Genomic DNA, 57,671 nt, shown 5'->3' on the forward strand with positions numbered 1-57,671 from the left:
CGGATGCTACCGTTCCCAAGGTAACGGTAATCCTCGGAAAGAGCTACGGGGGCGCCTACATTGCCCTGGGGAGCAAGCATCTGGGGACCGACTTCGTTTACGCCCTGCCAGGGGCTGAGATCGCCGTCATGGAAGCTGAGGGGGCGGTGGAGATCGTCTACAGGAGGGAGATTGCGGCAGATCCCAAGAAAAGATGTGAATTTATCACAATGTATCAGGAGGAGTTCTCTAATCCCTCGCAGGCGGCGAAACTTGGGTTCATCGACGACATCATAGAGCCAGAAGAGATCAGGCCCAGAGCTATCGCTGCATTCGAATTGCTCTCAAAGAAGCGGATGAAGGTTCAGTCCCCCCGTAAGCACGGAAACATGCCGGTCTAATGCGAAAAACGATAGTTTACCGCGGACATAGATTTTTCTAGAGTCAATGGGGCCAGGGCTTATCAGCCATGGAGAGATGGCGATGTCCTAGACCGAGAATTTCTCAGTTTATTATTACATTTCACGCACGCGCGAAAATACAGAATTTGAGTCTTCTGGGAGGATATCTATCGGAAATTCGCTTTGAAAAGCAAGTCATGTTGTGAATGGTTCCCCAGCCATGAAGACCCGTGTCATCTCAGAGTAGAGCCTAGTGAACCCTAGGTTGCCCCTAGTGGAGACCGGTATGGGGTTGAACTCGACCCCGAGTCTATTGATAATCTCTATCATGTCCTGACTCATAAGCCTGTTCATTCCGGTGAGCCGATTATCGATGGCTGTCTCCAGGAGCATCGGGTCCTCCCCCCACGCCTCTAACTCCTCGAGCTCCTCACCAAGGAGGTCAGCCTTGGAGAGGACGGAGATCTGGGGCAGTTGAAACCGGGTGTTAATGGCAGAGGCTAGGAACATGCTCATCACGTAGTTCAGTGGGTCTCGGCTGAACCCTGCGTCGATGAGGTAGATCATTCCCTTCCCCTCGTCGCTGATCTCTTCGGCGATCCGGGCCCCTACATCCCTGAATGCGAACATTTCCATCTGTCCCGGGGTGTCCAGGATCGCAATATCGGGTCCAAAGTCGTCGAGGTCCGAGGAGAGCTGATCTACGATCTCCAGCATCATTTCCGAGGCTAGCATTAGTCCCCCGTTGGGGCCCAGACAGTATTCCTCCATTAGGCTTTCAACCCGGATATAGTCCCGGACATTGACGTTCGCAGAGTAGGGGAGGGATATTGCCCCGGGATCGAGGTTTACCGCCATCGCGTTCTCCCCTTGGAACTCGAGCCATCGGGTGAAGACCCCTGTAAGCTCCGATTTCCCGGAGCCGGCGGTCCCTAAGACGAATAAAAGATACATGGTATCACACGCACACTATTTTGCAAAGTCCCTGAAAATCCTGTAGGCCTCGGTGAGCCCCTTTCTCTTTTGGGGGCGCTTAAAGCCGTAGGCGCAGATGGGGCTTATCGGACCGGATAGACCTTTATCCGAGGCGATCTTAAGCCCCCTTACTACGTCCAGAAGGATGGCCCCCGCATTAGGGGCATCCACAGTGTTGAGCTTCACATCCATTGAGAATGGGGTGCCTCCAAAATAGCTCCCCTTGAACCAGAAAAAGCTCTCCCGCTTGTTACCAAGAAAGTCAACATAGTCGGTGGAGCCAGAGACTAGGGGAAAGTCATAGGGGACGCTTCCCCCGACGGCAGTTGTCTTGATGCCTCGTTTGAGTCTCCGAGTTTTCCATAGGGTATTCACCGACTCGGCTCCGCCCCCGACATCGAGTTGATAGCTCTCGTCAATTGTAGCGCCTCTGGAGTGAAGGAACTCCAAAAGCGCGATATGGGTAACAGTTGCACCAATTTGGTCTAGGAGGTCATCACCCGCGATGGGGATCTCCGCTTCTACGAATCTCTTTACCATCTCATCATCATTAACTATTGGGGAGGGCGCGGCGTTTAGGAAGGCGCATTCCGCCTCTAGGGCTGCCTCGGCGTATTGCCTAGATGCTTTCAGGGCACTCCCGGAGATAAGATTCACTAGGACGTTGGCCCCGCTCTCCCTAAGTACACCCGCGACGTCTACGGGATCCTTGCTGTACGAAGGGTCTAGTAGGCCTTCCCCGCTGTTTTCAAGGCTGTCCGCAATGATCCCCATCTGGACCACGATGCCTAAACACTTTATCTTTGTGATCTGGGGGGTCTTGTTGGGGTCACTCATGATGGCATCTGCAAGGTCTAGCCCCACTTTCCTCCTGTCGATGTCAAAGGCCGCCACGAGCTCAATGTCGTTGACTGTATAACCTCCCAATGTCTTGTGGAGAAGCCCCTGCGCCTCCCCGTTGTTGTAGTGATGAATTCCTTGGACGAGGGCCGAGCAGCAGTTGCCCACTCCTGCTAGGGCTACCTTGATCTTTGTCATTTAAGATCTCCTTCTTGAGTATGATATGGGGAGGACTCGAATATTTAACGGAGGTGCTTATCCGATGGCCCTGCTGAAGGTCTTACACATTACGATGGCGTCCTCGTTTGGGTAGTACGCCTTGACGCGCCTGATTTTACTAAAGCCCAGGCTACTGTAGAAGCCTTGGGCGCCGAAGTTGGATTCCCTAACCTCAAGGGTGACTTGTGTTACCTCGGCCTCTTGGAACCTAGCCTCGATTTCAGCCATGAGCTTGGTCCCAACCCCCCTCCTTCTTCTCCTTGGATTCACAGCGATATTGAGAATGTGTCCCATCTTTGACATGTATCTCCGGCCACTGAACATCTTCTCTCGGAGCTCTCCAACCACATATCCCAGCAGCCCCTCAGAATCCTCTGCGACAAGGAAGAGCTCTGGGGCCTTTCCGTGATTGTAAGTGAAGAAGGTGTTGGGCCAGGCATCAGTAAAGGAGACCGTCTCGATTTTGGCGGTCTCGAGGAGATCGTTCTCAGTAAATTGCCTGAGCTTTAAAGACAAATCGATCACTGTTTTAGGGTCTTGGTGCCGCCTTAAGACTTCTGAGGGCATTTAGCTATTTCGCGGAGCCCCTGATGATGGGGAACTAAGATCTCATCGGAATAGTCGATCATACTCTCTTTGAGGAGGGGGAGATCGCTTGGGTTAAAATTCACAAGGTAGTCCAAGATAGATGGCGGTGTGAAGCACGCGAAGCTGTCGCTCACCTGAGCTGTCCAATAGATTTCATGTTGGAGGCGTTAGCGTCATCAAAGGTGCCATAGTGACAGATGAATATATAATCGGACTTTTTCATATTCATATTATTTCCGTTGAATCCATTATTGAGACGGACGAGGTGCTATCCGATAAAAGTTGAGGTTAATGCTTGGTTTCTCCTGAATTTTGATGGTCATTCCAGGATGAATCTCAACCATTGCCTCAATCAGCTTATCTTCTTATAGATGAAGAGTTTTTTCTGATAGTGAGAATGAGGGCACTGAAGAGCCGACGGTGGCTACTCCTCACGTCCATAGGACTGATCCTCTTTGCAGCCTATCTTGCCTATACCAACCCGTTCCAGGTTCTTATGGAGGTGGGGCGCTTCGATGTCTGGGCCTTCACACTCGCCCTCGGAATTAACTACTTAGGGATGTTTTTCCTCGCGGCATCCTGGTACCTTGTGCTCCGGGTCTTGGGGGTAGGGGTGGGGCTCTGGGAGGCGGTGCAGGCGATGTTTTTGAGCCTCTTTGTGGTCTGGTTGATACCTATCCCTGTAGGTACCGAGGTCATTCGAGCCTATATGGTCAAGGACAAGGAGAACTCTGATTTTGGGAAGGCCATCACCTCAGTAGTGGTTCACAAGGCCTATTACAACATCAGCTTCGGACTCATCATCGCCTTTGCCTCCCTCATGGTCACTATCTTCTGGAGGGGACCAATGCCCGTAAGTCCCGGCTTTATCGCTCTCGTTATCCTCTTCGCCCTAAGTTCCAGCATAATATACGGCCTCTTTCTTAGCCCCATAACTCTGTTGACGTTCTACAGGAGGAGCCCGGCCTGGCTTAAGAGGAACCTCTTCGACAGGCTCGTAGATAATAGTCATGATGAAGAAGGGTTTCCATCCGTTGTGAGGGAGATCGAATCTGCCATAGGGATTTTGAAGAGAAATCCTCTCCAAAACTTTTTGTCGATCCTTATGGTAGCGTTCCACTGGAGCACCGGGGCGATAACTGCCTATCTTATTGCCCTGAGCCTGGGTTGGCCCATCGATTTCTGGGTTATCGTGCTTATATATGCCCTCATAGAGTTCATCCAGCAGCTAAATATATTCATCCCCGGGGGCCTAGGGATCATCGACGCGAGTCTCACTGGCGCCTTTGTAGTTCTTGGTGTTCCGCTGTCCATGGCCTCGGCAATCTCCCTCCTGACCCGTCTTGCTACTTATTGGCTGGAGCTGGTTTTGGCGGCTACAGTGAGCTTCCTTTATGGTTATCATGAGGGGTTGGGGGAGTACCTCCGTTAGTTTCCTTAATTATGAATATCGCTAGAGATTGATTTATATACTCCCAGCAACTCCGATATCACTAGAGATATAGGTGAATTTATTATGGAATGGTACATCAACACACTTATCGCATTCTGCAGCTACCTTCTCGGCATGGCCTTTGCCGGGAGTTTCCTAGGCAGGAAGTGGATGGGGAGCGCTGACGTCTACCTCCACAAGCTCTTCAAGAAAGAGGTGACCATGAGTAAGTACCTGGTTTGGAAGCACTTCTACTGTATAGACAACCCTCCAAAGCCCCGGAGCCTTACGAAACCAGTCACCCTGAGCGAGTTTATCCTTGCTAAGCTTTTCTAACCTCAGAGACGGCTCTGGAAGACTAATAAACTTCAACCAGCACCAATGAGTTGGTATGCTCCGGCTGGGTATCATCGGCTGCGGGAAAGTAACCACCATGTTCCACCTCAAATCTATCAAGGAGGTGGAGGATGTCACAGTAACGGCTGTCGCAGACTTAAACCAGAAGCGAATGGAGAACGTCCGCGGGAAGGCGGGTGCCTTGAAGGGTTACACCTCTCCTGAGGAGCTTCTGACAGACCCCGATGTAGAGGTCGTCGCCATTAACACCCCGCCCCGATTCCACGAGACCCTAGTCCTTAAAGCTATTGAGGCCGGAAAACACGCCCTGTGTGAGAAGCCATTGGCCCAGACCCTAGAGGGCTGCAAGAGGATTGGCGAGGCCCAGACTAATACGGGACTGGTGGTTCTCCCAGTTCACAACTACGCTTTTACACCCTGCCTCATCACAGCCAGGGAGCTGATCGAGAAAGGAGAGATAGGAGCCCTCCAAGAGATCGACGTCAAGTTTGACAACAACCTTTGGAGCTATGGATCCAAGACTGATTTCAGGACCAAAGTAGCCTATGGCCTCGTAGAGGATATACTCCCCCACGCCCTCTCAGTGGTCCAAGTGCTCTCAGACCCCGTTTCTGAAGTTGCCGAGGCCGAGGGCTATATGAGGAGATACCAGGTCCTGGACAACATCAGGCTCATTATGGCAACCGGAAGCGGCGTCACGGTCCGGGGGGAGATGAACTGGACCAGCCTCATCCCAGGCTTTAAGGTTAAGGTCTCAGGGGATGAAGGTACCATCCAAATCGACCTCATGAAAGCCCCTCAAGGGGGGACCTTAAAAACCGAAAGAGGAAGCAAACGTATAGGCGGGATGAACTTAGGTCAGTACCTTGACCTCATCCTACTCAAGCACCCCGCCTTTGTGGGTCAATACGAGCATCTGGTTTCCACCGTCAGGGGTGATGCGGAGCCCTTGTTCACCGTGGATGACGAGATCCTGATGATGGGTGTCCTCGAGGACGTCGTCAGGATCCTATCCAATGATGAAAAGGGGGAGAAAAAGTGATCCGCGAAAGGGTCTCTCTCGTCGAGGCGGGAGACGATATCCAGAAGGCTGTGACAAGATCTATTGATCTAATAGGCGGACTGGGGCTCAAGGGCGGCGAACGGGTTGTTGTCAAGCCCAACCTTTGCAACGCTAAGAACCCCTACGGAATGGTGACAACCGACTTCGCCATTCTGGAGGCAGTCCTCTGTCTCGTTAGAAAGGAAACTGATAACATCACCGTGGTAGAGTCTGACAACATCTCCGATACCGCGGATAATCGGGCAGCCAGATCGGGGCTCCTGGATAAGCTGGATGATCTCAGTATCAGCTTCATGAACCTCACCCGGGACGATCACGAGGTCCATGAGGTCGCGGGTAAAAAGCTCCGGCTCCCCCGGACTGTTCTTGACGCTGATTATTTTGTGAACCTCCCAAAGATCAAGACCGAGGGCCACGTCTCAGTTACCCTCAGCATAAAGAACCTTTTTGGGGTCCTTCAGAGGAGGAAGAAGAGCGTGCTCCACAGAAGGCTTAACGAGATCCTCCCATACCTTGCCAAGACCGTGAGGCATGACCTCATTGTTGTTGACGGTCTCGTAGCGATGGAGGGCAACGGGCCTATCATCGGGACACCCAGAGAGATGGGAATTGTTATTGCGGGGCGAAATCCTGTATCGGTGGACGCCTTCTGCGCGCGGTTGATGTGTTTTGATCCCTATGAGATCCTCCACATTATAAAATCTCATGAGATGGGGCTGGGTGAATTGGATCCAGAAGTTCTAGGGGACAGCTGGCAGAGATTTGTTTGCGAGTTCGATAGGCCCTACTCGTTGAAGGCCTCTTTGAAGTCTATTGGGTCCATCAAGAAAGTCTACTTCCCGGGATAAACCACCACGCGCTTAAAAAATACCGGAGACGTTGAAAGGCTTAGTCTCAACTGAAGAACCTGAGCTTCTACGTTATGGATAAGCCGCCTATGTTTTCTATAGGCCTCACAAAGTAGAACGAGATTGCGGAGTATGGCGGACACCGAGAATACGTTGAACGCGAACTTGTAGCTGTCGTATAGTTAAATATGTAGCCGGCAAATATGGGACCTACTTGCTTTGTGCAAAATAGGAATTAAGTGAAATTTTCAAATACTCGATTATCTTCTCACACGCTATTTCCAGAATGAAAGTAATCTATGGCAAACTGATCTTACTCAACGGACTACTAACAAAGATCTGTGTAGGAACTGGCACTAAACTCCAACTTTTCTATATTTAGACCGGGAAAAGCTCCAAGCTTCAACCATCATATCTCTGGGGTTGTCCAAGAACTTCAGTCCGTAACCCATCATAAGCAACTAACGAAACACAAACATCCTGACGAGGAGAAGCGCCACGTAATATCAAATCAACGTCTTCAGGAGAAGGAACCTTTTCCCGTTTAGATTCGGTACGACCGATCTTTATTCTATGTCGAAGATCTACGTCATTGTAAGATAGCCATCTACGAACACGGCCACGCCAATCACAGGAGTGACAACTATAGCAGCACCGCCTACTGGTACCAGACAGAGCCCCACAAGCCCCTACAGAAGCTCCTTCCCGTCAAGGAAAGGATTCTGAGGGAGAACAACTCCCTAAGCGGGGGCTTGGCTTTTCTCGAGGGCCTCCACAAGGAGGGAAAGGAAGGGGCCCACGTCGGTCACCACGCCGATTGCCTGGCTTGTACCCCGGTCGCTGAGCTTGGTCACCACTGCGGGGTTGATGTCCACGCAGGCGATCTTGACCCGGGAGCTCAGCATGTTCCCCACAGCGATGCTGTGGAGCGTCGAGGCTAGCATCACGACATAGTCGGCGTCCCTTACTAGCTCCCTGTACAGGCTCTGGGCCTCCACGGAGCTCTGGATCACCTCGGGGATGGGACCGTCGTCCCTTATGGAGCTGGCCAGCGCAAAGGGAATATTGTTCACGATAAGCTGATAGAAGATGCCCTTGTCAAGCTTCCCCTTCTCTACCATGAGCTTCATGGAGCCCGCCTTCATCACTTCGTTGATCGCTGCGATATGGTTCCTGGACTCCCTCCTACCGGAGACACGACCCAGCTCAACACCGAGGCTCGTGCCAAAAAGGGCACACTCCACGTCGTGGACAGCCAAAGCGTTCCCCGCGAGGATGGCATCGACGTAGCCCATCTGGATCATCTTCGCGAGAGCAGGCGAGGCTCCAGTGTGGACCACTGCGGGTCCCGCTACCACGACGATCTTGCCGCCTCTCTCAGAGGTCCTGCGGAGGTCTTCGGCGATGTTCTTGATTATCAGGGTGGAGGGTTTCTCGGAGGATGCATCGCTGGTCATGAACTCGAATATACCCATGCCCTCCCGGGGTCGCTCAGGGAGCCTTATTCGGATGCCCCGCTCCCCAGTCACCACAAGATCCCCCTTCTCAACCAGCCTGATAGGCTTACACCGGACCCTTCCAGTAATGGGATCCACGACTATTTGCTTGTCCATCATGAGTTCCTCAACCTCTACCCAGCGACCGCCTATGTAGACAGAGGTGGAGTGATGGGTGGTGGAGTAGAAGTCGTCGGGGAGCACCATGTCCCGGGGCGCTGGGGAGTAGCTTACCTCAAGGGTCTCAGGAACCGTGGCCCCGAAGCGGAAGACATTACTCAGTATCGAATCCAGATGCTCCTGACTCTCCCCATAGACATCGATCCGGGCGTAGCTTTGATCCTCCTTCCGCTTCCCCACGTTGAACTCAAGGATCTCGAAGGATCCCTGGAGGTCCATGATGGCGTCCAGTATCTTTGTCAGAATCATGGAGTCGATGAGATGTCCCTCAACCTCGATCAACTGGGAGAACGCATCAGTAATACCCAAGAGTACCCCTTGTTCCGGTTTTCATCGCGAACCCTGTATCCATCTGCAGGTTCATAAAGAATATCCACGGCAGAATCACATGTTCAAACGCGTGAATACATACAGCCAGGTGAAAATTGCGGTGATCACGCTCGGGAATATCGGATCGCCCGCATCCAGTAGATTTCCAAGGAGAAAAATGGGGAAAGCCCGAACAGGACTATCATGACCAACGCCAATCCCCGTACGACCTTCAGCACACCACGCCGCCTGTCACCGGATTCGTAGAAGAACTCCCCAGCTCCGAGGGCGTGGAGGATAACGCTGATCAGGAGGACCCAGTATCCGTAGAACACCCCCAATCGGCTCCTTATTCCTCGGTCGCCTAGCATTGGTTCATCACCATGCGAGGAGAGCAAATAAGTCATTAACGACCGCAGGAAAAGACACAGATTTCAGACTATAAGATCATCCTTCAATATCTCCGGATTGTCTCAGTGATCAATTCTCCAAAATTTATGATTATTCTACTAAACAAGGGTCCTGCTCTATCCATGAAAACTATTCCTCAATAACTCTTGAACGGGAGGATAACTCGCCTAAACCTATTGATTCTATAGATCTTTCTGCCCATCAAAAATGGAGAACTTTACCTTCTAAGTTAATACGAATACTTCTCAAACTAACCCTATCAAACAAGCCGACATAATTTAAAAAACATGAAAAAATTTGGTTTTGAATCATTGTTAGTGTTTGCTAACCATCCCTAATTACACACTACTCTGAATTATTGGTAAACCAAGTCTCTCAATGAGGCGCGCGCGTGCTCACTGTAGGAAACGCGTATACAACTTTAATGGAGTTAAATGTATCGCAGTCATAGCTCCTCATTCTGCAAAGTGTTCCCGCTCGGAGTTGAGTGTGTCCGGGATAGAGTTTAGGAGGGGCATCCTGACAAGAACATCCACGATAAGGGGGATGATGAAGACAAGGGCTGGATTAAAGTTCTCATAGATGTAGCCCCCAATGAGGATCGAGGGGATCCTTAGGAGGTTCTGGAAGAGGCTGACGAACCCCGTCCACCGTCCCCTGTACTCAGCAGGCACCATCTCCATGTTCATCATGTTGAAGGCGTTGGAGCTCATCATGATTCCCCTGCAACCCCAGGCCAAAAGGAGCATCCACGAGGTATCTATTGGGGAGAAAATTAGGAGAAGAGTGCTGAGGTAGTAGAAGGGACGGGTGATGAAGATTATGAACTTCCTTCCTCTGGTATCGGCCAGGTTTCCGATAGGAATGGCGAGGAGCATCGAGACGATGATGAATGAGGTCCCCATATAACCAATGGTGAGGGAGTTGGCCCCCTTGATCTCTGCAACGTAAACAAAGATGAAGGGCCTGCTCATCCCCATGGTGATGGAGCCCAGAGCCTGGACTAGGGCGAAACGTCCTAGGTTCTCCCCTGCTTCCAACATCTCTCTGAATTGACCTATCATTTTGTTTGTTTGGGCCTTCCCCATAGGCCTAGTGTCTTTTAGATTGCGGGCTACGTAGAAAGATATGACCGCGAAGCCGACGAGCTGGATGAAATAGAGAGGACGGATTCCATCAATGGATATACCCCCGGATAGGTAGACGAGGGCCCCCCCAATGGTAGGGGCAAAGATGGCAAGGACCTGTCTTAACATAGTTCTGATAGCGAATCCCGTGGCCCTGTTGTGGTCGGTGAGGCTATTAGCGATAATTATATTCTGTATTCTGAAGACTAGGGTCATAGTGAGAGTGCCAAAGATTATTGCCGTAAAGATCCACTGCCAATTTTTAGCGAAGGCGTAGCATATGATTGAGATGAGTTGAAGGGACATCCCGAGGATCATGATTCTCTTGAGGCTGTAGACATCGGATAGCCACCCGGCCGGGATTGACACTATGGCGCTGGCTCCGGCCCCCACCGCCCTGACGACGCTGAGCTGGATGGGCGTAGCGCCGAGCTCTACAATATAGATGTTGGTAAAGTTTTCTACCATCTGCCGAAGAAAGGTGGCTACTACGCTCCGAGTGAGGAGGATTTTGTAGTTGCTGGTCTGAGATTGCATAAAGTCACGGAGTCGTTTCAGGAACGCCAAATAATGTTCACTCGGAAAGTATTAGGAGGCATACCTCCTCTCTGTATATAACTGTAAATAGCTGCCGGGAGACTTTCTGCGAACTAAAGTCCCCACTGGGTAACCCAAAGTAGATATACAGCTATGAAAGTGGCTATATGCAAGGATACACCAGCCCGCTGAGTATCAGGAGAATTTCGGTTATAAAATGACTTTCATTCAGGCCCCGAAAGAGAACTACTGCCCAGGGATAGAGGATTTTGTAAGGCCAAGCGTTGCATATGAAGTCTGTGTCTCCTGTGGCGGCCGCGTCGAGATCTGGAGCGACGAGGAAACAGGAGAGTGCCTAGATTGCGGTGCAGAGGGAGGGAAGAAAGAGAAGACGCCTTCCTGCCTCGAGTACTGCGAATATGCAGACAAGTGTAATGGCATAATCATGATGAAGCGTGCTCAGATACCAAAATAGCTTCCTCACACGAAGAATTAAAGCTGAATCCCATGGAAAATGGTTTCTCTATGCGCGCTCAACCCCCTACTATCATATAATATATCCACGTTGAATGCTGTACTTGTAAGGCACATTTAACTCTAGAGGAGAATGCTGAGGCAATTAGAGGCTCTCAGACCCTAAGCCTTTTCTCTCAACTAGGATCTCGTTGATTTACACCCTCACTGACGAAAAGCGCTACGCGCGTGTGATTAAGGATAATACCCGCGGTTCCTATTTTTCCATGGGTTATGTGATGGATACAGTCGCTCTGGTAGGGTGCAAGGATAATTTCAAGGAGGCTCTAGAGAAGGCCATCAACCTCATAGGGGGCCTTGGGGATCTATGTTTCCCTTTAATCCTGAAGCCAAACATGTGCTCTGGGAAGGATGTTACGGGACATGCCAATGTAGAGGTGGGAGTCATAGGGGCCCTGGTGGACCGAATCCTCGAGGATAACCCAGAGGCATCACTTAGAATAGTTGAGTCTAACAGCGTTGGAAAGTTCGCGAATAAGGCCTTTACACGGTTCGGCTACAGGACCTACGTAGATGAGCTGAGTGACCGGGGGATTGACATCTCACTCCACAACCTGAGCAAAGAACCGTTGGTACCGACCGATTACGATGGCTACTATTTAAAGAGACCTGAAATGCCTAGCCTCCTAATGGATGCAGGGGGGCTCATCTCTGTAGCGTTGGCCAAGACCCATGGCCTCACCTTTGTGACGGGGGCGCTTAAGAATCTCTTCGGACTGCTCCCGAGTAAAGGGAAGGGGATCTATCATCCTGAGATCCACAAGGTGATATTAGATCTAAATCTGATATTTAGGAGTAGGTTGTCCCTCATTGATGGGAGGGTGGGACTAGAAGGTGTGGTGAAAGGAACCCCCCGGGAGCTGGGGTGCATTATTCTAGGAAGAAACCCTGCCTCGGTGGATGCTACGATGGCCCGGGTGATGGGTTTTGATCCCAGGAGAATCCGACACATAGTGGAGGCGGTTGGGCATGGGCTAGGGAGTCTGGACCCTGTGGTGGTAGGAAGCGACGTTGGGTCCCACGTGGTGGAGTTCAGGGAGGCTAAAGGATTGAAGGCCAACGCAGTGCTCGGGTGATGCTTTGCCTGCTACTAATTTACTTTTCCTCATCCGTGCTCATTAGTTGAGGAGGTTTGTGTCTTTGGCTTTCTTGTTTTATGATAACACTGGTGCACTTCTAATTTGTAAGTTCAGAATAATATAGGTATATCAGGGGAGTCTAACAATCCTCACGATTAGGTCATCTTCATCTCCAGGGACTCCTCTCCCGTCCCTGTTGCTGGTACAAAAGTAAATGTAGCCGTTGGGGTCTTGGGTGATGTCTCTGATCCTGCCCAGGGCTCCCTCGTAGAGGGCTGCGGTAGACTCGACACTGGTATAGTCGAGGGTTAGGGTGACCACCCTGATACTATTTCCCCTGAGGGTAGCTATGAGAAGCTTGTTCTGCAACTGGGGGTATCGACTGCCATGGTAGAAGGTGGCCCCAGAGGGGGCCCACGTGACCTTACCCGTGTGATAGAAGGGATCTATGTATCGGGGGTCGCCTCCGTCTCCCACGACATAAGGCCAACCGTAGTTGTTCCCGGGCTCTATGAGGTTTATCTCGTCGTGGGCGAAGCGGAGCCCTTCACCACTGGGACCGTGCTCTGTGGAGTAGAGGCTACCTGTCTCGGGATGCCATGTTAGGCCCTGAGGATTCCGGTTACCGTAGCTATAGACTAGGGAGCCAGGGAAAGGGTTGTCTCGGGGGACGGTGCCATCGGAGTTCATCCGCAGGATCTTACCTCCAAGGCTATCTAATTCCTGGGCCAGGGCGCCACTGAAAGTTTCCCCTGTGGTGGCATAGAGTTTGCCGTCTGGTCCGAATTTGATCCTTCCGCCGTTGTGGAAATCCCCCGCAGGAATGTGGTCTAGGATGATGGTCGGGTCAGTAAGGGCATTCCCTGAATCCGTATATCGGGATATACGGTTCCATCTTTTGCTCTCTTTGTCCCTATATGTGTAGTAGACATAGACATGCCGGTTCTCAGGGAAGTTGGTGTCTAACTCTATGCCAAGGAGACCCCCCTCGCGGCCGGCGCTAGCTGCTACATCAAGGGTTAGGAGTGTATGGATTTCGCCGTCCTGAATGACATTGACCCTGCCGGGGCGCTCCGTAAAATAGAGTGTGCCATCGGAGCTGAAGGTGAGGCTCCAGGGTGTCTCGAGTCCGCTAGCAATGATATCTAGGCCGTCCGAGGTGTCCCTAGGGTTGATGATTTGTGTTCTCGTGAGGACGAGCCCCAGCGCGATGATAGCGGCTGCCCCGATGATTATTCTGCGCTTCATGCTTCCTCCTCTGGAACGGCATTTCCCTGATCCTGTGCTCCCTAGTATTGTTTTTCTGAGAGGGGATTTAAAGGTTCATAAAGTAGACCTTTGCACCAGTTTTCAACCCCGGTCTGGTAGATACCGAGAGGAGATGGGTCGATACTTGTTGATTCAAGGCTCTCATTAGCTGGAACGCCTCGTCAATTGCTATCACCATAGCTCTCCCTCAGCTATTTGCTGCTTCATCCCCGGTGGCGTTCTCCACATAGTTTCAGCTAAAGTCAAAGTTGACCGACAAGTAATCACAGTTTCTCGCCCCATGGATTTTGTATATCGAAACGTGTATGTGTGGGCTTGAAGCTAAGTTGTCATAACATTGATAGAAATCACTGATACGAGTGAATTATAACTATACGAGCGCGCCGACCCACCCTGATTCCAGTCAGAAACACAAGTTGTTCCATAACCACGAAATATCAGAAAAAACGGTGCAACTCCGGAAACCATCTCATGAATCAAGCGCCGACCCGCTTCACACTCAGACTTAATAAGCCGTACAACCCCAAACCAATACCGAAAACATCATGCCCCAGACCATTCACGACACTATTACTGCCATTGCCAAACGCCGCGGCCTCTATTGGCCCAGCTTTGAGATCTACGGGGGAAAAGCCGGCTTCATCACCTATGGCGACCCCGGCACTAAGCTCAAACGGAATATCGAGGACTGTTGGCGCACCTACTTTACTAGTCGCCAGGATATCCTCGAGATCGAGGCCCCTCTTATCAACCCGTCCAGCGTATTCGAGGCCTCGGGACATATCGAGAACTTTAAGGAGCACAGCACCACATGCACTAAGTGCAGTCGCAGCTACAGGGCAGACCATCTTATCGAGGAGAAAACAGACCTAGAGAACGTCGAGGCCCAGGGTGGACCGGCTATCAACCATCTCCTCAGGGAGCACAAGATCAAGTGCCCCCGGTGCGGGGGGCAGCTCGCCGACCCCACTCGCATTCTCACTATGTTTGAGACACGGATAGGCTCTGTTAATGGAGAGACAGGCTACGCCCGCCCCGAGACTGCCCAGGGCATGTTTACCAACTTTAAGCGCGCATACCTTCACGCCCGGAAAAAGACCCCTTTTGGTATTGCCCAGAAAGGTAAAGTCCTCCGTAATGAGATCAGTCCTCGTCGAGGTATGACCCGCATCCGGGAGTTCACTATAATTGAGCTCGAACTATTCTTCGATCCAGAAAAGCCTGACTGCCCATTCATTAACGAGGTCGCAGACACCCCCATCAAGATCATCACAGAGAAGATGCTCGAGGACAACAACACAATGCCCTTCAACACCACAATTGCCAAGGCCCTCGAAGACGGTCAGATCCTTACACCCTGGCAAGCCTATTACATGGGCGTTAGCCAACGATTCATTACCAGCCTAGGGGTTCCACCTGGGAAACAGCGTTTCAGGGCCCACCTCCCAGAAGAGCGGGCCCACTATAGCGCCCAGACCTATGACCATGAGGCCCAGTTGGAGTGGGGATGGCTTGAGGTCGCCGGCCATGCCTACCGTACGGACTACGACCTTAAGGCCCACGCCGGGGTTCAGGAACCCACTATTCTCCGATTAGACGGCACCCGTTACGTTCCACACGTTGTGGAGCCAAGCTTCGGCCTCGACCGACTATTTTATACAACCCTCGAGCATGCTTACGAGCGCAGAGGCAAACGCAACATATTTCGGATACCTCGTAACATTGCCCCTACCAAAATCCAGGTCAACCCCCTCGTAACCCGGGATGGGCTGCCTAAACAGGCCCGCGTTCTCCACCAGACCCTCCGAGACCGCGGATACGCTGCGACCTACGACGAATCCGGAAGCATTGGCCGACGCTACGCCCGGGCAGACGAGATCGGCACACCCCTCAGCATTACTATCGATTATGACACCGAGGCACGCCAGTCCATCACCATCCGCGACCGGGACACCTGGGTTCAGGTACGCACCCCTATCGAGGCACTATTGAACAGGCTTAGAGACTATTTCGACGGCCGCCTCGAGATCCACGACCTTGGCGAGAAGATAGAAAAAGACTAACCCTCCCCCGCTGGTATTACAATAGGCGAAGGATCCCTGTCATCATCACGAACGCCTCCCCACGGAATCTAGGATTAGGATGCCCCCAACCTCCCCAAGGCGCCGGTCGAATTCCGCTAGGACATTCTCTAAGGTCACCTCGCACTCATCTTGGTTTTCCCCTTTCACTACAACGTCCACAGTGATCTCCTTCACCCGTGCGCGCTCTTCTGGGCCCTCCGGAGACGTTCCCGCATTCTTAATGTAGACATCAGGGTAATCCGCCTGCATCCCTCGATAAACTGGAAAAAAGTCCTTAAAAACTACCCGGGCTACGACCGTGTTTGCCACGAACCGTAACGCGGTCCCCCCCTCAATGAGGGGAGCCGCGTACGCGTCGAACATTGCCTTCATCTCCCCCGGGACCCCCGGGAAAGCCATGACTGTGGTATCTCCCTCTACTATCTCTATCCCTGTTGCCATCCCCACCACGTTCTCCAGCGCCCTGGATCCATCCACTATTCTAGCCATTCTCTCTACTCTAGTCGTGACTTGGATTCCTCTCTCCCTATACCTCCTCCGGATCCGCTCTACGGCCTGTTGGTCGAAAATCACTTTACGTCCTAGGGCGAGCCCGATTGCCACCATCGTCAGATCGTCCTTTGATGGCCCCAGCCCCCCCGTAAATATAATGAGGTCCGGCCTCCGTTCCAGAGCCTCTAATAATACTCCAGAGATCTCTCCTAAGTCATCCCCCACACTGGTCACCCGTCTCAGAGGAGCCCCTAGCTCCGCCGCCCTCCTCGCGATCCAGGCCGAATTCGTATCAACGATTCGCCCGAACAGGATCTCATCTCCCGTAGAGATCACCTCCACCCAGAATCCCTCTCCCCGCATGAATATCTCAACCGGGAATCATTGATATTATGCCTTTCTTCGGGGCTCAGCAGTGACCTAGAAGAGCCTCCGTCGCTTGGTTTGTCCTGTACACGATGAAATCATGGAACCCCAGTGCTTCCGCCTTTGTCATTCTCCCCGAGGCTATCTCAACTACCTCCTCGAAGATCCTTCTCCCCACTGAGTTTAGCGACTCCCCCCCGTCCAGAATTGTCCCCGCATTCACATCAATGTTATCTGAGAGATTCCTGTATGTCTCGGGATTTCCAGTCACCTTCAACACCGGGGAGATTGCATGGCCCGTCGTGGAGCCCCTCCCAGTTGTGAACACAACGACCTGTGCCCCCGCCGCTACCATGTGTGTTATTGAAGGCACATCCCATCCGGGACCGTCTTGGAGCCAGAGTCCAGACCGCCCTGGCGAGCCCAATCCCTCCCGGTCGTTCCTAAGCACCCCCTGAATGGGACGGGTGCCCCCCTTTCGGATAGCTCCCAGACTCTTCTCTTCGAGGGTGCTGAGCCCCCCATCCTGGTTCCCCTTAGACATGTACCTGCTATCAATGCCCATGGCCTGCAGTCGGGCCTCCTGCCTCTCTACCATATCCATGATATCCTTTGAAACTTCGCTGTTAACGGCCCGGAGGGCTAGGATGTGTTGGGCCCCTATCATTTCTTGGGTTTCTCCGAACATTACCTTCCCACCTCTATCAATAAGCTCATCCGCAGCGACACCCACGGCGGGGTTCGCGGCAAGCCCAGATGTGGCATCAGAGCCCCCGCACTCTACAGCAAGAGTTAGCTCCGACAAAGGGAAGGATTCCCTCTCAAGCTCCGCGACTTCCTTAGACATCCTACGGAGGATCCGAACACCCTTCTCCGTGGTCTTTATTGTGCCTCCCTCTTCCTGGATGATCAGGGTTTCCATGGGCTTCCCGGTTGACTTGATGCCCTTTGCAATGTTCTCACATGTTATGGATTCACAACCTAATCCGACAAGTAGTACTCCGGCAACGTTAGGGTTCTTTCCAGTGCCTATGAGAGCGTTCTCTATCATTGAGTCGCTTCCGCATCCGTGATGCTGGGTCACAGCGATAGCCCCCTCTACCTGAGCGGCGATCTTCCGAGCCGGCTCGATACTACAATCCATTGGAGTCAGCACCAAGAGATGGTTTCTGATCCCCACCGATCCGTCCTCTCGTCCATAGCCGTAGAACTCAGTCATGCCTTTGCCTCTTTTAGCCTTGATGTGGGAACCATGATGCTCTCCACGTTATGGGTGTGGATCCATTCACCTGTTTCAATGCTGGTTGATGCAATTCCGATGACTTCCCCGTATTTTCTGATGGCCTCCCCCCGAGAAAGATCTTTGAGTGCTATCTTGTGACCAATGGCAACATCGTCCAACGCCTCAGAACGTATTAGGATCGATCCCCCCGAGGACAGAACCTCAATATGTTCTCCCTTTGAGACCTCAGAGGCTACTGTAGCGACATTATCTTTATTATCTATCTGGATCGCTTTCGCCATCCCAATCACCCATATGGTCTGTATGGATGTAAGTAAATATACCGAGAAACCACCGCGTACGCGAGTGGGGGTCACACACCGATCTCGAACGCCCTTCGGTTTGTCTGGTTCGTTTAAAGGCTGATGGAGGTTAGAGGGAATCGAGCACTTTCTCCGGGATTCCAGAGGTTCCGTCTGGGAGCACTGCGACCCTAGACCCATGGTCGTGGTATTTCTCAAGCTCCTCGATAACATCGTCCCACTCCTTGATCCACGTGGTGGTTTCAGGGTTCCCAAGCCTCATCTCCTGACTCCTGTACCGTGGACCGTGGATGATGAGCCTAGCCCCTTTTCCAACTTCTCTTGCTTTCCCATTCCAGAGGCTGGAGCCGGTGAATTTGCCATGATGGTTGAAGAGCCAGTGGTTGATGTCTCCTTCGGGGTCCATGGCGATGAGAACCACTGTGCCGTCCTCAGTCACTGAGTTTAATGCAGGCCAGAATCCGAGGAAAGGCTCATTCTCCCTCATATAACTATTCACCACCACGATCTCAGCCTCAGGGGATTCACATCGATGCCATTTCATGGAGCCAGCCGCGGCCCTACGCTGGGTCGCCACAAAGTCCCCAGCGTGGACCTCGAGGGGATCCCTCTCTAAGTTTAGAACGGTGTCAACCTTAAAGTCAAGCCCTGCCATCCGCGCGGTTTCCTCGGCGTCGAGGCGCATAATGTTCCCCTCATTTTTCAAGTAGCCAGTAGTCTCGTGAGGTGTGAGATCAGGACCGAAGCCTCCGAGAGGGCCATGGTTGTGGCGGATCGTTACCATCCCGGCCACCCCTGGGCTGATGATCTTTCCTCCTCCGCTGAGTCCCATGAGCCTGTGGAATAGGGTGGTGCCAATCCCGATCTTGAGGTCACACCTCATTACCTCGCTGTTGACATATACAGGGGTACCGTAGCTAGTCTCCCCGAGGTAGTCAAGCATCTCGTAAGGGTTATGGTTATAACACTGGTACTCGTCCACGATCTCCTCCCCGAGCTTTTTCACGAAATCTAGGCGTCCATATGTTCCGTGGGTTCCCGGGGAGATAATGAAACGGATGTTGTCCCTGGGTATCTCTGCCTCGTTGAGGATCTCCAGAATAGGAACGGCGTACTGGTAAGACTTGGTAGGTCGTGTCATGTCGTCAATTATGATGACCACCTCTTGTGCCCCATCGGCGAGGCGCTTAAGTGTAGGCGATTCAACTGGGTTATGAATTGCAGCTCGGATCTCTTCTTGCGACATGCCAGGATGACCTTCACATGCCATTCTGCACCTTTTGATCTCCCATTTAGCCGGGAATGTCAGTGTCAGCGACTTATCCCCATGCCATTCAAGGCTCGGGAGGGTTACCTCTATTCTTTTCATGGTAGAACCCCTATTATCATTCACAGGAGTTTCACCCTACTTTAACCTTATCTGGGCCTTGGAAAACGTTATCAGCCTGAGGGGGATGATGGGGGTGGTGGACTATTTGGGAAACGAGCGTGAACTTTTGATGATTCCGGGACCAACTATGGTCTCCCCACGGGTTCTTAGAACCCTAGCAAAGCCCATCCTCAGCCACGTCAGTGGCGAATTCGTGGAAGGCTACGTTGAGGCCCTAAGGCTACAAAAAGAGCTCTTCGGCACGGATGGTACGCCTTTCATGCTTTCTGGCAGTGGAACCCTAGGGATGGAGGCCGCAATTGCCAATCTCGTGGAGAGGGGGGACAAAGTCCTCTGTATTGAAAACGGCTTCTTTGGGGAGAAATGGGAGGAGATCGTTGAGGCCCATGGTGGCGTCGTGGACAGGATCAGATTTGAGTGGGGCGAGGCCCTCGATCTCAAGCGGATCGAGGAGAAATTATCCTCCAACATTTACAAGGCATTCACCGTGGAGCACGTGGACACTTCCACAGGGATCGCAAACCGGATTGATAAGGTGGGGGAACTCGCGAAAAACACGGATGCTCTCTATATCGTGGATAGCGTTTGTGGTGTAGCGGGGATGCCTCTAAAGATGGATAAATGGAACATCGACTATTGCCTTACTGGAAGCCAGAAAGCGATCGCCGCCCCCCCAGGAACATCAATGTTCTGTCTCAATGAGAACGCGTGGACGGCTATTGACAGGCGAAAGACTCCTATTGACAACTATTACTGCAACCTTGCTAGGTGGAAGCCCGTCATGGAGAACCCAAGAGGCTACTTTGCTACACCAGCCACAGGTAACGTACTCGGGATGTTAGAGGCCCTAAGGATCATCCATGAGGAGGGGATCGAGGCTCGGTGGAGACGCCATGAGATCATCTCCGATGCCTTCAAGGCTGGAATTGAAGCCTTGGGTCTGGGGCAGTTCCCTGCGAAGGACTCGGAGGCCCACACCCTTTCAGTGCCCAAGATCCCAGCTGGGATCGACGACGGTGACATGAGAGGATTGATGAGGACCAAGTACGGGGTGATCATCGCAGGAGGTCTAGGGAAGCTCGGGGGTAAGACGGTAAGGGTAGGCCATATGGGCAACGTAACGAATAATGATATCATCGCGACCTTATCAGCCCTCGAAATGAGCCTCATGAAACTTGGCTATGATATGGAGCCCGGATCTGGTCTGGGTACAGCTGAAAAGATTCTCACTTCGCACAAAACCGAGGCTTGACGCCTCACTTTTCCTTTACAACTTTTCTAGATAAGCCAATACAAAGTCCTCCAGGTCTTGGCCTTGATTTTTCCCAATCTTGGACCTAACAAAACAACCATGAGCCAATCCCACCTGCTCCAAGATATCCTATAAGAGTTTTACGTCCTCGTTGGAAAATGGCTTTCCTAGTCCTGGATACTGGGATGGTTACCCCGACGTTCGCCATGACCATAGGGGAGGCAGCGAGCTGTGTGATGTATTATATTTGGTCTAAATCGCCTGGCTGCCAATCAAATCTCGTTCTCGGATGAGGGAACTGCTGAAGCCTCGCGCGCTGCTCCATGTCTAAGAGGGAGATGTTAAGGGACTCAGACAGGCGTATCACGCTGTGGATATCCTGGGAAACCGGGACGCTTACATCCTGGCGGATGCTATCCATGAAGCCCCTAGATGGATCAATCAATCCTTATCGTCCACTTCTAACGATTGATTCCTCTCAACCAAACTGGGCCCGGGTCAGGTGATGTCTGGAGGGATTTTCTTAAAATAGTAAACTCGAAGGCCTCAGACATGCTTGTAATCAGATCCAATCCTATAGGTACTAGACTCAGGTGTCCAGGACGACCCTGAGGTTCCAGCCTTCATCCGTCTGCTCAATTTTCATCATGTGAAAAGTGACTGCCTTTATTGCGATTCCTTGGGTATGGCGAGTCAGGTCAAAGGACTCACCGTGACAGACCGCCTTGAGGGTAAATCTTTCCTGGTCGATCTCCAAGTCAAAACCCGAGAATACAATAAGGTCTATCTCCTGAAGGTATAGAAGCTCATCTAAGAAGTTGAAGAGGAGGGCCTCAAGATCGTGTCCTTCTACCTCGAATTCTCGAGTCTCATTTCTGCTGATCCCCTCAATGGGGGTGATCGCGTTGAACAGCGCGATTGCGGACTGCTGGAAGACGTCGTCCAGAGTCCCTCCCCATGCATCAACTGTGAGATCAGCTGTGGGACCATCCTCGGCATAGCTAAAGCCTGGTGTCATTCCCACTCTATTGTAGCGGGTGGTTTATGAGTGATGTCATAAACAACCCGGGTGACCCCTGGGATAGAGTTGGTTATACGGGTAGATATTCGCTCTAGGACTTTCCAGGGGGCCTTGGAGAAGTTCGCGGTCATCCCGTCGACGCTCTCCACGATGCGGACTGCGCAGGTGAGGCCGTAGTCTCTTTCGTCCCCCTTAACCCCCGTGCTTCTGGTGTTCGTGAGGATGGCGAGATACTGCCAGGCAGAATCCCTGAGGCTTGAGGTCTCTACTTCTTCACAAACTATTGCATCGGCCAGTCTTACGGCTTCAACCTTCTCTAAAGTAACCTCCCCTATGATCCTTATGGCAAGGCCGGGTCCCGGGAAGGGAGGCCGCTCGATTATGAAGGGAGGCATGTTGAGGCGGGCTCCGAGGGCTCGGACTTCATCCTTATAAAAGTCTCGGAGGGGTTCGATGATCCCTTTGAACTTGATATCTGAAGGGATGCCACCGACGTTGTGGTGGGTTTTAATTGTGTCTGATCCGCTACGAAAGCCTGACTCTATCCGGTCAGGGTAGATAGTGCCTTGGATTAGGTACTCTGCGCCGGTGCGCATCGCCTCGGCCTCGAAGACCCGGATGAACTCCTCCCCAATGATCTTTCGCTTCTCCTCGGGGTCTAAGACTCCCTTAAGTTTCTCTAGGAAGCGCTCCTGGACCCTCGCCACGACGAGATCGACCCCCATCTTGTTGAAGGTCTTCTCAACGGCGTCGGATTCGTTCATTCTCATGAGGCCGTGGTCTACATGGACCGCGACAAGCCTGTCCCCTATGGCTTTGGCTGCAAGGGCAGCGGCAACGCTGGAGTCAACTCCGCCACTCAGGGCAATGATGGCACTTGAATTTCCTATGGTGTCCTGGATCTCCTTGACAGCCGTCTCTATAAAGTCGGCGGGCCTCCAGTTCCGTTCGCTCTGGCAGATGTCAAGGAGAAAGTTCCGGAGCATATGTTTCCCCTTGTTGGTGTGAACTACTTCGGGATGCCACTGGAGGCCGTGGAGGGGCTTCGTCCTGTGCATGAATGCCGCCACAGGGGAGGTCCGAGTGTGGGCGAGAACCTGGAAATTCTCAGAGAGACTGAAGACGGTGTCACCGTGGCTCATCCAGACCTTTTCTACCGGGTCCAGTCCATTTAGGATTCCGATTGGAAAATCGATGGTGGCCTCTGTGATACCGTACTCCCTCTGCTTTCCTCGTCGAACATCGCCATCATGCATGTGGGCCATAAGCTGGTGGCCATAGCAGAGGCCAAGGACTGGGACTCCAGTCTCTAGGATTCCATCGCTCAGTCTAGGCGAGTCCTTAATACTGAGGCTGGCAGGGCTCCCGGATAGGATGATTCCCTTGAGGTTCATTACGTCCTGGAGCTTGTTGAGCTCCGAAATGGTGGCGTCGTATGGGAGGATCTCGGAGTAGATGTTCATCTCCCTGACCCTGCGGGCAATAAGATGGCAATACTGGCCGCCAAAGTCCAAGATGGCGATGCCGTCTGGTTTCCCTAGCTTGGAGGTCCCCATATGGTTACTCCCTTTCGAAGGCGCATTAATTGGTTTCGTTGCATGTTTAAATATACTTTACACGGAGGTGAACCCTTTAACCATCCTAGGCTAGACTATTTCATAATATGAGGCTTTTCGTTCCCGCCTATGAGTGGTACGGCTGGGAGGATGTAGCGCTCGAGTTTCCTGAGTCTTGGGATGTTAGGGAGATCAGGATGGAAGGCCACAACGAAAAGTCTCTCAATGGAGGTGATCTAGCCAAGAGGTTGAGACGTCCCGTTGGAACTCCGCCCCTCAGCGAGCTCGCCCGCGGTAAGAAAAGGTGTGCCATTGTCTTCGATGGCATGACCCGGCCCACTAAGGTCTTTCAGATGCTCCCCGCGGTCCTTAGTGAGTTATGGGAGGGGGGTATTGAAGACGATCACATCGTCTTCATGATGGCGAGCGGGGCCCAATCGGGGCCGATGCTCTTCGACTTCCAGAAAAAACTGGGAGCGGAGATCCTGAAGAAGTATTTGGTTTTCAACCATAACCCTTATGATAATCTGGTAGAGCTCGGGGAGACCAGTAACGGGAGCCCAATTCACATCAATAAAGAGGTGATGGGATGCGACCTCAAAGTCACTATTGGGGCCCTATTGCCACATCTCGGTTACGGCTTTAGCGGTGGCTCCGAAATGATCCTTCCGGGGATCGCTGGCATCGAATCCATCATCCACAATCACCGGATCAGGGAAGGGACGGGATCTGGGAGCGTTGAAGAGAACATGAGGAGGCTAGATTCAGAGGAGACCGCGAGAATGGTTGGGGTTGACTTCGTTGTTAATGCCATCCTGAACGCCCGGTGCGACGTCTCGGATCTAGTCTGCGGGGATGTTGTCAATGCCCACAGAGAGGCGGTAAAACGGGCCCGTAAGCATTATGTTACACAGCTCTGGCACGGGGCTGATGTAGCGATAGGGAACGGCTACCCTATGGCCAACGAGGGTTACACGGCTTATAGGATCGCCGAGGAGTCCGTTCGGGACAAGGGGGACCTCGTGTTTCTCCTTTATACCCCAGAAGGATGTAGGGTCAACTATTATAACGGGCGTTTCGGGACGGAATATGGGGGGAGGGGATGGAGACCTGACATCTACATCAAACAGCCCTGGAAGATGAATAGAGTGTTAGTGGTTGCCCCCGAGATCCAAAAGTCGGACGGGTGCTACTACGGGAATGGCTCTGTCTGGGTAAATGACTGGAGGATTGCCCTGGAGCATCTCATGGACAGGAACGGTAGGGATGCCAAGATCGCCGTCTATCCTACGGCGGCGATGCAGATCTCGGAGAGGATCTCCAAACAAAGAATCTAGTTCGCCTAACTCAAAACTTGTGTGGCTTTTTTATGCGGTTCATCATAAGGATAAAGACGTCACTCCACCGTCGCTGGCGTAGACGCCACCATAGGGAAGGTGAGTTTCACCAGATCCCCGTCCTCCAACCCAAACCTTTTCCGGAGCTCAATCGGAGCGATTACCTCCATCACCGACAGGTCGTACCTAGACCGATCTGCCACGATTAACGCTCCATCCACCACCCCATTCACCATCAACGGATAACACTGGGCACCCCCGAAAGCCCGATCCTCAGATTGGAACCCCTTTAAAATCACCACAGGCCATCCCTCCAACGCCAGCCTAGACCCCCGGTAATCCCCTACTAACCGCACGTTTAAGGTCCCCGGGAAAGGATTAAACCCTAACAACTCCCGGATCTGATCTCGATAACCGGGCTGAGAGATATAGTAGCCCCCCTGATACATGCCACTGAAGATCGCCCCCTCAAACTCGATATCCCCTACGCCTCCCTCAAGTCCCTCTCTCAACCCGTAATAGACCTCCTCAAGTCTTCCCAGACCATCCCCTGTGATCCTGATCGTACTACTCCCAAAACCTCTCTGCCTCACTACCAACCCCCGCTCCTCCAACAACCGCAACCGCCGAGAAGAAGACTGTTGAGATACCCCCATCACCACCGCAAGCTTCCCCGTTGAGACCTGTACTCTACCAGCACCAGCTCCTAGCCTAAATAGTTTGTATAGCGTGAACCAGAGAAACGGCTTTAACGACAAACAATCGACCAGACAAATAAACGGGTAGAACGATAAAAACCCTACCCGTAAACGGGTAGGCTATCCCTTCGCCACAGCCACAGGCACGGACATCATCACCTTACGCCCGATCCCCAAACGGTGACTCACATCTGCTACTCTATGCACGTCCTTATAGCTTCCTGGGCTCTCTTCTTCTACTATCCGCCCACTCGCAGCTTTTACAACGATCCCCTTGCGCTTCAACTCCTGGACGATGCTCCGGGCGTCGAATCGTCTCCGGGCTCCCGTCCTCGACATCACCCGCCCTGCACCATGAGCAGTACTCGCGAACGAGATCTCCTCACCCCGTTCCGTACCCTTCAACAAGTAACTTGCAGTCCCCATAGTCCCTACCAAGAGCACTGGTTGACCTACCGACCTATAATCCCTAGGCAGATCGTCCCTACCAGGCCCGAACGCCCGAGAGGCCCCCTTACGGTGCACCATGAGATCCATACGTTTTCCATCCACAACGTGCTCTTCCTTCTTTGCCGTATTATGTGTCATCCCATACACCAAGTCCATCCCCATACTGTCCGCAGATCGTCCCATCACCTCTTCGAAGGCTTGCCTTACACGATGCATGATGATATGCCTGTTCAGGAACGCCCAGTTCACCGCGCAACTCATAGCTTCGTAATAGTCATCCGCCTCCCTACTTCCCAGTGGAGCGCACCCTAGCTCCCGCACCGGGATTTTGAGTCCATGATTCCTCACAGCCCGATCCATCACTCGGATATAATCCGACGCAACTTGATGTCCAAAACCCCTAGAACCCGTATGAACCCAGACCACGATCTGATCCCGTTCCGTGATGCCAAATGACTTTGCCGCCTTTTCATCTAATACATCTTTGACTCGGGCAATTTCTAGGAAATGGTTACCGGCACCCAACGTTCCTAACTGTGTCGAGCCCCGTTTCATGGCCCTAGGCGAGACCTTTTCCGGATTGGCCTCCTCCATACAGCCCCCCTCCTCCAGATGCACCGAGTCACCCTCCCATCCAAAGCCCTTTCCAATCGCCCAGTTTACCCCCTCGGAGACCGCTCTAGCAAGTTCACGGACTGAGAGACGGACATCACTTCCCACACCTACTCCACAGGGGACCAACTGAAAGATCCTCTCAATGAGTTTCCGGGCAACGGGTTTAATCTCATCATAGGTTAGATCCGTTCTCATCAGCCTGACGCCGCAGTTAATATCATACCCTACACCCCCTGGCGTGATAACCCCCTCGTCCAGATTGAAACCTGCCACTCCCCCGATAGGGAACCCATATCCCTGATGCCCATCAGGCAAAATGATACCATACTTTTGGATCCCCGGAAGCTGAGTAATATTAATCCCCTGATATAACGTCTCATCTCGTTTCATCCCGTCCAGAAGAGACTCATCCGCATAGATCCTAGCGGGCACCTTCATATACCGGTTATACTCCACAGGGACCTCCCATGTCTGGTCGTTAATCTTCTTAATTGGTACCTCCATAAGGGTCAAGCCCCATATTCTCCGAGAGGATAATAAGACTTTTTTGGTGTGGATACCAATAATTCTAGAGAGATGCAACTCAGAATAGTTAGGAGAATCCCCCTTAGAGAGGTTATCGACAAAATAGAACAGTACGAAATACAATTTGGATCGAGCCTCGACGACTTGTCAAACCAATTCGCAAAGAGAACCTTTGATTCAGAGGCTTTCGACATCTACGTGGAATGGATAGCCATGGAATACGCTCTTGGGGCCTACGTAGAGGGCGAAGCATTCGACTATCTCACCGAAGAGATTCTAGAACTTGGACCCCAAGACCTCTCAAAACTCACCCCGAAGAGGCTTGAACTCCTAGACCTAATGTCAAGGCACAATGCAGATTCCATAAACGGGCTCGCGTCGAGCATCGGGAGAGATGTCAAAAATGTCTACAACGACCTCAAGACCCTAGAGAGCCTCGGATTTATCGCGCTAGTTAAGGACGGACGCCGGATGATCCCAGACCTCCTAGTGAAAGAGATCACATTCTTGACATGGTAGTTCAGACCTATCACCATTAAACGCGTGCATAAGTTCTTCATCTATGGTCCTCTGCGGTAGAATTGATCTTAATGGGCGTTATCAGCCAATCCTTACCCCTCACTGGCCAAGTCAGAAGACCATAATACTCGATTTCATTATTCTCTAATAGGCATAGGAAATCCATCTTTTTTCATTAGAAACCTAATGATAGATCTTTTTATCTCGTTTGCCAACCGCCACACTGTTCAAGAAAAGTCTTAACTTAGCAGTCTGAGTTTCTGTCGTAGTATTTTTCCTCGCGCACTGGAGTCTCATTATTCGCTTTTGTAATCACAAAACTCGAGTAAACATATCTATCTAACCTCGTAACTCCCATGGTCCTTCTCTCAGAGCCATTGTGATGCTGACTAACGTCCTAGCCCCAGTCCGTTTGAGCTATGAAAGGGAATGGTGTTAAACGCAATGGTTTTGAATACCAGCTTAATGATCTCCTCCCCGACAACAAACAATTCACAGCCCTATCTCGTCACTAACCGACTGCATCGCCTCGATACTCAATGCGAGGAACGTATTAAGGTCCAGCCCTATCTCTTCGCACCTAATGATATTTTCTCTATTCACCTTACGCGCGAAAGACTTGTCTTTCATTCGCCTCCTCAGGCTCTTTGGTTTCATGCCCTCGAGTCTAGTAGGCCTTACAAGGGCACCAGCAACTATCATGCCAGAGATGGCATCAGCTGCAAAGAGACTGATCTCCATCCTACTCTCCGCTTTAACCCCTGTCATAGGGTTATGGGCCCTGATGGCCTTTAGTCCTATTTCGGGCAGGAAATTTTCCACTATCGAAGCAGATAGGAGTCCATGTCTGAGGAAGTCATTGCTGGTCCTTTCGTAGTCAACGTCATGGAGCATCCCTACAGCCTCCCAAAGAGTTGGGTCCTTGCCAAAATGATTTGCCATACTTTTCATGATTGCAGAGACTGCAATCATATGATTCACGAGATTCCTATTCTTAACATGATTCTTAACTAGCCTCAGAGACTCTTCTCGTGAGATCATATTTGAGAATTCGGAGCCATCCTCGTTTAAGCCTTAGGTCTCTGGTTTTTATTCATAACGAGCTGCGTGAGATTTTTAGCTAAAGGCTGAGAAATTAGAAGTTTGATATCTCACTGATCCGGGACCGAATCTCAAGTGCCCTTGATGCAAAAATCATTCTGAATTCTTCCATCTCACTCTCGCTGATCTCCTGCCTAGCCCTTGTCTTAACATCGACAAGAGCAGTGATCACGTTATTCCAGACCGCCCCAAACAAGGCACTTTCTACTGAGGTGATCACCCCTTGTTTCTTGTATAGCCTCAGAATCTGATACTTTTTCCTCAGGCTCTCCTCATCGATGTTTATGTCGATGATCTTTTCGACGCTCCCTCTTAAGGCAGGCTCCATCTTAAACGCTCAACTTCATAGAATCAATTCATTGGTATTTGGGATTTTCTCTATTTTTTTTGTTTACAGACTCATTTTCATGTTAATAGTTCTGAACCTCGGATAATTAATCTTCAACTCTGAGAATAGCAATTGGATAATGATCAACGAGTCTTAGCATATCCCATGTGACCTCTGTCAATCCGACCCCGAATCTCTTTGCCATATCCCAAACGGTTCTTCCTGCTCCATGTCCTCTAACCCTATGGGAGACATTTGCCAGCGTTAGAACTAAATCAGGATTTCGAAAGACTCCTGTTTCAACCAAAGGCGTGGACCTTGCAGTGAAGTTGAGTTTCCGCCCTATTAGAAAGGTCAAGAAACCTCCTATGTAGAGGATCCCGGAGATTGGGACATTCCGTGGACCTATGTGAAGATTTCTTCTAGAGAATGTAGTATCTCCGTCGACGATAATTACGGATAGATGGTTCCTAACATCATCTAAAGCAATTTGGATGGAGTCCGCGATTCGTTTTGGATCCTTAAGTGGGAGGCAGACGTAGGAATAGGGTAGATTGCTCGCGTCGATCCCACCCTCTGAATAATGTCTTAGAGCATGAATGAGTCCTACATGATCGAGGGCCACCTGTTTGTGTGCAGCTCCCTCACTGATAGGATATTTTTTCAACCTTTCGATGGTATGATCTCTCAGTTTAGCGAGTTTCCCGAAAGGACCCCCCCATAACCGCCTCATCCAGAATGATGTCAGAAGTTTAGCAAGTCTCCCAGGTTCGATCTGAGATTCATCGATAAGGTTACCCATGGCTGTAGAGATAGCCTTCTCTGAAATAGTGACAATATCACCGTCTTGAAGAATATTTTTAACCGATTCGACAATCTCGTTAACATAGTTTGTACCGGGTAGCCAGTACTTGGTCTTGATCCTTATCGCTGTGATCTTCACTTGGTGCACTCGACTATTTCTTTCTTCCACTTTATCAGTTTTTATTGATAAACGAATTGAGGATTCTTAAAAGGAATATCGGGTTTTTAGGCATTCTTTGAGTTTAAACAAGGCCGAGATAGCAGGTGAGCTATCATCACGGTCAATAGGCGCTATACCCTCCATGTCAGCCTCGACAACTGCTTCATCGTAAGGAACATACGCCGCTATTTCTACGCCGATGGCTCTCATCTTCTCTTCTATGAAGAGACGTTCTCTTTCGGAGCGGATCTTGTTCCCGACGGCGAGGACCTCTCGGACTTCAATCTCTTTAGCAAGTTTGATGACTCTCTTCACGGTCTCTACAGACTTCATCCTAGGCTCTATAACTGCGAGCATCGTGTCCATCCTCCTCGCTGTACCCCGGCCAAGGTGCTCAAGTCCAGCCACCATGTCCATGACTAAGATATCTTTCCTCTGGATTAGCAGGTGTTGAACAAGGACTCTCAAAAGGGCGTTTGAGGGACACATACAGCCGGCACCTCCATCATTCACTGTTCCCATCACAAGCAGTTGAACGCCATCGGGACCTATGACCCCGAATTTTTCGACGATATCACTAACATTTGGGGTTAGCCGAAAGACCTTGGTGCTGAATTTATTTGGGGGGACTCCTGTTTTTTCCTCGATGAGTCTCTTGTTCTCCGAGAGCGGAATGATTTTTTCAGCGATTTCTGAGGGTACACCCAGCGAGGAGGCAGTGTTAACGTTTGGGTCTGCATCGACAGCTAAGACGTTGTAGCCTTCCCTAGCTAACAATCTAGCAAGAGTCCCAGAGATGAAGGTCTTACCTACTCCTCCTTTCCCAGCGACTGCGATCTTCAAATCATTCATCCTATTTACTGGTTAAGCCTATCTTTTTAGCGAGTTTTTCAATTGCTTTGTAAGCAGGTGAATCGTCAGGGATGCCTAACAAGGGCTTGCCAGTTAAATTGTAAGTGGACACATTATTGTCTACCGGGATTAAACCTCCGTACTCGAGTCCAATATCATTTGCGCTCTTCATTAAGAGGTCCTCCAAGTCCGAAGTGAATCTATTGCCTACAAGATAAATGTGCTTTACATCGATATGAACCTCATCTACAATCTCCTTGATCCTTCTAGCGGTCTCTAGGCCCATTTTTGAGGGATCTGTAACAACAATCATGGAGTCGACGTCTCTGTCGGTCCTTCTGCTAAGATGTTCTAGACCAGCTTCCATGTCAAGGAAGGCCACCTCATAGTTCATCATTAGAGTGTCCAAGATTCTAGTGAGCATATTATTGACAAAGCAGTAGCATCCTTCTCCCTCTGATCGCCCCATCGCGAGAAGGTCGAAACTGTCCTCCTCGACGAGGGTCTGAAAGACATTAGCCTCAATAATGTCTTTTTTAGAAAGCATCGGCGAGAGCGTGCCATTCTCGATATTGTCTTTCAACTCTCTCGAGGACTGTCCTACTGTCCGTTGAATCTTAATTCCCAGGACATCAGGGAGGTTTGTGGCGGGATCAGCATCTACTACGAGGGAAATCTTTTCCGAATTCTGGATGAGCCATTTTAGCAGGAGGGCAGTGACTGTAGTTTTACCCGTTCCGCCCTTGCCAGATACCGAAATAACCAGTTTCGTTGCCATCAGGAAACTCTATAAATCATCGAAGAAAAAGGTTGGGTAAATCACTCGGACTCAGGGGGCCAAATATCCTCAATGAATTTCGCGATTCCTGATGAGTCGTGAGGTCCCACCGAAACGTTCCACCCGGAGGTCTCCTGGATCTCTCCACTGAGGCGTGCTGCTCTACCGGGGATTATAAGATGTCTGTGCTTTACCAAGTCCCCTACTTTTGTTTCGCTGAGGGCTTCGGCGACAGTGTCGGCGGTAAGTTGTCGTCCAGCCACTGCGGTATCCACCGAGAGTCCTTCACTGTCTACGACCACAAGGTAGCAGTCCAGCTTTGATCCTTCGATATCTGAAGCGACTGTATAAAATGTCAAAGCGAAGTTAGTGGTAAGAAGTACAGGGGAGTTTTCATCGGGCTTCCCGTAGGTTAGGACTCCCGCCTCGACGGCCAGTGGTGTCCTTGGGTCGGTGTAAATATTTTGCCTCAGGAAGACAAAAGGTAGTAATGCCCACCCGCTCACACTATGAACTATTAGTATGTCCGCGTATCTTGCGATGAGGGCGGATGCGAGCATGGCTTCGTTCCATTCGTTAATCAGGGGATCCTCCGTTTTCTCTGTCCAAGCCACGATGGGTGTGCCCAATAGGGGATAGCCAAGGTATTCCTCCTCTTCATTGATTGCGTTCCACCGCAGGACTGTAAAATTGTCAAGAGTCCTGCTAATACCTTCGTCCCCCTGGGTCCCCGGGTCAAGAACAATATTCTCCACACCATACTCTGTGAGAGTTCTAGCAATGCCTTTGAGGGAATTAAGGTCAAATGGAGCCGAAGCAACGATGGGGCAGTTGTACATTATGGCTAGGTCTGCCATCTCTTTCCAGTTTTCTTTCGTGGCGGCGTAGATGAGAGGCTTCCTGTTTCCAACTGCAGAAAGCGCATACTCCATTACAACAGGATTATGGGAGCACAAGAGGAGAGGCATATCCGTAAGTTCTGATGCCTTCTTCACTGCAGCCTCGAACTTTTTGGGGTCGTTTGATGTAGATCTGACTGCGACCATGTCAAGGGTAAGCTTCATGCCAATATACTCAAACTCAAACTCGTCGGCAATCTTGATTCGGGCCTCAAACTCCTCATTGGACATTTCGTCACTCACATCAATTGCAATAGGCGGGAGGTTGAAATATGTGAACTCATGGCGGTAGAGGACGTACTCACCACCAACTGTGACCGCTTTGTCTCCGGTGCCCACTTGTACCGCTTGTACAGCAGGCTTTAGTAGGACCCAGAGCTTGTTGTGAGCTTCTGTGAACTTGGGCTTGAGAAGCGGCGGACACTTTTGAAGGACTGCCTCTCGGTTAACTAGCTTAGCTGCGAAGGCCATACAATTGTTCTCCCCACACTCTTTGCAATTTGTCCCAGGGAGTATCTTATAGACCTCAATTGGGCTTAGTTCCTTTGCAGGCAAACATACACCTTCTATAGTTTGAGGGACACCCAATCTTGGGCATCACTCGGGTCTTTTCCGCTCATCAAGTTGTTGATAAGCGTCTTTATTGCCCGTACAGCGGCAGGGTGCATCATCATGAAGTAATCTACTCCCGCCATCAACAAGGTTTGTGCTGTTATAGTTTCCCAAATAGGCCCCCTAAGCTCTCTGGGTGCCCACTCTGCTCCCATTTTCATCCACGCTTCCCTAGCCGCCCAAGCGTTGGTGGCGCCTGATGAGATGGGATGGTTGAGCTCGGGGTCACCCTTTAGGGCTGCTAGTCTTGACCTTTCCATGACGGTGTATGCGTAGTCGAGCCCGTAACCTAGGGCCGCCGTAGTTGTGTCCATTAGTATATCCTCCTTGGGTAGGAAATCGTAGAGCTTCCGGTTTAGCTCCCGGGCTTTGTTGACATCCATGGATGTAAAAGCGATAACCGTATGGCCATTTTCTCTGATGATATCTGCTGTAGCCTTAATATCCATGTCTAAGGTAACTGAATTGAAAAGGATCCTCTCACCTGCTGTGGCCTCAGCAACGACCTTGAAGACCTCTAGATCCTTCTTTGGATCCCCGCAACCTCCAAAGGCGATTGGTACGTCAACGGCCTCAAGTACGTCCTCCATCGTCTTTAGGGCTGATTTTGGAGAAGCGTCCTCGATAAGCGGGTCGATTGTCAGCATATGAAGGTTGATCATGTCTGCGTCATACTTTTCAACGCACATTTTTGCCCACGCAGCCGGATCTGCCACTACTTCCCTAAAGTGCATCTTGACGGCCTTTGCCAAGGGGATTTTTTCCCAGTCAAAAACATCCATCGCAATTATAGGCCTATTTGGCGTCTTTGCTTGGAAATTATAAAATGCAGGGGCGGTCTCGCCACCGATGACAAACGATCTGTCTCTGGTACCTCCATCGGCTTTTGTGGCTCCAAGCCTAACCTCTACGACTTCTCCATTATATATGTGGGAAGGAAACCCGACTTTTTCCTCCTGGATTTGTGTTGGTTTAATGTTATTTATGATCCCTTGGGATGGAGTTACCGCAGGGGGACCCGTTATCATCCCAGGGGAAATTCTAAGCTCCAATTCGTCAAAACTAAGCTCAACATCTTCAAACTCTATTTCTTGGAACTTCGCGAGAGCTTTTAGCATGTCAAAGCTAATTGGGAGGTTCTCCTTCTTTTTATCCACCATTATGGACTAACTACCTTTATTGGCCTTTATGATCATCTTCTCTGCTTTGATCTTTGCGTTCTTCAGGATTATAGTAAAGCCCATACCTGAAGGGAACCCTTGATTTGGAAAGGCCGATGCCGGCACTTCAAGGGTCGGCACAGTGATCTCTTCAATCTCTGCTGGGGCAGAGTCAGGCTCCTCGCGCCATCTTTCTATTATTGGATGTTTCTTTTCTATGAGCCAAGATTTCAACTCATCGAGATCGGAAACATCGGATTCGGTTGCGATCATGGAAACTATTTCGGGTGGTATGAACTCCTGGACTCGTTCCTTTATCTCTTGGGGCATCCAGACCACTCTTTCCCAGCCTCCGTCTGCATCAAGGAATTTCAGGCTTCTCATGTATTCTATAGATAGGCCGTGGAATCCGTCCACTTGTTTACCGCCAGCGGTTAAGTCAGAGATTGTAACGAAACTGAGGCCGTTGACTGTATCTCCTTTAAAGTTTCGGTGAACTATTCCAAATCCATCGACCTCTGGGATTAAGAACGCGCATCCTTCGAAACAGCCACAACTAGTGTGGGGATTACCAAAGGTTGTGTATAGTTGTACTCTCTCTATCTCTCCAAGGGATTTCTCTTGCATGACCTTGTTGACGCCCACATACTCGCCCGTGTCAGCGTTGATAACCTCACCTTTTGGGATCTCAAAGACCGGCCCTTTTGGATCTACTTTAGCGGTTGCTTTTCCATCAAACCAACTGATAGCCCCGCAATTTGCGTATCTTTGAGGTGTGATAACGCAGAGATGGGAGGGAGCAAAGCTCTGGCAAAGCTGGCACCCATAAAAGACATCGACATCATTGTCGCTCATACCTCTTGCCTTTGCATCTCGCGCTTCATATATCTCTAAGGCTTTGTTGTACCCTTCCTTTACGAGGCCTGGCTCAGTGATGAAAGTCATTTGGATCTTCTCGATGAATGACATCTCACTCTTAATGAGTCGCTTGAGGACCTCGCCCATATGTTTAAAGCTATTGAAACCTTTCTCGAAGGACTTTTTACTTATCCTCATTTGGATATCGTATCGCTGGTTGAGGTGCATGAAACCCTCTATAAAGTTACAGTATTCGTGGATTCGGCGCTCAATGACGCCTTCAATATCTTTTTCAGCCTCTTTTCCCGCGACCTCAATGAGGAGACCGAATGGCGTGTTTGTTCTCTCGGGTAAACCAGATATATCTTGACCGTTTATCATGATTTTTCCATCCTCAATCTCATCCATCCCTCTGACTTGGACCAGTTCGAATTTATATTGCTCTCTGGGGCCACCAAGCTCGAGGCGCATATCACGGCCTCTAATGCGTTCGCCCTCGTATATGATGCCGACATCCACGGGGATATCTTCAAACATTGACATTACGACTTGTTCTCCTCTAATGCAGTTAGTATTTCATCTAAAGATTCTTCCCATCTGCCTTCTGGCAACGTCCCTAGGCTCCAGCTCGCATTGGGCTGATAGGTCTTTTCAAGACTTATTATTCTAAGATCCGGTGCAAAGTTCTTTAAACCAGACTGAACGAGCCACTCGATATAATAAGCGAAGCCCGCAAAGATCACTAGGTCGTATATACCTGCTCCGTCAAAGCCCCCCCAGCTTGGATCTCTTAGCCTGTCCCCAAGATTCATGACTTGGATACTGAAGGCGCTTTTGGAGCCCCTCTTTAGGAACTCTTTTATTATATGCCCTGTAGCTGCCACCGAAATATTTCCATTTTTAGACATCCTTATCGCTGAGTCGACAAGGTTCCCGTCCTTAGTTGTTGTAAAAGGTGCTTTCGAACCCACAACAAGTAAACACCTTTTCGACTTTTTCACCATCGCAGCCACGACTGTTGGCTTTGGAAAGATATTGGCCTTTTTCGGCCCGGGGATCATCGCTGTCTGACCCAGAGTTGTTTTAGCTGATATCACTCATGCCTCCTAACCATCCGATCCAGCATAGTCGGGTCAGGGAATGCAATCTTGTCCGCATTCCAGTTCTTTTCTATGAGGTATTTCTGAATTTCGTCTTTCATTGTGAAGGGTATATCCGCCTCCATTCTCACGAAGAGCTGGAGATCGTCCGGCATACAACCGTAGTGTCTCTTATGGAGGTCAATATAGTGACTTAGTTTAACCGCTCTTCCCTTGGAAGTGTCATTAGGGCGCATCGTGAGCTTAGCGATCATCACCATTGCCTCCTCAACAGTCTCTGCAGCATAGAATAGATGCTCAGGGACCGGGCCCACATAGACCTCTTTTCCTGTTCGGGCGTCTTTGACAGTCCAGTCATCGTCGTTCTCCTTCCTACCTAACAACATACGTCTATACTTGGCTCCATGAGGACCCACTACGACAGGGATTCCCAGCCTCCAGCATCCTGCAGCAATGGAGGCAGCTTTCTGGGACATGGCTCCCCAAGCAAGTCCAACGGCTCCGACCCTGTTATAAATATAGTCCGCAATCTCCTCGTAGTTTCCCCTTAGGGGACGTTTTGCAAATATGTTAGCGATCTTTATAGCGGCTCCAGTGATGTGAGCATTCGAGACACAGCTGCCTACATTCACTAAGCCTCCTGCGTCAAAGATCCCAGGATAAGTCTGATAGAGGTTCTCCCCATCCTCATTTTTCACCATTGCTATGCTCATTGCAGAGCAGCCAGAAGCGACTGTAATGAAGCGGCGCCTTATGAACTCGTCTGCTATTCTGGCTACATCGTCCCCTCCAGCGGGGAAGTTTGCGCAACCGACGAGGGCCAGGACTCCTGGGATTTCTCCAAAAACTATTGCCCGCCCTACTTCCCTGATCTCAGTGTCCTGGATAGCACCTCTTCCAATTCTCATGGAATACTTTTCCTTGAGGATGCTCTCTTCAGCTCCCACGTTAAAAAATGAAATAATCGGGAAATTCTCGGGGCAGGCACTCTCACACCTAGCACATCCAACACAGGCCTTGTAAAGACTGGCGAGAAGTTCAAAATCTCCATTTGCTGCTGCCTGAACTGCATCCCTAATTTGGAGATTATGAGGGCAGGCCCTTATGCACTCAGAGCAGGATCTACAGGTCTTTGACATCTCAGCGACTTTTTCACGTGTAAGTTTCGTTGTTATTACTCTTTTCGGCCTAATTGCCATCGCAGTCTTGACTGCAACCTCGCCCACCTTTCTCGGGTCTAGTATGAGGGCACCTGGAGCCCCGTCCTCAAGCATTGAAGCGATAATTTTCTCTGGGGCCTCATCAGTCATATCGGGGAGACCCTGGCAGCTTTTCATAGTCGTGGCGATGATGGGTGCCCCGATTTTCTGTGCCTCAGTGAGTATGTCGGTTCTGAGGCATTGGGCATCTATGACGATGAGGTCAGGGATGCCGGACCTGACGAATCTTAGTTGCCAGGAAATCGGGCCTATGATCTTTGCTCTTTTATCATACCGTGTCATGTCGTGGGCAGTGCAACAAATGCCCCCTATCTCGACCTCCCCAAAGAGATCATGATCCATCAAGTAGTCTATGATATCGATGCTTGGGAGGACGTTATGACCGATGCATAGAATAACGGGCTTTGTCGGGTCTACAGAGCTAAAGCCTATATCCGCTAAAGGGGCCTGTGGATCTCCTTTTGGGAAGCCAAGGGTGGCTATCTGTGCAATGTCCGCTGCCTCGAGTGCCAGATGATCGAGCATCCCTGCATGGAAGGTCTTCGACTCAAAGTCAAGAGGATCTCCCTCCTGGCCTGTATGGGTCACTGCTATCAGCTCTATAAGTTGTGTCTCAATGTAATCTAAAACATCCTCAAGATCCTTCAGGGTTTTAGGTCTTAGACCGCAAATAAGCCTAATGTGGGGGGCCTCTACATTAGTATTCATCGCCACCTCGAGAGGACTTTCTCTCCCGTACAGCTCTATGAGGTTTTCAAGCATGTGCCTTGCGTGAGCTGTATGAGTGGAGGCTCCAATACAAGCTGCGAGAAGCACAATCCTCGACTGCTGACCCGCCATGGTTATGCCACAGGCGCCTTTCTTGTCACCCGTTAAATCACATTTGCCGTAGGTACAGAGGCAACATAGGTCACAAAAAGGCATATAGAAAGGTTTGTAACGCTCCAAGAGCCTCCTGTCCCAATTTCGAAAGGTACCAAGACCAGGAAATGGGGTTGGACCCAACTTTTCTTCCCAATCTTCTTCAAAGATCCTTCCGACCTCGATTTCAACCCCTTTGAAGGTGCCAATTGCCGATGAAAGCTCGCTAAATTTAAGTTTTAAATCTCTCTTAGACAAGTCAACACTTCCAGTAGTGATCTTTACTCATCTTTTGTCATTTATAATAAATCTTTTTGCGCAAAAATTTATTCATATAAACCATAACTCTAAAGTGAACTAATCGGGACCGCTTTAGAGAATAGCTTTTTCAGATAAAATGAGTGATTATCTCCCAACTCTCTTTGAATAGGCCGTGTCTAAACGCGAATATTAAGAAGTGCTTCCCCGAGAACCTCATAACCTCCCTTATCCTATCCCTGAAATCATCCTGGTAACAATGAATCTTACACTTTTTGCATGTGGGTTTAGGGTCCAAAGGGCAAAGCATTCTTCGCTCCGCTGAGTATTCTAGCAAATCGAGGCAGTCTTTACACAGAAGAGGGGCGGGGAGCGCCCCCAGCATCCAAAACTTCTCCGAAGGTTCCCAGTGAAACTTTTCAGACAAACTATGTTGTTTTCCGCAATAGACCCGAATGAACAATATAAGGATCTTGACATCTATATCTACTTTTCTACTCACAGGGAACCCTCATTCGTTATTAATCGATATCCACAGTAGTCTCGTCATTTTAAATCTCCCGCTTGGTTACTTTAAAACATCCAAAGAAACTAAACCTATCAGAAAAATAATGATCCCCGTTTCCTTGTGATTATTCGTCGCATGTGCTTTCCTATCTACGGTTATAATATTTACATGCTATCGACCAAAAAAACAGACTAATCCCACATCAGAAGAGAAGAACTCATCACTCGCGCGCCAAAAGACTAACCCCTTGAATTAACCAAGTGAAATCCATTTCGTCGATAAAGTAGATAATCAAATTGACTGTTAAGGCATATTACCCTACAACGTTAATGAATATCTGACAATGCTGCAAAACCTTCGTAAAAGAAGACAATTATTCCCTTCACAAATTGAACAATTTTGAACGATCCCCCTCTCCTTGAAGCCGTATAGTTTTTATAATTAATGTAGTATGCCTAACCAATTCACAGAGGCTTTATGATGTTAGGTATCAGAATACACGGCAGGGGCGGCCAGGGGGCTGTAACAGCATCAAGACTGCTGGCTGACGCATCCTACAGGGACGGCAAGTTTTCCCAGGCGATCCCAATGTACGGCACCGAGAGACGGGGAGCCCCCCTAGTCGCCTTCGTTAGGATCGATGACATCCGAGTAAGGGAGCGTGAACTGGTCCACGAACCTGATATTGTAATTGTTCTTGACCCTCTGCTGAGCAAAGAGCAGAGCGTGGCATCTGGGATTAAGAAAGGCGGACTCCTTATCGTTAACTCCCATCTGCCTCCGGAGAAGGTACCGATAGCCGGAGACATCAGAATCGCCTCGGTTGATGCTACGAAGATCGCACTTGAGACCTTGAAACGCCCCATAACAAATACTGCGATTCTGGGTGCCTTCAGTAAGGTTGTCGGTTTCCCCTCTATGGAATCTATAGAGACGTCTATCCACAACCAGTTTCCTGGGAGGATCGGGGAGATGAACATCGTAGCCATCCGCCAGTCATATTCTGAGGCTAGTCTTCCTGTGCAGGCTACTCATAAGGAAGCAGAACTTGATGCGCCTGAGGTCGGAGTCCCCGGTTATGGGGTTCTTAAAGACGTCTCTTCATGGAGGGTCTTTACCCCCATTATCGATCTAGACCAATGTACAGGGTGTAAGGCATGCTGGCTCTTCTGCCCTGAGACCGCTATAAAATGGGAGAACCTCCTACCGGAGATCGAGTACCGTAAGTGTAAAGGCTGTGGAATCTGCGTTGAGGAGTGCAACGTTAAGTGCATTTCGTTCGAGAGGGTCCTTGTATAGGAGGCGATGAAATGTCATTTGAAGTAATGGTTGGAAACAAAGCCACCGCCACTGCGGTGAAGCTAGCAAGGGTCAATGTTGCATCCGCGTTCCCTGTCACACCCCAAACCACCATTACCGAGTATCTTTCAGACATGATTGCAAACGGGGAGCTGGATGCAGAGTTAGTCAACGTTGAGGGGGAGCTCAGCTCTCACGTCGTTGTCCAAGCCGCATCTAGGGTCGGAGCCCGCACCTTCGTTTGTACCTCTGGCCCAGGGCAGCTATATATGCATCACCCGATGCACCAGACCTCATCAGATAGACTCCCGGTAGTCATGGCCACAGTTCACAGGGGAAACAAGAGCATGCAGCCAGATCATACTGACCTCATGTCCCAACTTTGGACGGGGTGGATACAGCTTTACGTGGAGCACAACCAGGAAGCTTTGGACACCTGTCTTATGGCCTACAAGATCGCCGAGGATGAACGGGTCCGGCTGCCAGTTGTCTTCGGATACGACGGATACGTCCTGAGTTACACGGCTGAGCCTGTGGAGATCCCCCAACAAGAGGACGTGGACGAATGGCTGCCACCCAACAGGCCTATGCCAAGTATTCTTCCTGACGAGGTCGACTCAAATAGCTTCGGTATGAACATCAGGGAAAACGACCCCCAAATGCGTTGGAAGGTCCATCATGAGGCGATTTTGGATACCAAGGATATTATCACTGAGGTCAACGAGAGCTTTGGAAAAAAGTTCGGGCGAAATTACGGCAACGGGCTCATCGAGGAGTACAAGACGGATGGTGTGGAAGCCTTTATTGTTGCTATGGGATCCCTCGCGGGAACTGCTAGAGCAGCTGTGGATAGGCTCCAAAACGATGGTAATAGTGTCGGGCTTCTTAAGCTCAAATGCTTTGTGCCCTTCCCCACAGAGGAAATCCAGAAACTCGCTGCGAATGTTGGTGCTATAGGCATGATCGATAGAAATGTTTGCCTTGGCCATGGTGGGGCCGCATATACACAGATTAGGAACGCTATATATGATATTAAGGACAGGCCTTCCGTGCTTGAGTTCTTCGCAGGGATGGGGGGAAAGGAGGTCCGGGTGGATGATATCTACAATATCGGCTTGAAGACGCTAAATGCCGCAAAAGACGATAAGGTACATACCGCTGAGGTGTGGGTTTAAGAGGAATTAATTGAGGTTAATGCGTAATGAGTCAGAGAATCAACAGATTTCAGATACCCATGGAGGAGATCACCATCACCCCTGGCAGCGCGTGCTCGGGATGCGGTGCTTCCCTCGCTGCGAGGCTCGTGTTCAAGGCTATTGGCCCCAATGCTATCAGGCACAGGATTCCCAGCTGCCCCGATGCCGTCACCAGCCACCCTATGGCAAGCTCAGTGTTCGAGGGAGGTGGTGCAATGCTCACAGGTACGTGGAGGGCCCTAAAGGCTATAGGAAGGACAGACGTCCAAGTGGTGGGCCTCTTCGGAGACGGTGGAACTTATGACATTGGATTTCAGGGTATATCAGCAGCCGCCGAAAGGAACGAGAACGTCTGGGTCATTGTAAAGGACAATGAGGCTTATATGAACACGGGGAACCAGAGGAGCGGGTCGACTCCCATTTTCTCCTATACCTCGACTACTCCAGTAGGATCGGTGATAAAGGGGAAGCAGATGAGGAAGAAGAATATCGCAAAGATCTTTGCAGCCCATGGGATACCCTACCTTGCAACTGCCTCGGTGGCATACCCCGAGGACCTCATCTCTAAGATCAACTACGGGAAGACGGTGGAAGGCTTTAAGATGCTCATCATCCATGCCCCTTGTCCCGTAGGGTGGCGCTTCGACGAAGCCAAGACCATCGAAATAGCCCGCCTCGTGGTCCAGACCGGCATCTGGCCTCTCTTTGAGATCATTGACGGCGAGAGATTCAAGCTGAACTATAAACCTAGGGAGCTGAAGCCTGTAACTGAGTACTTGAAGCCACAGGCGAGGTTCAGGCACCTCACCGACGATAACATCTCCGTGATCCAGGAGGAGACCGCAAAGGAGTGGATGACTCTCCTTAAATCTGAAGAGCTCGGACGAGTTCTACTATAAGCAGGAGAAAAACTGTCTTTTTTTCTTTTCTTCCTAGTTCTGTTACTATTTCATGGAGAGTTAGGGTAGTCGTAGTAAGAAATGCCTTTAAAACCTTCAAACTGGATGTTAGGAAGATGGCTCAGAGAGGCAGAAAGACGGAGGCATACATCCTGATGGCCCTGGCTATCGTCATCAATGTCCTTATCGTCTACGGGTTCATCACCAGACCTGTGGTAGCATACCACCTCTCAACGCCCCTGGAGTATAACGGGACCATCGATCTGAGCTTGGAGGATCTCACCGTTGTCTTAAAAGCGAGGAATCTAGGAGGCACTCCTGCCCGTATATCTTATAGCGTGAGGCTCTACAACATGACTCTGACCCGCCCTTGGGCCCTCGAGGTTTCTCCATTTAACGACTTTACATTGATCAGAGTTCCCTTGGAATTCCCGCTTAAGGCCTCAGGAAGGGACGAGAGTGTCATCACCCTCAACAGGAAGGGAGACCCAGATTATCTGGTTCTCATCTTCTCCTTGGAGACCTATAGGAACCTTAATCCTGTCACCGGATTCTTTGACAGCTTCGAGGTACAGCAGCCCGAGCGTCCAACGGCACTATTGCTCAAGCGGCTCGAACCGGGCGTCTATAAGCGGGTCACCAAAAGATAGTTGAATTAACCCCTGGGTAACTCATTTTCAAGCTTTGACAAGGAAGATAGGTTTGAGAGGGTTATGGCTGAGGAATCATAGGAGAATTAGTGTTGTAGTGGGGCACTATGAGGGAGTCGCGTCCCCCTCTGCTTATAACGTGATTATCTGCCCTACATTCGCGCGCGGAAGTAGCCATCCAGAAGAAGTTACCAGAGCCCATCCGCATTTTACTGCATTTTGGATAGAAGATAGTCCACAACCAACGCGGTAATGTCCTTCTCCGTGACGGATTGGAGTCCCTGCCATCCTGGTGTGCTGTTAAGCTCAATGACATATGACTCGCCGTCGTCCTCTGACCGGAGGATATCAACGCCGGAGTACTCTAGGCCTACCGCTGCTGACGCCTCAACGCTGAGAATAACCAACTCCTCCTCGAGGTCATATGGCTCAGCTCGACCTCCCGCTGAGATATTGGTCTTCCAGTCGTTCGCCATCCGCTTCATGGATGCAACAACCTCCCCACCGATGACAAAGGCCCGTATATCCTCGTTACCATGGGGGATGTATTCCTGAATGTAGTAGACTCCATGGGTCAGCTCAAGGGCCCTGAATATTCTATAGGCGACGTCCTCATGGCTAACCCGACTTATCCCCAATCCAAGGCTTCCGAAAAGGGGCTTTACCACGACGTCTCCTCCCAACTCACTGAAGGCTTTCATCGCTTCGTCAAAACTCTCTGTCACAACTGTCCGGGGGGTCTTGATTCCGGTGTCTTCGAGTCGGGCAGAGGTGTAGTATTTGTCTACGGCGATCTCGATAGCATCAGCCGAGTTGAGGACGTAGACCCCTAAGTCTTCAAGGCGGTGGAGGGTGTCCATCCTGTAAAAGACCCGCTCAGCAGTTCCTCCGGGGACTTTGCGGACGATAATGGCGTCATAGTCATCAATGGAATAGCCTCGGACCGAGAGTCCTGGCTTCAGCCCAACCCCTGACCGGAAACGGGTGGCGGGGAGAATGTAGGCCTCAGCGCCCCTCGCTTTGAGCTCGGACATAAGTCTTTCAACGTGCCACTCTTTTGGATCTGACGCGACTATTCCTGTCTTCAAATCTTCAGCCCGGCTTATGTTTCAGTTATCAATATCTCCCCGTTTCCGCCTACCGCGTTATCCCCTCGATATCTCCTGAAAGAGGTATCTAGGTACTTCCCGGCTGACTTGATCCCAAATTGGTCTCGAAGCTGTCGTAGGTAGAGTTTCATAAAGTCAGGGCGGAAAGTGCCATCATAAACGTAAGTGGGTAAGAGGGAATCAACCCCTCCGAAGCAGGCAATAAATCCCCCGTTCCCTTTTGCCCCAGCCCCAACCCTCTTCGCGACCCTCCCAAAGACGAATATTTCACCCCCGTTCATATGGACTCCTAGGAAGGGGGCAGCATTCCCCTGAATCACGAGCATCCCCCGGCGCATGAAGGCCCCGGCTTCTAAGCCTACACCTCCACCCACGATGATTACCCCCCCTGTTATTCCCTTGGTGCCACCTCGGTAGGCCGCTCCGAGCTGGTGACCCGCATCTTTATGGATCTTCAGAAGCCCCCCCTTCATCTCGGCCCCGGCCCAGTTAGATGCAGAGCCCGTTACAATCAGCTTCCCTCCCTCCATCTTAGCCCCAACATGCATCCCGACGCTACCCTCTACGATTATGTGACCAGCCGTCATACCATAACCGATGTACTTGACGTTTTCACACTCCCCTTGGATTGAGATTAGTTGGTCGGACGATATCTCAGCTGTTTTTCCATTCACGTAGAAGTAGTCTTCGAGCATTTGAATAGTGTTACCAATGTAGACAGGGAGTGAGCGGACCTCCTTGATGGTTTTCCCAATCACTGAGTCGGGGGTGATAACCTCAGCTTCCATGGACAGATCAGTTAGATTTTTCGGCTTAAGTTTGAGTTCTTTTATCTACTCCACCCCCAGGGCCTCCCTCAGCCCTAACTTGAATTTCCCTAGCTTCCCCCCAAAGTTGACGGCGGTGATCCACTTCACACCACCCACTTCAGTTGCGGCCCTTATACCTGCCGCCATGGCCTTTATCACAGAGGGCTCGTCGAGGCCATTGAGGATTACCTCAATGACCGAGTTGCATCCAACGGGGACCTGGGAGTCTGGGAAGGTGTGCTTGATTGTGGGACAGAATGGGGTGTTGGTGGATGCCTTCAGGAAGGCATAGGTACTCCCTACCTTGCTCCCGCTCCTACAAAGCCCCCCGGGGAACGGGGCGATAACCCCTGGAACTTTCAAGATCGCCTCAACCGCCCTCTCCGAGGCCTCTAGAGTTACATCCTCGTTCTCCCCCATCACCAGAAAGTTGCCTCCGGCCACGGCTTTCACTGCCCCAAACTTGGCTTCTACTAGGAACTCTCCCGCCATCACCGGGATCCTCCAGAACCGCTGGCGCTTTCCCCATCCGTCCCCCATCCTCATCTTAACCTGATATCCGTCTCCGAAGAACCTGAGGCTCGTTCCCACGTCAAGCATGTCATCTGCCTCTTCCTCTGGGATCCCGTTAAAGATCGCAGTGGTGGGGCAGGTGAGCACACATTGCCCAATCCTGTTGAGCATCGACTTTGAAAGCCGTTTCTTGGAGAACCCAAAGATAATCACAGAGACCCCGGGACGTCCGTTGGGGGTCTCCTCAGAGGGGATCTCCCGCTCTATCCCGGCCTCGCAGTCGCACGCGATAACACTTGTCGCGAACCCTGTCATCTCCCTTGCAGCGATGTTCGCCCATTTCAGATTCTTCGCGGTGATAATAATCCTGGCGCCCCACATCCTAAAACCTTCAGCAAAGGTATCCTCGATATCTACGCCGTTTAGCGCGAAGCTCATCAGATCCACTTTCCATTAGACTTCAAAGGGACCCCTCTTGGGAGGTATGTATCCTCCACCGGATAGTTCCTGAATCCCACCGTGTAGTAATTTTCGAAATCTTCCTTGATCTCCTTCATCACTTCTGCCTTCAGTTTCTCCGGCACCCAAGAGTCCACCCAGAAGGTGGAGCCTAAGGGTGTGGCCGTGACTTCGCCGTCTTTTACCACGATCTCGCCTCCCTTGATGGTATATGCTGCCCGTGTTAGGGCCTTCTCAAGGTCCTTGTACATTGAGGGCCTCCAGGTCGTGGGATCCAGATGATAGACGGAGACGTCTCCATCGGAGTTAACTCCTAAGTGGCCCTTGTCATCGAGTCCAAGGGCTTTCGCGGGGGCGGCCCGAGTAACCGTGGCGATTTCGCCGAAGGAGTACTCCCTGTAAATGTTTGGGAGTGTGGTCCTACGGAGTACCGACTTGTTCATCTCCCTCATGATGTCGGTACGGGCCTGACGACTCATGAGCCAGGCGATCACAGTTGGGTAGAATGTGAAGGGCCCTCCGTTAGGGTGGTCTGTGGTCATGTAGACCCTCCACGGATCTTCAATGAGGAGAGCCAGCTCCAGCCCGATGCCCCATTGGATAGCATTGGTTGGATTGTCTTTCTCGAAGCTGTATGGGACGACTCCTGCGCCAGCCTCCATCTCCACATCACTGTTAACCCACTTATTTCCAGTGATGTTCCATAGCCTAAACTGCCAGGGACCGTCCCCTGTCATCGTCGTGGTGTCCGTGAATATAACCTGACCTAGGTCGATGGTTACGTGTTCATTGGCGTTGACGTATTTTGCCACCTTTTTGGCCCCAGATTTTACATTCATCCAGTTATCTCCATCCAGGGAGTTGAACTGACAGTGTACCACGTGGACCGTCGCCCTCCTCCCGTCAGCTGGCTTAATCCCCTTCACGGCCTCCATAGTTTTGATGGTGGTCTCACAGTTCCCCGGCACCCCTAGATTATTGCAGTGCAGATTGATGGTGTGGGGTAGCCCTAACTCTTCGTTCGCCTGGGCCAGCATCGTTATGATCCGTCTTGGTGAGACCTCATAATTGTAGACCAGGTCGTCTAGACCCCCGACGTTGCTGCCCCACTTCCAGTTTTCGACGCCTCCCGGGTTCACAAGCTTAATAGCGTACCCCTTCGTGGCCTTGAGGAGCCAGGAGACGAAAGCCTTGAGCTTTTCGATGTCCCCCTCTTTGACGTATTTTAGAGTGAAGTGGTTATTCCCAAACAGGGTGAATGCCCCATTATCGATTATTGGTGTGTCGTTGAGCTCTTCATGGACATGGCGGGCTCCCATAGGGGACATCGCAGGCTCCATCACTACTGTGTAACCCATCTGGGCGTACCTGTAACCGGTGATAAATGTGCTAGGACAGCTATATCCCACCCCAGCCCGAGTCACCGTGGTCCTAGGGACCACGTCCCTTCTGTGGTCCTCGGGGCGCATAAGACGCCCTATATTGATCTTGGAGCCCGCAATGTGGCTATGGATGTCCACGCCCCCCGCCATCACAATCTTCCCTTTAGCATCTATGACCTTGGCGTTTCTGTCTACTTTCTCCACGACCTTCCCGCCACTGATGAGCACGTCCATTGCATCTCCATCGACACCGTTCAGTGGATCGTAGACATATCCGCCCTTGATCCTTAGGTCTCCTATCTCAGGTATCCTCCTTGAGAGACTTTACCCTCTTTATTATCATCTCCAGCACCTCTCTGTCTGATTTTATACCGGTATGGGGCTCAACAACTTTCTTCAGACTCAGGCTAAATCCATCCATCCGATAAGCAGTGCCCGCGACCTCGATGCCGGCAGTGGCCACGGGAATTACTACCTTGCTTAACATAGTTGTAGGTGTGACTTTTTGGTCTAGGGTGATCGTGGGGATCTTAGCAAGGTGCTTTGCCGCATCGGAGGGGAATGTCGATACGGGGTCCGACGCAATAATGATCGCTGCATCGGGTTCTCCTCTCGCGAGCATGTCCACGGCAGTGTATTCCCCTGGGTTGTAGCGAGGATATCCCCTGGCAAAGTCGACGGCATAGGGGTAGCCTGTCTGCCAGGTGGTGACGGCATTGGCCCCGGCGACATTAAAGTGGCCTCGCATCGGCGTGAGAACGAACTTGGTGTGATGATTGAGCTCGGAGACGAGGCCCACAGCAGCATCAATATTCATGTGTCTCCCTTCACTCTGAGTAAGCCCGAGTCCGAAGAAGATCACGCCCATCTTAGCTTTTTTCATTCTCTTCACGAGAACTCTAATCACTTCTGCGGGGACCCCTGAGACATCTTCTGTGATCTTGCTGCCCCTCACAACAGCCCTAAGGGCTAAGAGGAGCTCAAAGTCACCTCCGTGGTCTACCTTGACAAACTGGTCGGCGATCCTGGATGTCTTAGTCTCCCGGACGTCCAACGAGACGATATAACGGCCCCTCCTTCCATCAGGAATATAGAGTCCCTTTGGTGTCACGGAGTAGCGCACAAAGTGCCGGATATGAGAATCACTTGGATTAGCCCCCCAGAACACGACGAGATCGGCCCTGTTCTTTACTTCTCCAAGGCTAGCTTTGGACTCTCCCACCTGCTGAAGCGCGAGGATTGTGGGTCCGTGGCAGACGGAGCTGGTGTTATCGAGAACTCCGCCCGTGATTTCCGCGAGCTCTACGCAGGAGGCAACAGCGCCGCACTCTGTAGAACTGAGACCATAGATGATTGGCCTCTTGGCGGAGGCGAGGGTCAACGCAGCCATTTCAATAGCGTTATCTAGGGAGGACTCCTTCCCCCCAACAGAGGAGATATTTATACGGTTCATATTGTGACTCATGAACTTGGCTCGGGAGACGGTACAAGCATTTTTGGTCTTCTTGATCTTATTCCCCTCTACCGTGACCTCAAGGTCGTCGCAGAGGCAGCCACAGAAAGTACAGACGACATCAGTGATGACCGCCATTAGGTCTCCTCCTTCAGGGTCGCGATGAGGTCAGTCAGAGACAAGACCCCCGTCACGGATGAACTAACCTCAGCCTCAACCCCCTTGAAGTCAGGAACCCCTGTTCCATAAGTCTCTGAGCCGAAGACCTGATTTGCCCAGAGGCTATACGGAAAAAAGGAGGACCCAGGCTCCAGTTTAGCGGAGACCCTTGCGGATACGACCACGGAGCCGTGGGCCGTCTCGATCTTGACGGGATCACCTTCCCCGATCCCGAGCATTCCAGCATCCGCAGTACCTAGCTCGATGTAAGTAACGCTCCTAAAGTACTCTTCAGATGTCTTCCCTATCTCGAGGCCTACACCTTGCTGGGAGGTCCTGCCGCTATTGAGGATGACTTTGATCTTCTCCATAGCTTCTACCTCGAATCAACCTAATTTCACAGGGAACAGACTTAACATTTATGAAAAAGATTACTAACTCTGAAAGCCATTTCTAGCGTGCTCATAGTAGACTTTAATTGTTTTTTCTAGTTGTCCTGGTTCAGTTTAGATGGGGGCGAAGATTGTGTCTTCGTGCCTTTCCTTCTTTATTGTAATAAGAATCCGTTCTCAGAATTTTATTTAGGTTTATGTATTAATCCTAAAAATGTAACAATCTGCTGGCGAAGAAATCCACGTTTATAATCAGCCATGATAATTTCCAACGTGGGTCCTCTTAGAAAAGTGGTATACACGTGCGCTCGGATTTCATGTGAATTTGCCTCATCCACTGGGATCGATCTTATTGAGTCTCTTTACCTCCTTCAGAGCCGCCAAGGCTACCTCGATCATGCTGGGCTCCGGTTCCTGGGTGGTGAGGCGCTGCATGGCGAGACCTGGGGTTATGACCAGCTGCATGACGGGGGAGTCTCGGTACTTATCGCTGACTTTCAGAACTTCATATGATATGGCCCCCAAGACGGGAATAAGGATTATCCTGTAGGCGATCCTCATCATGAAGCTAGACCGGGGGAGAACCGAGAAGACCAGAATGCTGATGATCATCACAATGAAGAGGAAGCTGGTCCCGCACCGGGGGTTGAGCCTCGAGAACTCAGCAACGGTCTCGGTGTCCATGTTGGCCCCTGCCTCATGGGCATTGATAGCTTTATGCTCCGCCCCATGGTATTGAAGCACCCTCCTAAACTCCCCCCACCGAGAGACGAAGAAGAGGTATAGCCCGAAGAGTGTGAGGCGTACTGCGGACTCGGTGATGTTGAGGAAGAACCCGGTTAAGCCGAGATAGTTGGCTAGGAGGAAGGGGGTCACCATGAAGAAGCCGATCATGCCGACCACAGCAACTAAAACTAGTACGTACTCCTTCCAGGTGAATTCTTCATCATCATCCAGGGCCACATTAGCTGAGTGGAATATTCCTTTGATCCCAAAGTACATGGTCTCGAAGAGGATAATGATTCCACGTATGAAGGGGAGCCCCAGTACCCGTCCCTGCTTTACCCTTGAGTTTATCTCCTGGTTGTAGGTAGAGATACCGCCATCGGGCTGTCTGACGCATATCACCACATGGTCGCCTGATCGCATCATTATTCCCTCAATGAGGGCTTGGCCGCCGAACGCAAGGGACTGCTCCTTCTTTCCAGTAGATTTAGCCATGAGGTGATTTATGATTCCTCAGCGGTAATTAAAAACTATCCCACTTTACACATTTGATGGACCATAGATTTGGATTCCAAGATAATGGAAGTAACTCCTAACCGATTGGATGTGGATGATAGAACTGTCTTTTTATCTAAAAACCCAGACAAAAGGGTCTGGCTAGCCACTGTTTTTTTTGGAGCCTATAGCTGAGAGACTTACTACGCCCTGGACCCCTATTGCCTTGAGGATCTCCAGGGTGAACGCTATAATGATGGTATTGCTCTGGCTCTTGCTCACGTCATTCACCGTAGAGAGGATTCTTAACTGCATGGCGTTGGGAGTATCACCCGACGTCCTATGCCCAGTTTCCGGCGCTGATTTTCCAGACACCTTTCGCAAGCTTATTGGGGGAGATCTGCTTCAAGGCATTGTATGCCCCCTGATCTTAAAGGATCTGATGGGTTTTTATTTCTCCAGCTTAAGGTAATTCTCAGCGGGGGCGTTCTCGATGTTAAGCCTGACTAGGGGGCTGGGGATAACTTCCAAGTGATCGTTTCTGAGCCACCCTATTTTCTTCGGGGGTGATAGGTTCCTAGTTTTTCATGGAGATCATGAACAAATGAGATTACCTAGGGCGTTAACTTTTTCCGATTATCGGTTCACTCTGAACAGGTCATTATAGGGCTTTAAATGATTATACCCGTTTTTATCCCAATACCTCTTATCCTCGTTAATGGAACCACGCGTGGGTTTTAAAAAATGGGTGCGTAAACTTGCGAGAGGCGAATAATCTATGTTGGCCACACTTGGATTAGTTTTCGTCGTCTCAGGTCTTCTTGGAATACTCATCCCTGTCGCGGTGGGATTCTCTATGATACGAAGATTCGGCACGAGTTGGAGGAGCTGGGTTTTCGGCGCGTTGATGTTCTTAGTAAGCCTGATCAGCAATCCCATCCATCGATATGCTTCCCAACTTATACTCTCCAGTGCGTTCACTCCCATAATAGTTAGCCTAATGACGCTTGTGCCCCCTCTCATCTTGGGGATATCCGAGGAGACGGCTAGATACGCTGGATTCAAGCTACTGGTTAAAGACCCCTCATTCGGAGAAGGGTTGACATATGGGGCTGGGCATGGGGGGATCGAGTCCTTGTTGCTGGTGGGATTTAACGTATTAATGATTGGGGTACTCCTATTGACTAACCCAGAAGCGCTGCCCCCAGACCAGCTTTTGCAGATTCTAGGTATACCTATCTATCAGCCCCTTCTCTGGATCTACGAGAGTATTATGAAAATGATCGTCCATATCGGCCTCTCAATTGTGGTGCTGGAGTCGATCAGGAGACCAGATAAACGCTATCTGTTAGCGGCTATCGGAATTCACACACTACTAAATTTCCTTTCAATCTCCTCGGCTGGAAAGGGAATAATCATCTCGGAGATGACGGTTACTGGTTTCGCCATCGGTTTGGCGTATTGGACGTACAACCAGTTCAATTTTGGCAGCAAAAAGATTGGAAGCCAAAGTTAAAATAGGCTCGCACATGGCTCCTTTCTATTACCTAGAAATGGAGATATGTGCTCCAAGCATGCAATCATTCAGTAAATTTTCAATTTCTATTTGACACTTTTAAATAGAGGCTCGAAATAACGAAACCATAAACGTATAAGAGTAATATTTAAATCGGTTTTGTGTCAGATGTGTGCGAGAATATTCCCATGCGCAATTTTGTTCTTGAAAGACGGGGATTCCTATGCAAAGTTCCCTTTCGGGTACACCTGTATGCCGTCTTGAACGATTTATTCTTGGCGTTCACCATTCATGGCCTTGCGCGTGTCCTTATCTCATTAAATGAAAAAGACGTGTGATTAAAATAACTAGTAAAGAACAGACGAAAAAAGGGTTTACCATAACTAGGCGGGATTTCCTTAAACTAGTTCCTCCAGCGACTGCCGTTATTCTCATGGAGATGTATCTCCCTAAAGAGGTCCTTTCGTTTACCTACGTTGAACCCATAGAGCACGATCTGAATCCACTTGAGTCTTATCCAAACAGGGACTGGGAGGGGGTCTACCGAGACCTTTACTCCTATGACTCCACATTCCACTATCTTTGTGCACCCAACGACACCCATGGATGCCTCCTAAACGCGAAAATGAAAAATGGTGTCATCAAGTGGATTGACCCTAGCTTTGGATACCACAAGGCCACCGACCTCTACGGCAATACCGCTACAGCAAGGTGGGATCCAAGAATATGTGTCAGCGGGGTCGCTTATCTTCGACGGTTCTACGCGGCAGAGAGACGGGTTAAAGGTGCTTTTATTCGCACTGGATTCAAGGCTTGGGTGGACGCGGGATACCCCAGAGACCCAGATACAGGGGCTATGCCGATCCAGTATACTGTGGGGCGAGGAAAAGAGGACTGGTTGAAAGTCTCGTGGGATGAGGTCTTTGGTATTATCGCTAGAACCATGCTAAACACTGTAGAGACGTATAGTGGCCCTGACGGTGCAGCTCTTCTCGCTAAGCAGGGATACGATCCTGCAATGATTGAGGCAATGAAAGAGGCCGGTACCCAGACTACCAAAACACGCGGGGGGATGCCATTTCTGGGAGTTAGGAGAATTATTTCAAACTATCGCTTCGCGAACGGACTCGCATTGCTTGATTCCTATGTTCGTGGTGTAGACCCCGAGTCTGCTTTGGGAGGTAGAGGCTGGGATAATTATGCTTGGCATACAGACCTGCCCTCGGGCCACACCATGGTCATGGGAAATAAAACCTCAGACTTTGATCTGTACTCGGTGGAGAACGCTAAAGTCATAGTGACTTGGGGTAAAAACATGATAGTTAGTAAGATGGTGGACTCTCATTGGCTCACTGAGGCACGCCTCCATGGAGCTAAGGTGATAACCATCGCGACAGAGTACCAGTCAACTAGCAACAAGGCGGACCAGGTTGTCATTCTTCGACCCGCGACGGATTGCGCTCTTGCTCTAGGCCTAGCATATGTGATGATCGGAGAAAAGATCTACGATGCCGATTACGTAAAGCACTCAACAGACATGCCATTCCTGCTCCGGATGGACACCCTAAAATTACTGAGGGCTCGAGATATTATTCCAGATTATACCCCAGCAGAGCTTACCAACTACATCAAGACGTTGAAACCTGGGGAAAAGCCACCCTCAATCGCCCGCCAGGGAATACAATACGTAACTGAGGAGATTAGAAACGAATGGGATGACTTCGTCGCTTGGGATCTATCTACTGATTCGCCTCAGGTTGTAACGAGGGATGATGTAGGCGACCACTTCTCTAAACTTGGGATCAACCCAGCCTTGGAGGGCACATATGAGATTACTACCGTTCAGGGTGAAACGGTGAGAGTTAGACCCGTCTTTGACGTCATAACGGAGTATCTTATGGATAACTGCGATGTCAAGACAACGTCAGAGATCACCGGGGTTCCGGAAGAAGGGATTGTAAGCCTTGCCCATACCATGGCGGAAAACCTTGGTTCAGTGCTCTCCATTACGGGGATGGGTCCGAACCAATATTGGAACGCAGACCTCAAGGATCGGGCGATCTTTTTGGTTGCAGCTTTAACGGGAAACGAAGGACACTTCGGTGGCGGAGTGGGTAGCTATGCCGGGAATTATCGCCTAGAGATGTTCGCCGGGGTTCCCCAGTTCGCAGTCGAGGATCCTTTCAACATAGAGCTCGACCCAACGAAGCCAGCTAAATTGAAAAAATATCTAAAATATGAATCGGCTCACTATTATGGTTACGGAGACAGGCCCCTAAGGGTTAACGGCAAATTATTCACGGGCATCACACATATGTCGACTCCTACCAAGACATGTTGGTGGGCTAACACGAATTCCATCTTGGGGAATGCCAAGTGGTCCTATGATATTATCATGAATACCCTGCCCAAAATTGAGATGATAATTAACCAAGAGTTTCATTGGACGATGACCTGCGAGTATTCAGACATCGTTTTGGGCGTTGATTCGTGGCCGGAGCGTAAGATCCCTGATATTTACGGCTCAAGCACCAACCCCTTTTTCCAGGCGGCTCCAGATACCCCACTCCCCCGCATGTTTGATACAAAGGACGACATGGAGATGCAGATAGGAGTCGCTAAAAAATTAGCGGAGATAACTGAAGATGATCGCTTTTTGGACTATTGGAAATTTGCCATCGATGGAAATTCAGATGTTTATATCGATAGAATCATTAACGCCAGCAATGGCCTGAAGGGATACAAATTTGAGGACATCCTAGAAAGCTGCAAAGATGGCACCCCCTTCTATCACATGTCTCGGACAAGCCCACGGGTCGTGGGCTGGGAGCAGGTCAATGAGAGCAAGCCTTGGTATAGTATGACTGGCAGACTTGAGTTCTACAGGGAAGAAGACGAGTTCATCGATGCAGGGGAGAATATGCCGGTCTGGCGCGAGACCGTTGATGCAACCTTCTATGAACCAGCGGTAATATCAGCAAAACCGGGACATCCGGCGATAAAACCGATGGGTCCCGAGGATTACGGGATAGATCTCAATGACTTGTCCGCAGAGACACGCCAAGTACGCAATGTTGTCAAGCCTTGGAGCGAAATAAAACTCACAGTGCATCCCCTTCGGGAACAGGAGTATAGCCACATAATGTATACACCGAAATACCGACATGCATGTCACACCGCAGCGTCGACTCCAGATATAGAGGCTGTGTATTTCGGTCCATTTGGGGACTTTTACAGGCACGATATCCGCAAGCCCCATGTATCTGAGGGGTATGTAGATCTCCATCCCCTGGATGCCAAGGAGCTCGGAATTGATGATGGAGACTATATCTGGATCGATGCCGATCCTACTGACCGTCCCTTTAGGGGTTGGCAGGAAAAGCCAAAGGACTTTAAAGTAATGCGGTGGATGGCCCGTGCACGATATTATCCAAATATAATCAGGAAGACTGCTCGAGCTTGGTTCCACATGTACCAGGCCACCCATGGATCCGTTGAAGGGCATGAGAATAGACCAGATAAGCTAGCTAAGAATCCTAGAACAGGCTATCAGGCTTTATACCGATATGGTGGTCATCAATCCACTGTAAGGGCTTGGTTAAAGCCAACACTTATGACAGACAGCCTAGTGAGGAACGAATACTTCGGGCAGGTCATCGGTAAGGGTTTTGAGGTAGACGTACACACCGCAAATGGCGCCCCAAAGGAGTCTTTTGTGAAATTTACGAGAGCTGAGGCCGGTGAGCCCGATGGCCAACTATGGCAACCGGCAGCAGCAGGGTATAGGCCGACTTACGAAAACGCTGAGATGAAAAAGTTTCTGAGAGGAGACTACATTACGGAGGGGTGATGAAAGATGGTTAAAGTGAATAATTGGCAACTCGGCCGAGACATGGACTATATTTATGAAGAGAGTAGGCCCCAGCGGCAAATGGCTGCCGTGTTTGATATTAACAAGTGTATAGCCTGCCAAACGTGCACCATGGGGTGCAAAACTACTTGGACCGTTGGGAAGGGTCAGGAGTACATGTGGTGGAATAATGTTGAGACAAAACCTTGGGGGAACTATCCTATGGCTTGGGACATAAAGACTCTGGAGTTGTTAGGCACTCAAGGTTGGCAGAAAGAGGGAGATAAAAACGTCTATGCTGGCAAGACTATCTTCGAAGCAGCTCCTCCAGGGGAGCGAGCCGTCGGCTATCTTCCTAAGGACATCGAATGGGCCTATCCTAACAGGGGAGAGGACGAAACAAACGAGCCTTTACAAGAGAACATGCACTGGATGGATGCTGTTCACGCGATCTGGAACTACTATCTCCCACGTCTTTGCAATCACTGTTCATTCCCAGCTTGCGTCGCAGCCTGTCCAAGGAAGGCTATATACAAGAGATCCGAAGATGGCATCGTACTAGTAGATCAGCAGAGATGTAGGGGTTATCGGGAATGCGTTAAAGCATGCCCCTATAAGAAGACGATGTACAACCACGTGACCAGGATCTCTGAAAAGTGCATTTTTTGCTACCCCGCAGTGGAACAGGGTATAGCACCTAGATGCATGCGCAATTGTATAGGGAAGATCAGGACAGTGGGAACAGTGAACACGCCCGATAAAATTGATCCCGAGAACCCAATCGATTTCTTGATTCACGTAAAGAAAATCGCGCTCCCTCTCTATCCCCAATATGGCCTTGAGCCTAACATATACTATATTCCTCCAATACACGTACCAACAAAGTTTACAAGGCAGATGTTCGGACCTGGAGTTGACGAGGCTATTGAGACATACCGTAGAGTCCGTGCTGGCGATGAGCCAGAGATCAAGGGCATTCTCATGCTGAACGTCAGTACGGATCGCCTGATTTCAAAGTTTAAGGTAACCAGCAAAGATGCCATCGGATATAACGCCGATGGAACAGAGATAGTCCGCGTGGCTCTGAAGGAGCCCACAATCATTAGAGAATACTACGATGCGAGTAGAGATGTTTTTCGACACAATATTAACTAAAATCCGGAGGGAGTTCAAATCCCTCTTCATCTTGTCCCTGATCTTAGTGTCAGCTCTCATGGCCATGAACGGGTACGCATTGGTTGCGCCCGGTTCTGGCTTAACATCGGTAAACGTGGGAGACTCCCTGCCGATCACTGACCCCGATTCCCTCCAATGGAAAAAGACGACTGCTCTGGAGATACCCCTTTCAGGTCAAAACGATGTGGCGCCTATTCGCCTCAAACTCTTCACACCGTCGTTAAGGGTCAAATCGTTGAATAACGGTAGTTGGATCTCGTTTCTTATCGAGTGGTCTGACCCATCGATAAATGATAGAACGATAAAGACCGAGGAGTTCCGTGACTCAGTTGCAATACAGTTCACTGACTCTGATCAGCCTTTCATTTGTATGGGAACCAGAGATCAAATGGTCCACATCCTTCACTGGAAAGCGGATTGGCAGGCAGACATCGAGGAAGGGTTCCAGGACCTCGAGGCGGCTTTCCCTAATTTCTGGAACGACGTTTATCCCTTTGCCATTGGTGATCCACCATATAGGGTTCCAGAAAATTTCAAAGGTCTCGCCAAGGTATACCTTCCTGGGTGGTATGTGGGGAACCCGTTCTCAGAACCC

General features: G+C 50.5%; 55 protein-coding genes (2 of these 55 only partly in view). 19 read left to right on the forward strand and 36 right to left on the reverse strand.

The annotated features are described in order from the left end of the window. Positions 1–380 carry the 3' end of an acyl-CoA carboxylase subunit beta gene (locus tag QGG23_01165; GenBank protein MDP6048047.1) on the forward strand. The gene continues 1,150 nt to the left of window position 1, outside the view, so the window shows 380 of its 1,530 coding nt (coding positions 1,151–1,530); its start codon lies off the left edge, out of view; its stop codon occupies positions 378–380. 195 nt (positions 381–575) lie between these two features. Here QGG23_01165 and QGG23_01170 read toward each other — a convergent pair whose 3' ends face one another. From QGG23_01170 to rimI, 3 genes are read right to left on the reverse strand one after another with little or no spacing between them, the layout of a single operon-like run. After that, positions 576–1,334, reverse strand: a complete 759-nt coding sequence (locus tag QGG23_01170) for an ATP/GTP-binding protein (protein ID MDP6048048.1) — start codon at positions 1,332–1,334, stop codon at positions 576–578. 15 nt (positions 1,335–1,349) lie between these two features. Beyond that, complete coding sequence (locus QGG23_01175; GenBank protein MDP6048049.1) at positions 1,350–2,393, reverse strand: inositol-3-phosphate synthase; 1,044 nt, start codon at positions 2,391–2,393, stop codon at positions 1,350–1,352. A gap of 57 nt (positions 2,394–2,450) precedes the next feature. Beyond that, on the reverse strand, positions 2,451–2,930 hold the full coding sequence (gene rimI, locus QGG23_01180; GenBank protein MDP6048050.1) for a ribosomal protein S18-alanine N-acetyltransferase: 480 nt from the start codon (positions 2,928–2,930) through the stop codon (positions 2,451–2,453). 469 nt (positions 2,931–3,399) lie between these two features. On the opposite strand from rimI, the gene QGG23_01185 reads away from it, so the two are divergent. The 4 genes from QGG23_01185 to QGG23_01200 all read left to right on the forward strand — a co-directional run bounded on the left by QGG23_01185 (position 3,400) and on the right by QGG23_01200 (position 6,702). Further along, positions 3,400–4,434: a flippase-like domain-containing protein gene (locus QGG23_01185; GenBank protein MDP6048051.1), complete on the forward strand. Its 1,035-nt coding sequence runs from the start codon at positions 3,400–3,402 to the stop codon at positions 4,432–4,434. Positions 4,435–4,518: 84 nt separating this feature from the next. Further along, positions 4,519–4,770, forward strand: coding sequence for a hypothetical protein (locus QGG23_01190; GenBank protein ID MDP6048052.1), 252 nt, complete (start codon positions 4,519–4,521; stop codon positions 4,768–4,770). A gap of 55 nt (positions 4,771–4,825) precedes the next feature. Continuing rightward, the gene (locus QGG23_01195) at positions 4,826–5,833 is read left to right on the forward strand and encodes a Gfo/Idh/MocA family oxidoreductase (GenBank protein ID MDP6048053.1); all 1,008 of its coding nucleotides are present in this window, start codon (positions 4,826–4,828) and stop codon (positions 5,831–5,833) included. Then, positions 5,830–6,702 (forward strand): DUF362 domain-containing protein, encoded by an 873-nt coding sequence (locus QGG23_01200; protein MDP6048054.1) that lies wholly within the window; start codon positions 5,830–5,832, stop codon positions 6,700–6,702. Before QGG23_01195 ends, QGG23_01200 begins: the two co-directional genes overlap by 4 nt. 740 nt (positions 6,703–7,442) lie before the next feature. Here the strand turns inward: QGG23_01200 and QGG23_01205 are convergent. From QGG23_01205 to QGG23_01215, 3 genes are all read right to left on the reverse strand, one after another. Beyond that, positions 7,443–8,687, reverse strand: coding sequence for a TIGR00300 family protein (locus QGG23_01205; protein MDP6048055.1), 1,245 nt, complete (start codon positions 8,685–8,687; stop codon positions 7,443–7,445). Positions 8,688–8,812: 125 nt separating this feature from the next. Then, positions 8,813–9,058, reverse strand: a complete 246-nt coding sequence (locus QGG23_01210; protein MDP6048056.1) for a hypothetical protein — start codon at positions 9,056–9,058, stop codon at positions 8,813–8,815. A 495-nt stretch (positions 9,059–9,553) separates the two neighbouring features. Continuing rightward, positions 9,554–10,792 (reverse strand): MFS transporter, encoded by a 1,239-nt coding sequence (locus QGG23_01215; GenBank protein MDP6048057.1) that lies wholly within the window; start codon positions 10,790–10,792, stop codon positions 9,554–9,556. Between the two features lie 187 nt (positions 10,793–10,979). On the opposite strand from QGG23_01215, the gene QGG23_01220 reads away from it, so the two are divergent. Both QGG23_01220 and QGG23_01225 read left to right on the forward strand, forming a co-directional pair. Beyond that, complete coding sequence (locus tag QGG23_01220; GenBank protein MDP6048058.1) at positions 10,980–11,237, forward strand: phosphohydrolase; 258 nt, start codon at positions 10,980–10,982, stop codon at positions 11,235–11,237. A gap of 277 nt (positions 11,238–11,514) precedes the next feature. After that, positions 11,515–12,372 (forward strand): DUF362 domain-containing protein, encoded by an 858-nt coding sequence (locus QGG23_01225; protein ID MDP6048059.1) that lies wholly within the window; start codon positions 11,515–11,517, stop codon positions 12,370–12,372. 132 nt (positions 12,373–12,504) lie between these two features. Here the strand turns inward: QGG23_01225 and QGG23_01230 are convergent, their stop codons facing one another. Beyond that, a complete protein-coding gene (locus QGG23_01230; GenBank protein ID MDP6048060.1) occupies positions 12,505–13,623 on the reverse strand; it encodes a PQQ-dependent sugar dehydrogenase in 1,119 nt (372 codons plus the stop codon). 67 nt (positions 13,624–13,690) lie between these two features. Continuing rightward, on the reverse strand, positions 13,691–13,822 hold the full coding sequence (locus QGG23_01235) for a hypothetical protein (GenBank protein ID MDP6048061.1): 132 nt from the start codon (positions 13,820–13,822) through the stop codon (positions 13,691–13,693). A 367-nt stretch (positions 13,823–14,189) separates the two neighbouring features. On the opposite strand from QGG23_01235, the gene glyS reads away from it, so the two are divergent. Next, positions 14,190–15,707: a glycine--tRNA ligase gene (glyS, locus tag QGG23_01240; protein MDP6048062.1), complete on the forward strand. Its 1,518-nt coding sequence runs from the start codon at positions 14,190–14,192 to the stop codon at positions 15,705–15,707. A 45-nt stretch (positions 15,708–15,752) separates the two neighbouring features. On the opposite strand, the gene QGG23_01245 is transcribed toward glyS, so the two are convergent. The 4 genes from QGG23_01245 to QGG23_01260 all read right to left on the reverse strand — a co-directional run bounded on the left by QGG23_01245 (position 15,753) and on the right by QGG23_01260 (position 19,500). Beyond that, positions 15,753–16,583, reverse strand: coding sequence for a competence/damage-inducible protein A (locus QGG23_01245; protein MDP6048063.1), 831 nt, complete (start codon positions 16,581–16,583; stop codon positions 15,753–15,755). Between the two features lie 46 nt (positions 16,584–16,629). Beyond that, complete coding sequence (locus QGG23_01250; protein MDP6048064.1) at positions 16,630–17,805, reverse strand: UxaA family hydrolase; 1,176 nt, start codon at positions 17,803–17,805, stop codon at positions 16,630–16,632. Continuing rightward, positions 17,802–18,110, reverse strand: a complete 309-nt coding sequence (locus tag QGG23_01255) for a UxaA family hydrolase (protein ID MDP6048065.1) — start codon at positions 18,108–18,110, stop codon at positions 17,802–17,804. The genes QGG23_01250 and QGG23_01255 overlap by 4 nt, the downstream gene beginning before the upstream one ends. 130 nt (positions 18,111–18,240) lie before the next feature. Next, positions 18,241–19,500, reverse strand: a complete 1,260-nt coding sequence (locus tag QGG23_01260) for a lactate racemase domain-containing protein (protein ID MDP6048066.1) — start codon at positions 19,498–19,500, stop codon at positions 18,241–18,243. On the opposite strand from QGG23_01260, the gene QGG23_01265 reads away from it, so the two are divergent. Next, positions 19,499–20,773 carry an alanine--glyoxylate aminotransferase family protein gene (locus QGG23_01265; GenBank protein MDP6048067.1) on the forward strand — a complete coding sequence of 425 codons (1,275 nt, stop codon included), beginning with the start codon at positions 19,499–19,501 and terminating at the stop codon, positions 20,771–20,773. The two genes, QGG23_01260 and QGG23_01265, sit on opposite strands and share 2 nt — an antisense overlap. A 241-nt stretch (positions 20,774–21,014) precedes the next feature. Here QGG23_01265 and QGG23_01270 read toward each other — a convergent pair whose 3' ends face one another. From QGG23_01270 to guaA, 3 genes are all read right to left on the reverse strand, one after another. Then, the gene (locus tag QGG23_01270; GenBank protein MDP6048068.1) at positions 21,015–21,218 is read right to left on the reverse strand and encodes a hypothetical protein; all 204 of its coding nucleotides are present in this window, start codon (positions 21,216–21,218) and stop codon (positions 21,015–21,017) included. Between the two features lie 144 nt (positions 21,219–21,362). Next, positions 21,363–21,791 carry an archease gene (locus QGG23_01275; GenBank protein MDP6048069.1) on the reverse strand — a complete coding sequence of 143 codons (429 nt, stop codon included), beginning with the start codon at positions 21,789–21,791 and terminating at the stop codon, positions 21,363–21,365. Continuing rightward, positions 21,788–23,350, reverse strand: a complete 1,563-nt coding sequence (guaA, locus tag QGG23_01280) for a glutamine-hydrolyzing GMP synthase (GenBank protein MDP6048070.1) — start codon at positions 23,348–23,350, stop codon at positions 21,788–21,790. The genes QGG23_01275 and guaA overlap by 4 nt, the downstream gene beginning before the upstream one ends. 107 nt (positions 23,351–23,457) lie before the next feature. Here guaA and QGG23_01285 point away from each other — a divergent pair, with 107 nt between their 5' ends. Further along, the gene (locus QGG23_01285; protein ID MDP6048071.1) at positions 23,458–24,687 is read left to right on the forward strand and encodes a lactate racemase domain-containing protein; all 1,230 of its coding nucleotides are present in this window, start codon (positions 23,458–23,460) and stop codon (positions 24,685–24,687) included. 59 nt (positions 24,688–24,746) lie between these two features. Here the strand turns inward: QGG23_01285 and QGG23_01290 are convergent, their stop codons facing one another. Further along, the gene (locus QGG23_01290; protein ID MDP6048072.1) at positions 24,747–25,445 is read right to left on the reverse strand and encodes a CTP-dependent riboflavin kinase; all 699 of its coding nucleotides are present in this window, start codon (positions 25,443–25,445) and stop codon (positions 24,747–24,749) included. Between the two features lie 60 nt (positions 25,446–25,505). Then, positions 25,506–26,954, reverse strand: a complete 1,449-nt coding sequence (locus QGG23_01295; protein ID MDP6048073.1) for an RtcB family protein — start codon at positions 26,952–26,954, stop codon at positions 25,506–25,508. A 72-nt stretch (positions 26,955–27,026) separates the two neighbouring features. On the opposite strand from QGG23_01295, the gene QGG23_01300 reads away from it, so the two are divergent. After that, positions 27,027–27,494, forward strand: a complete 468-nt coding sequence (locus QGG23_01300; GenBank protein MDP6048074.1) for a hypothetical protein — start codon at positions 27,027–27,029, stop codon at positions 27,492–27,494. Between the two features lie 492 nt (positions 27,495–27,986). Here QGG23_01300 and QGG23_01305 read toward each other — a convergent pair whose 3' ends face one another. The 11 genes from QGG23_01305 to QGG23_01355 form a co-directional block, all read right to left on the reverse strand. Further along, a complete protein-coding gene (locus QGG23_01305; GenBank protein ID MDP6048075.1) occupies positions 27,987–28,535 on the reverse strand; it encodes an HDIG domain-containing protein in 549 nt (182 codons plus the stop codon). 94 nt (positions 28,536–28,629) lie between these two features. Then, entirely contained in the window at positions 28,630–28,923 is a 294-nt protein-coding gene (locus QGG23_01310) for a hypothetical protein (protein MDP6048076.1), read from the reverse strand. A gap of 106 nt (positions 28,924–29,029) precedes the next feature. Then, positions 29,030–29,875 (reverse strand): coenzyme F420-0:L-glutamate ligase, encoded by an 846-nt coding sequence (locus QGG23_01315; GenBank protein MDP6048077.1) that lies wholly within the window; start codon positions 29,873–29,875, stop codon positions 29,030–29,032. A gap of 57 nt (positions 29,876–29,932) precedes the next feature. Further along, positions 29,933–30,739 (reverse strand): AAA family ATPase, encoded by an 807-nt coding sequence (locus tag QGG23_01320; protein MDP6048078.1) that lies wholly within the window; start codon positions 30,737–30,739, stop codon positions 29,933–29,935. A gap of 1 nt (position 30,740) precedes the next feature. Next, positions 30,741–31,517 carry an ArsA-related P-loop ATPase gene (locus QGG23_01325; GenBank protein MDP6048079.1) on the reverse strand — a complete coding sequence of 259 codons (777 nt, stop codon included), beginning with the start codon at positions 31,515–31,517 and terminating at the stop codon, positions 30,741–30,743. Positions 31,518–31,558: 41 nt separating this feature from the next. Next, positions 31,559–32,971 (reverse strand): acetyl-CoA decarbonylase/synthase complex subunit gamma, encoded by a 1,413-nt coding sequence (gene acsC / locus QGG23_01330; GenBank protein MDP6048080.1) that lies wholly within the window; start codon positions 32,969–32,971, stop codon positions 31,559–31,561. A gap of 11 nt (positions 32,972–32,982) precedes the next feature. Further along, entirely contained in the window at positions 32,983–34,188 is a 1,206-nt protein-coding gene (gene cdhD, locus QGG23_01335; GenBank protein ID MDP6048081.1) for a CO dehydrogenase/acetyl-CoA synthase subunit delta, read from the reverse strand. Positions 34,189–34,194: 6 nt separating this feature from the next. Then, positions 34,195–35,583 carry a CO dehydrogenase/CO-methylating acetyl-CoA synthase complex subunit beta gene (cdhC, locus tag QGG23_01340; protein MDP6048082.1) on the reverse strand — a complete coding sequence of 463 codons (1,389 nt, stop codon included), beginning with the start codon at positions 35,581–35,583 and terminating at the stop codon, positions 34,195–34,197. 5 nt (positions 35,584–35,588) lie between these two features. Next, the gene (gene cdhB / locus QGG23_01345) at positions 35,589–36,143 is read right to left on the reverse strand and encodes a CO dehydrogenase/acetyl-CoA synthase complex subunit epsilon (protein ID MDP6048083.1); all 555 of its coding nucleotides are present in this window, start codon (positions 36,141–36,143) and stop codon (positions 35,589–35,591) included. Continuing rightward, complete coding sequence (gene cdhA / locus QGG23_01350) at positions 36,140–38,485, reverse strand: CO dehydrogenase/acetyl-CoA synthase complex subunit alpha (protein MDP6048084.1); 2,346 nt, start codon at positions 38,483–38,485, stop codon at positions 36,140–36,142. The genes cdhB and cdhA overlap by 4 nt, the downstream gene beginning before the upstream one ends. Positions 38,486–38,615: 130 nt before the next feature. Next, on the reverse strand, positions 38,616–38,987 hold the full coding sequence (locus QGG23_01355) for a nitrous oxide-stimulated promoter family protein (GenBank protein MDP6048085.1): 372 nt from the start codon (positions 38,985–38,987) through the stop codon (positions 38,616–38,618). A 483-nt stretch (positions 38,988–39,470) separates the two neighbouring features. Between QGG23_01355 and QGG23_01360 the strand changes: the two genes are divergently transcribed. The 4 genes from QGG23_01360 (at position 39,471) to QGG23_01375 (ending at position 43,037) form a co-directional block, all read left to right on the forward strand. Next, positions 39,471–40,292, forward strand: a complete 822-nt coding sequence (locus QGG23_01360; protein MDP6048086.1) for a 2-oxoacid:acceptor oxidoreductase family protein — start codon at positions 39,471–39,473, stop codon at positions 40,290–40,292. 11 nt (positions 40,293–40,303) lie between these two features. Next, positions 40,304–41,467, forward strand: a complete 1,164-nt coding sequence (gene porA, locus QGG23_01365) for a pyruvate ferredoxin oxidoreductase (protein ID MDP6048087.1) — start codon at positions 40,304–40,306, stop codon at positions 41,465–41,467. Between the two features lie 26 nt (positions 41,468–41,493). Further along, positions 41,494–42,387: a thiamine pyrophosphate-dependent enzyme gene (locus QGG23_01370; protein ID MDP6048088.1), complete on the forward strand. Its 894-nt coding sequence runs from the start codon at positions 41,494–41,496 to the stop codon at positions 42,385–42,387. A gap of 116 nt (positions 42,388–42,503) precedes the next feature. Then, positions 42,504–43,037, forward strand: a complete 534-nt coding sequence (locus tag QGG23_01375) for a hypothetical protein (GenBank protein ID MDP6048089.1) — start codon at positions 42,504–42,506, stop codon at positions 43,035–43,037. Positions 43,038–43,246: 209 nt separating this feature from the next. Here the strand turns inward: QGG23_01375 and QGG23_01380 are convergent, their stop codons facing one another. The 8 genes from QGG23_01380 to QGG23_01415 form a co-directional block, all read right to left on the reverse strand. Beyond that, positions 43,247–44,125, reverse strand: coding sequence for a RimK family alpha-L-glutamate ligase (locus QGG23_01380; protein MDP6048090.1), 879 nt, complete (start codon positions 44,123–44,125; stop codon positions 43,247–43,249). A 14-nt stretch (positions 44,126–44,139) separates the two neighbouring features. Beyond that, positions 44,140–44,979 (reverse strand): formylmethanofuran dehydrogenase subunit C, encoded by an 840-nt coding sequence (locus QGG23_01385; GenBank protein ID MDP6048091.1) that lies wholly within the window; start codon positions 44,977–44,979, stop codon positions 44,140–44,142. Continuing rightward, positions 44,980–45,906 carry a formylmethanofuran--tetrahydromethanopterin N-formyltransferase gene (fhcD, locus tag QGG23_01390; protein MDP6048092.1) on the reverse strand — a complete coding sequence of 309 codons (927 nt, stop codon included), beginning with the start codon at positions 45,904–45,906 and terminating at the stop codon, positions 44,980–44,982. After that, positions 45,906–47,609: a formylmethanofuran dehydrogenase subunit A gene (locus QGG23_01395; protein ID MDP6048093.1), complete on the reverse strand. Its 1,704-nt coding sequence runs from the start codon at positions 47,607–47,609 to the stop codon at positions 45,906–45,908. The genes fhcD and QGG23_01395 overlap by 1 nt, the downstream gene beginning before the upstream one ends. A 1-nt stretch (position 47,610) precedes the next feature. After that, complete coding sequence (locus tag QGG23_01400; protein ID MDP6048094.1) at positions 47,611–48,900, reverse strand: formylmethanofuran dehydrogenase subunit B; 1,290 nt, start codon at positions 48,898–48,900, stop codon at positions 47,611–47,613. After that, the gene (locus QGG23_01405; GenBank protein ID MDP6048095.1) at positions 48,900–49,292 is read right to left on the reverse strand and encodes a molybdopterin dinucleotide binding domain-containing protein; all 393 of its coding nucleotides are present in this window, start codon (positions 49,290–49,292) and stop codon (positions 48,900–48,902) included. The genes QGG23_01400 and QGG23_01405 overlap by 1 nt, the downstream gene beginning before the upstream one ends. 351 nt (positions 49,293–49,643) lie before the next feature. Beyond that, positions 49,644–50,534 carry a DUF1385 domain-containing protein gene (locus tag QGG23_01410; protein MDP6048096.1) on the reverse strand — a complete coding sequence of 297 codons (891 nt, stop codon included), beginning with the start codon at positions 50,532–50,534 and terminating at the stop codon, positions 49,644–49,646. Positions 50,535–50,696: 162 nt separating this feature from the next. Further along, the gene (locus QGG23_01415) at positions 50,697–50,849 is read right to left on the reverse strand and encodes a hypothetical protein (GenBank protein ID MDP6048097.1); all 153 of its coding nucleotides are present in this window, start codon (positions 50,847–50,849) and stop codon (positions 50,697–50,699) included. A gap of 463 nt (positions 50,850–51,312) precedes the next feature. On the opposite strand from QGG23_01415, the gene QGG23_01420 reads away from it, so the two are divergent. The 4 genes from QGG23_01420 to QGG23_01435 form a co-directional block, all read left to right on the forward strand. Continuing rightward, positions 51,313–52,050 carry a YhfC family glutamic-type intramembrane protease gene (locus QGG23_01420; GenBank protein ID MDP6048098.1) on the forward strand — a complete coding sequence of 246 codons (738 nt, stop codon included), beginning with the start codon at positions 51,313–51,315 and terminating at the stop codon, positions 52,048–52,050. A 433-nt stretch (positions 52,051–52,483) separates the two neighbouring features. Beyond that, a complete protein-coding gene (locus QGG23_01425; GenBank protein MDP6048099.1) occupies positions 52,484–55,900 on the forward strand; it encodes a molybdopterin-dependent oxidoreductase in 3,417 nt (1,138 codons plus the stop codon). 6 nt (positions 55,901–55,906) lie between these two features. Continuing rightward, positions 55,907–57,055, forward strand: a complete 1,149-nt coding sequence (locus tag QGG23_01430; GenBank protein MDP6048100.1) for a dehydrogenase — start codon at positions 55,907–55,909, stop codon at positions 57,053–57,055. A 46-nt stretch (positions 57,056–57,101) separates the two neighbouring features. Beyond that, positions 57,102–57,671, forward strand: the 5' portion of a protein-coding gene (locus tag QGG23_01435) for a PKD domain-containing protein (GenBank protein MDP6048101.1). The gene runs 891 nt beyond the window's last position; the window shows 570 of its 1,461 coding nt (coding positions 1–570); the start codon lies at positions 57,102–57,104; its stop codon lies off the right edge, out of view.

Source organism: Candidatus Bathyarchaeota archaeon (genome assembly GCA_030739585.1).
Lineage (GTDB): Archaea > Thermoproteota > Bathyarchaeia > TCS64 > TCS64.

Bases quoted from the DNA above. Each gene is read 5' to 3' on its own strand.
- QGG23_01170 (MDP6048048.1), bottom strand. From the start codon at position 1,334: ATGTATCTTTTATTCGTCTTAGGGACCGCCGGCTCCGGGAAATCGGAG.
- QGG23_01175 (MDP6048049.1), bottom strand. From the start codon at position 2,393: ATGACAAAGATCAAGGTAGCCCTAGCAGGAGTGGGCAACTGCTGCTCG.
- QGG23_01185 (MDP6048051.1), top strand. From the start codon at position 3,400: ATGAGGGCACTGAAGAGCCGACGGTGGCTACTCCTCACGTCCATAGGA.
- QGG23_01190 (MDP6048052.1), top strand. From the start codon at position 4,519: ATGGAATGGTACATCAACACACTTATCGCATTCTGCAGCTACCTTCTC.
- QGG23_01195 (MDP6048053.1), top strand. From the start codon at position 4,826: ATGCTCCGGCTGGGTATCATCGGCTGCGGGAAAGTAACCACCATGTTC.
- QGG23_01210 (MDP6048056.1), bottom strand. From the start codon at position 9,058: ATGCTAGGCGACCGAGGAATAAGGAGCCGATTGGGGGTGTTCTACGGA.
- QGG23_01220 (MDP6048058.1), top strand. From the start codon at position 10,980: ATGACTTTCATTCAGGCCCCGAAAGAGAACTACTGCCCAGGGATAGAG.
- QGG23_01225 (MDP6048059.1), top strand. From the start codon at position 11,515: ATGGATACAGTCGCTCTGGTAGGGTGCAAGGATAATTTCAAGGAGGCT.
- QGG23_01230 (MDP6048060.1), bottom strand. From the start codon at position 13,623: ATGAAGCGCAGAATAATCATCGGGGCAGCCGCTATCATCGCGCTGGGG.
- QGG23_01235 (MDP6048061.1), bottom strand. From the start codon at position 13,822: ATGGTGATAGCAATTGACGAGGCGTTCCAGCTAATGAGAGCCTTGAAT.
- glyS (MDP6048062.1), top strand. From the start codon at position 14,190: ATGCCCCAGACCATTCACGACACTATTACTGCCATTGCCAAACGCCGC.
- QGG23_01245 (MDP6048063.1), bottom strand. From the start codon at position 16,583: ATGCGGGGAGAGGGATTCTGGGTGGAGGTGATCTCTACGGGAGATGAG.
- QGG23_01250 (MDP6048064.1), bottom strand. From the start codon at position 17,805: ATGACTGAGTTCTACGGCTATGGACGAGAGGACGGATCGGTGGGGATC.
- QGG23_01255 (MDP6048065.1), bottom strand. From the start codon at position 18,110: ATGGCGAAAGCGATCCAGATAGATAATAAAGATAATGTCGCTACAGTA.
- QGG23_01265 (MDP6048067.1), top strand. From the start codon at position 19,499: ATGGTAGAACCCCTATTATCATTCACAGGAGTTTCACCCTACTTTAAC.
- QGG23_01260 (MDP6048066.1), bottom strand. From the start codon at position 19,500: ATGAAAAGAATAGAGGTAACCCTCCCGAGCCTTGAATGGCATGGGGAT.
- QGG23_01275 (MDP6048069.1), bottom strand. From the start codon at position 21,791: ATGACACCAGGCTTTAGCTATGCCGAGGATGGTCCCACAGCTGATCTC.
- guaA (MDP6048070.1), bottom strand. From the start codon at position 23,350: ATGGGGACCTCCAAGCTAGGGAAACCAGACGGCATCGCCATCTTGGAC.
- QGG23_01285 (MDP6048071.1), top strand. From the start codon at position 23,458: ATGAGGCTTTTCGTTCCCGCCTATGAGTGGTACGGCTGGGAGGATGTA.
- QGG23_01295 (MDP6048073.1), bottom strand. From the start codon at position 26,954: ATGGAGGTACCAATTAAGAAGATTAACGACCAGACATGGGAGGTCCCT.
- QGG23_01300 (MDP6048074.1), top strand. From the start codon at position 27,027: ATGCAACTCAGAATAGTTAGGAGAATCCCCCTTAGAGAGGTTATCGAC.
- QGG23_01305 (MDP6048075.1), bottom strand. From the start codon at position 28,535: ATGATCTCACGAGAAGAGTCTCTGAGGCTAGTTAAGAATCATGTTAAG.
- QGG23_01310 (MDP6048076.1), bottom strand. From the start codon at position 28,923: ATGGAGCCTGCCTTAAGAGGGAGCGTCGAAAAGATCATCGACATAAAC.
- QGG23_01320 (MDP6048078.1), bottom strand. From the start codon at position 30,739: ATGAATGATTTGAAGATCGCAGTCGCTGGGAAAGGAGGAGTAGGTAAG.
- QGG23_01325 (MDP6048079.1), bottom strand. From the start codon at position 31,517: ATGGCAACGAAACTGGTTATTTCGGTATCTGGCAAGGGCGGAACGGGT.
- cdhD (MDP6048081.1), bottom strand. From the start codon at position 34,188: ATGGTGGATAAAAAGAAGGAGAACCTCCCAATTAGCTTTGACATGCTA.
- cdhC (MDP6048082.1), bottom strand. From the start codon at position 35,583: ATGTTTGAAGATATCCCCGTGGATGTCGGCATCATATACGAGGGCGAA.
- QGG23_01360 (MDP6048086.1), top strand. From the start codon at position 39,471: ATGATGTTAGGTATCAGAATACACGGCAGGGGCGGCCAGGGGGCTGTA.
- porA (MDP6048087.1), top strand. From the start codon at position 40,304: ATGTCATTTGAAGTAATGGTTGGAAACAAAGCCACCGCCACTGCGGTG.
- QGG23_01370 (MDP6048088.1), top strand. From the start codon at position 41,494: ATGAGTCAGAGAATCAACAGATTTCAGATACCCATGGAGGAGATCACC.
- QGG23_01375 (MDP6048089.1), top strand. From the start codon at position 42,504: ATGGCTCAGAGAGGCAGAAAGACGGAGGCATACATCCTGATGGCCCTG.
- fhcD (MDP6048092.1), bottom strand. From the start codon at position 45,906: ATGAGCTTCGCGCTAAACGGCGTAGATATCGAGGATACCTTTGCTGAA.
- QGG23_01400 (MDP6048094.1), bottom strand. From the start codon at position 48,900: ATGGCGGTCATCACTGATGTCGTCTGTACTTTCTGTGGCTGCCTCTGC.
- QGG23_01405 (MDP6048095.1), bottom strand. From the start codon at position 49,292: ATGGAGAAGATCAAAGTCATCCTCAATAGCGGCAGGACCTCCCAGCAA.
- QGG23_01410 (MDP6048096.1), bottom strand. From the start codon at position 50,534: ATGGCTAAATCTACTGGAAAGAAGGAGCAGTCCCTTGCGTTCGGCGGC.
- QGG23_01415 (MDP6048097.1), bottom strand. From the start codon at position 50,849: ATGCAGTTAAGAATCCTCTCTACGGTGAATGACGTGAGCAAGAGCCAG.
- QGG23_01420 (MDP6048098.1), top strand. From the start codon at position 51,313: ATGTTGGCCACACTTGGATTAGTTTTCGTCGTCTCAGGTCTTCTTGGA.
- QGG23_01425 (MDP6048099.1), top strand. From the start codon at position 52,484: ATGGAGATGTATCTCCCTAAAGAGGTCCTTTCGTTTACCTACGTTGAA.
- QGG23_01430 (MDP6048100.1), top strand. From the start codon at position 55,907: ATGGTTAAAGTGAATAATTGGCAACTCGGCCGAGACATGGACTATATT.